The sequence below is a fragment of the Streptomyces sp. NPDC096323 genome (assembly GCF_040302845.1).
Lineage (GTDB): Bacteria > Actinomycetota > Actinomycetes > Streptomycetales > Streptomycetaceae > Streptomyces.
In genome coordinates this window covers 12,078-69,748 of sequence record NZ_JBEOSI010000015.1, presented here as the reverse complement: position 1 = coordinate 69,748, position 57,671 = coordinate 12,078, and the positions used below count along the sequence as shown (strand labels likewise).

The following is a 57,671-nucleotide window of genomic DNA, read 5'->3' as shown; positions in this document are numbered from 1 at the left end:
GCACCGTCTACGACCCGGACACCGACGACGTCGTCCGGGCGGAACTCGCGGCCGAAGCCGCGGCCTCCGCCGGTCGGGAGGCCGAACTGTGCGAGGCTGCCCGCATCGCGGCCCGCGCCGACGAGCTCCAGGCGCTGCGCGAACTCGGCACGCTGAAGCAGGCCGAGCCCCACGCCGGGGACGAAGCCGTCCGTGACGAGCTGACTCAGCGAGCCGGCGGCTACGTCCAGGCCGACGTCGCCGGCTGCTGTACGCGGAGGCCGTGCGCTTCCCGGACCGCTTCGACGCGGTGCGGGCGAGCGGGCCCAACCAGTTCACCGAGGCGCTCGCGGGTCGGCTCGCCCGCCTCGCGAACGCCGGTCATCTGCGCATCGAGGACCCGGTCAGGGAGGCCAACGAGTTCATCGCGCTGGTCTGCGAGGAGCTGCCTGGGATGAGCGCGCTGGGCACCAGGCCCCTCGATCCGGCGGACGTCGCGAAGGTCGTCACCGCCGGCGTCGACACCTTCCTGCGCGCCTTCGGTACGCAACCGGCACGGCCGCGCCGAGATCAACGGCTGAGCCGGCCGTGCCGGCCCCGGCTCGGATCCCTGCGAAGGGCGGCCCGGCGCCGCGAGGCGGAAACCGGTCAGCGCCGGCGCACGTGCGGAGCGGGGACGAGACGCACCGCCGTGTTCAGGACATGGTCGATCACATCCCGCGAGGGCCTGTCCGTGAGGTTGGTGAGCAGTCGGGCCAGCGTGCTGAGGAGGAACGGCGAGCCCATCACATAGCGGTTGAGCACCGGCTGGAACCCCGAGCGGCTGAACACCAGGTCGGCGGCCGCGTTGCCGAGCCGGTAGTAGCTGCCCCAGCGGTGGTTCATCTCGACCGGGTAGTGGCGGAGCGCCCTCTCGCGCCGGGGGCCCGCGGGCAGGGCCAGGGCGAGCGCCGCCGTCTCGGCCGCGACCTCGCCGGCCTCCAGCGCCTGGCCGATGCCCTCACCGTTCCAGGGGCTGATCATGCCTCCGGAGTCGCCGACCAGGAGAAGCCCCCGGGTGTACAGCGGGTGACGGTTGAAGCCCAGCGGCAGCGCGGCGCTGCGTACGGGCCCCTCGGCGTTCTCCTCGCGCAGTCCCCACGCCTCGGGCGTCCGCGCCAGCCACCGGTCCAGGGTGGCCCGCAGGTCGGCCTTGCCGTGGCGGCGGTGGGGGATGGCGCCGAGTCCCACGTTGACCCGGCCGTCGCCCATCGGGAAGATCCAGCCGTACCCCGGCAGGAAGTGGTCGCTCCGGGGATAGCGCAGGTCCGCCCAGAGCTCGAGGAACTCCTCACGGGAACGCTCGGGGCTGCGGTAGTAGCGGCGGGCCGCCGTGGCGATCTGCCGGTTCGTGTCCCGCTGCAGCCCCATGGCCAGAGCGAGCCGCGCGGAGGCGCCGTCCGCGGCGATCACCACCGGAGCGCGGTGCACCACCGGCGCCGCCGTACCCGACACCGCCGTGACACCGGTGACCCGGCCGGCCCGGTCCGTCACCGGCTCCGTCACCTTCACGCCGGTACGCAGCCGGGCCCCGGCGGCCACCGCGTGGCGGGCCAGGATGTCGTCGAAGTCGTGCCGGCTGCGCGTGAGGCCGAAGTCCGGGTAGCCGCCCAGCGCGGGCCAGTCGATCTGCACCTGCCGGTCCCCGGTCACCCAGCGCATCCCGCGCGACCGCGTCCAGCCGGGGGCTTTGATGTCGATGCCCATCCGGATGAGCTGGTGCACCGCGCGCGGGGTGAGGCCGTCGCCGCACACCTTCTCCCGGGGGAACGCGGACTTCTCCAGCAACAGCACGTCGACGCCCGCCCTGGCGAGGTGGTACGCGGCGGACGAGCCGGCCGGCCCCGCCCCCACCACGATCACCTGGGCCTCCTCGGCGGGGCCGGGAGAGGAGCCTTCGGCCGGGGCGGACTGGTCTGCGTGCACTTCCCGCATGGGAACCCTTTCCTCGGACAGCGACAGCCGTCGTCCGCCGGCGGACGACGGCCCCGTACCCCGACATCCTGCCGGTTCGCACCGCTGCGCGGCAGGTGATCAACACCCGGGCCCGCGAGCAGCCGGCCCTCCGGCGCGCCGCCCCGGAACGCGCCTCGGGGCCGCACGGCGTGCGGCCCCGAGGGCAACGGATGAGTGGCGCGGCAGTCAGTACGGCAGCGGGCGCCCGGACGGCGTGCGCAGATCGAGCGGCGGCGGCCGGGACGGAAGCGGTGGACGTCGGACGATCCTGATGCGGCCCACTGGCACCACCTCCTGTCGGTAATCCGTCCTATGCCCTGGCAGCGCGCCGTTCACACGTCAGGCGGCCATGAGCGCCGCCCGGTCCCGAAGGGCGGCCACGGAGAATCGTGTTAAACCTGAAGACGTGGGTGGTACAGGTCGGCTCCGGACGCGGTTTCACCACTCCGCCCGGCAGCCGCGCCGGCACGATCGCGGACACCCGGGCGGTGAGCGGCGTGTGCCCTACGGCCCGCATCGCGGACGGTCCGCGCCCGGCCGCGGACTGCGCGACCTCTTCAGCGTCCACACCGTGGCCGGCCAGGTCTTCTTCCTCATGCTGGGCATCACGACGCTGCTCGTCGTGACAGCCGTCGTCGCGCTGGTGGTGCAGGGCAGACACGACAGCATGAACGTGGCCAGGGCCCGGTCGCTGAGCGTCGCGGAAACCTTCGCCCACGCGCCCGGCGTCGCCGCCGCCCTCGACAGCAAGGACCCCACCACCCTGCTGCAGCCCCGCGCGGAGGACGTCCGGCGCAGCACCGGCGTGGAATACGTCGTGGTGGCCGGAACCAACGGCATCCGCTACACCCATCCCGACATCGCGCTGATCGGGGACCGCATCGTCGGCCCGTACAAGGAAGCCCTGGAGGGGGACGCGTACACCCGCACGGTCACGGCCAGCCACGGTCTGGCCGTCAACTCCGTGGTGCCCGTGCCACGGCCCGACGGCACGGCCGCCGGCCTGGTGTCCGTCGGCATCAAGGTCGAGACCGTGAACAAGCTCGCCTATCCGAGCATCCCGCTCGCCCTGGGCGCCGCGGTCGCCGCGCTCGTCCTCACGGCGGGCGGCGCGGCGCTGGTGAGCCGCCGCCTCGGCCGCCAGACGCGCGGCCTCGGCCCGGCCGAGATGACCCGGATGTACGAACACCACGACGCGGTGCTGCACGCCGTCCGCGAGGGCGTCCTCATCATCGGGGCCGACGGCCGCCTCGTCCTGGCCAACGACGAGGCACGACGGCTCCTGGACCTGCCCGCCGGCGCCGAGGGCCGTGCCGTGACCACGCTGGGACTGCACCCCCGCACAGCGGAGCTGCTGGCGTCCGGGCGGGTCGCCACGGACGAGCTGCGGCCGGCCGGAAACCGGCTGCTGGCCGTCAACCTCCGCCCCACGGGCGAGCGCGGCGGACCGCCCGGCACGGTCGCCACCCTGCGGGACACCACGGAACTGCAGGCCCTCACCGGCCGGGCGGAGACCGTGCGGGAGCGGCTGATGCTTCTGTACCGGGCGGGGGCCCGCATCGGGACGACCCTCGACGTCACCACGACCGCGCAGGAGCTGGCGGAAGTCGCCGCACCCGGCTTCGCCGACTGCGCGACGGTCGACCTCGCCGACCCCGTCCTGCGCGGCGAGGAACCGGAACCGCCCTCCGGCGAGGTGATGGACATGCGCCGCACCGCCCTGCACGGTGCCCGCCCGGACCACCCGCTCTACCCGCTGGGCCGCGTCATCGGCTTCGTACCCACCAGCCCCGAGGGCCTCGGCACCAGCAGCGGCCACACCTGGCTGGTGCCCGATCTCGCCGCGTCCCAGCAGTGGCGCCTGCCCGACCCCGGACAGGCCGCACGGATCCTGGAGTACGGATTCCACTCCCTGCTCTCCGTGCCCCTGCACGCGCGCGGCGTCATCCTCGGCATGGCCAACTTCTGGCGCGCGCAGAACGAGGCCCCCTTCGACGCCGAGGACCTGTCCTTCGCCGAGGAACTCGTGGCCCGGGCCGCGGTCAGCGTCGACAACGCCCGGCGCTACACCCGCGAGCACGAGATGGCCGTGACCCTCCAGCGCAGCCTGCTCCCGAGCGGCCTTCCCGAGCAGAACGCCCTGGACGTCGCCTACCGCTATCTGCCCGCGCAGGCGGGGGTGAGCGGCGACTGGTTCGACGTGATCCCGCTGTCCGGCGCCAGGGTCGCGCTCGTCGTCGGCGACGTGGTCGGGCACGGTCTGCACGCCGCGGCCACCATGGGCAGGCTGCGCACCACGGTCGCCAACTTCTCCACGCTGGACCTGCCGCCGGACGAACTCCTCAGCCACCTCGACGAACTCGTCGCCAGAATGGACCAGAACGAGACCGCCGGCGCGGCGATCACCGGGGCCACCTGTCTGTACGCGATCTACGACGCGGTCTCGGGGCGCTGCTCGGTGGCCCGGGCCGGGCACCCCGGACCCGCCCTCGTCCTGCCGGACGGCACCGTCGAGTTCCCGGAGATCCCCGCCGGCCTGCCGCTGGGAATCGGCGGCATGCCCTTCGAGGCGACCGAGCTGGAGGTACCCGAGGGGAGCCGCCTGGTTCTGTACACGGACGGTCTGATCGAGCGCCGCGACAGGGACATCGACGACGGCCTGGAGCAGTTGCGCGATGCTCTGGCCGGCCGCGACCGGACGCCGGAGGAAACCTGCGACGACGTGCTGGAGGCCCTGCTGACCAGCCGCCCGGGCGACGACGTCGCCCTGCTCGTGGCCCGCACCCGCACCCTGGACCCCGCCCGCCGCGTCCAGTGGCAGGTGGACCCCGACCCCGCCGCCGTCGCCGGCGTCCGCAAGGAGGCCATCCGCTGGCTCGCCGACCGGGGCCTCGACGAGGAGGGGTTCGTCACCGAACTGATCCTGAGCGAGCTCGTCACCAACGCGATCCGGTACGGCTCCGAGCCGATCAGCGTGCGGCTGCTGTACGACCGGGCCCTGATCTGCGAGGTGTCGGACTGCAGCAGCACCTCGCCGCACATGCGCTACGCCGCGACAACGGACGAGGGTGGCCGCGGCCTGTTCCTCGTCGCCCAGTTCGCGGAGCGCTGGGGCACCCGCTACACCGAGCGCGGAAAGGTCATCTGGTCCGAGCAGTCGCTCGACGAGCCCCCTCGGCCCTGAGGAACGGCCCGGCCGGCAACCGCCGCGCCTGATACCGGACATGTTGTCGATACGCGGGGGACAGCCGGCCCGGCTGCTCGCTATCCTCCGGGCATGAGCCGTGAGCGTGGCACGTGTGGCGTCCTCGACCAGGCGCGATTACGGGATTCCAGGTGAGCGAGGCGATGGGTGCCGTGCCGGCGGACGCCCGTACGGCGCAGGCGTGGCGGTCGTTCGGAGCCCGGTTGCGCCACTGGCGCGGACGCGCCGGGCTGACCCAGGCCCAGGTGGGCGCCCGGGTCGGCTACGACCACACCGCCATCAGCAGACTGGAGCACGGCAGCAGGCGGACGCCGCTGCCGCTGGCCCGCCGCCTCGACGACCTGCTGAAGGCCGGGGGCGAGCTGCTGGCCGCCTGCGAGGCGGCCGGGGAACAGGAGCGCGCCACAGGTCCCGAGGACGGGCCGCTCGCCGCGCGGAGCGCCCCGCTGCCCGGTGAACCCCCGGGCGGAGCCCTCCCCGCGATGCTCCCGCCGGGCACCGTCCTGCCCGCGCGCCTGCCCGCCTACGGACTCATCTGCCCCGCGCACGGCCTGGACGGCTGCACGGTCCCCCCGCTCTCGGACGTCATCGCCCTGCACGCGGCGTTCTGCGCCCTGGGCCCGGACGCACAGGCCCACCCCGCCCTGGACCACGACACGGTGCACGCGCTGACCGCCCTGCTCGCGGTCTGTCTGCGCGCCGACGAGGAGCGCGCCTGGCCGGGAGCGACCGCCGTCGTCGAGCGCACGTTGCACGCCATGCTCCGCTGGATGGCGCTCCCCACGGCGTCGTACCAGACCCGACTGGCCCCGCTGGCAGCCGAGTACGCGCAGTCGGCCGGCTGTCTGCGGCTGCTGTGGGGCCGCAACGGGACGGCGATGGCCTGGCTCGACCGCTCGCTGCAGTGGGCCGCCCTGGCGGGCCGCGTCGGGACGCAGGTCGCCGCCCTCAGCGACATGAGCACCCTGGCCCGCCTGGAGGGGGACGGACCGTCGGCGCTCGCCTACGGCAGGGCGATAGGCGAGGCCGCCGCGGGCCGGTACTGGGCGGGCGCCATGAGCGATCTGTACCAGGCGCGCGGCCACGCGGTCCGCGGCGACGCGGCCCGGACCCTGCGGCACATCAGCCGGGCCTGGACCCAGATGGACCGCGCCGGCGACAGCGACGAGGCGGAGGCGCCCTGGCTCTCCGTCGCCTCGGTCCGCCTGCGCGTGGAGTCCGGCGCCGCCGGCGCGCTGCGCGATCTCGCCGCGGCCACCGGTGACCGCCGTTTCGCGCTCCGCGCCGTCGGCGCGGCCGGGGCCGCGCTGGGTCTGCTGCCGCCCGGCATGCACTCGGCACGGATGCTGTTCCTGGCCCGGATGGCCGACGCGCACGCGTGCGCCGGCGACCCGGCGGCCGCGCAGGCCGTGGCGGCCCCGGTCCTGGACACCACCGAGGTGAATCCGGCGACGCTGCTCGGCCAGGAACTGCGCGGACTCCACGGCAGACTCGCCGCCCGCGGCGGCGGCCACGCGGAGAGCGGCGACTTCGTCAGCAGACTGGCGGCGGTGGTCCGCTGACACGCGGGGGCGGGGCGTGTGGATCACGCCCCGCCCCCGCGGTGGATCAACTCACATCGAGCGTCACGTCGTCCACGACGAAGCTCGTCTGCAGGTAGGCGTCCTCCTTACTGGTGAATCCCAGCGTCACCGTCTGCCCCGCGGCGGAGCCGACGTCGAAGGACTGCTGGACGTAGCCGCTGCTCGCGTCGAGGTTCGAGTACGTCGCCAGTGTCCGGGTACCGAGCTTCACCGTGAACGTGTCGTAGGCGGTCGCGTCGCCCGCGGACTCGTCGGTGTCGGTGCTCAGGAAGAACGACAGCCGGTAGGTCGAGCAGCCCGCCGGAACGGTCACCGACTGCGTGGCCGTGTCGCTGTGGGTGCTGCCCCAGCCCCCGAACCAGGCCTGGTACGCCCCGCTGTGCGCGGGCTTCTCGGAGGTCCGGTTGGTGATGACGTCGCTCTGGGTCCACGGCGCGGTGCCGTTCTCGAAGCCGCCGTTGGCGACGACCTGCCTCGCCTGGCAGGTGCCGCCGCCCCCGACCACCAGGGAGTACGTGGTGGTGTGGGTGGCGGCGCCCGTCCCGGTCACGGTGAGGGTGTACGTACCCGCCGTGACCTGCGCCCCGGCGGAGACGGTCATCGTGGACGAGGAGCCCGACTGCACGGAGGACGGGGCGAAGGAGACGGTGACCCCGCTCGGCGCGCCGGAGGCGGTGAGCCGCACGCTCTGCGCGGCACCGCTGGTGGTGGCCGTCGCCACGGTCGCCGTGACGGAGGCGCCCGGCTGGACACTGCCGGACACCGGGTTCACCGAGACGGAGAAGTCGTCGGCGGGCGCGGTGGTGCCGACCGCCGTCTTCCACACGGTGTAGGCGACCCCGTCCGCGCTGCGGTCGAGCGCGGTCGCGTTGATGTTGGCCGTCGTGTCGCACGACTGGTGGTAGCAGGAGTCGTACGAACGGCCCGCGGTACCGCCCCACTTCGTGGCCTGGGCGGACGTCTTGGTGTCACTCGCGCCGGTCGCGTACCCCGAGGTGGCGATGCCCCCCTGCTGGAACGAGTAGTCGTCGGAGCGGCCCTGGCCCTCGACGTTCTCCTCCGGCGCGAGGCCGAGCGAGGTCCAGTACTCCTTCATCGGGGCCGACGCCGCCGAGTTGAGGTTGTTGATGAAGTAGCCGCCGTTGGTGGAGGCGACCATGTCGAAGTTGTAGTACGCGCTGATGGCCGTCCGCTGGGCGGCGGAGAGCTGGCCGACGTAGTACTCGGAGCCCTCCAGGCCCTGCTCCTCACCGTTCCACCAGGCGAAGCGCACGTGCTTGGTCATCGTCGGGTTCTGCTGGGCCAGGGCCAGCGCGTTCTCCAGCAGCGTGGCGGAACCGGAGCCGTTGTCGTTGATGCCGGGGCCGGCGGCCACACTGTCGAGGTGGGCGCCGAACATCACGGTCCGGTCGGCCGCACCGCCCGGCCAGTCCGCGATCAGGTTGTTCCCGCGGTAGGTGCAGGTGGTGCAGGTCTGCTCGCTGACGGTGTACCCGGCCGCCTGGAGCTTGCCCTTCACATAGGCGAGCGAGGCGGTGTAGCCGCTGCTGCCGGCCCGCCGGTTGCCGCCGTTCTGCGAGGCGAGAGTGTTGAGCTGGGACAGATGCGTCTGCACGTTGGCGACGCTGATGTCGGGGGCCGTACCGCCTGGGTTGCCGCCGCCGCCGACGGTCAGGGTGTACTGCGCGGTGTGGTCCTGGGTGCCCGCACCCTTCACCGTCAGGGTGTACGTACCGGGCGCCGCGGCCGTCGTGGCCGACACGGTCATGGCCGAGGTCGCGCCGGACTGCACCGAGGAGGGGCTGAAGGAGACGCTCACCCCGCTCGGCTGTCCGCTCGCCGACAGGTTCACCGTCTGCGCGCTGCCGGACGACACGGTGGTCCTGACCGTGGCCGTCACCGAACCGCCCTGCTTCACCGAGCCGGAGGCCGGATCGAGCGACAGGGAGAAGTCGTTGTTGCCGCTCGGCACGCAGGTCGGGTCACCGCTCTGGGCGGGGACGCTCACCGCGTCCCAGGCCGCCTTCGTCCAGTTGAACAGCGCACAGGTGGCGTCGAGGTTCTTCGCCGCCGTCAGCGTGGCGGTGCGGTAGCGCTTGTGAGTCATCCCGCTGGTCTTGAGCAGCATGCCGCCGTAGAAGATCTTGCCGGCGCTCTGGATGCCCACGCCGGTGACCGTGGAGCTGTTGCAGGTGGGGCTGGACGGCTTGCCGCCCCCGGGGTTCGATCCCTCCGCCAGCAGGTAGAACCAGTGGTTGAGGGGTCCGGCCGCCGCGTGCACCTCGGTGTTGGGTATGGAGGAGCTGTAGCAGTTGGGGTCGCCGATCTGCCCGGGGTTGTACATGATCCGGATCGGTCCCTGGCCGACCAGGTTGATCTTCTCGCCGACGGTGTAGTCCGGGTCGTCGTACGGGGCGGGCTCGTTGGTGTACGCCTCGGTCAGCGCGCCCAGGATGTCGCCGGTGGCCTCGCCGAGACCCGACTCGTTGTTGGCGCCGCCGGGGGTGTACTGGTCGATGCCGTGGCCGAACTCGTGGCCCACGACGTCCATCGCGCCGATCCACTGGTTGGCGTTGTTGTGGCCGATGGAGACGGAGGAGCCGTCCCAGTAGGCGTTCACGTCACTCAGCCCGACCTTGACCGGCCAGCTGCGGCCGTTCCCGTCGTGGCCGTTGCGGCCCAGCCAGTCGCGCAGCATGTCCCACTCGTGCTGGGCCGCCCACATGACGTCGACGCAGCCGGTCTCCTTGCTGGAGGCGTTGCCGGTGCCCCAGGAGTCGCTCGACTTGGTGAAGACGCTGCCGGTGCTGTAGTCGGCGCAGCTCAGCCCGGGGCGTCCCGGGTCGCGCAGCGAGTAACTCCCGCCCGAGGAGGTGGTGTTGATGGACAGTGGGGAGGGCCCGTTCCACTGGCTGTTGCCGGTGCCGGCCTTGACGTCGTCGTAGCTGTCGAGCACCTTGCCGGTGCCCGCGTCGACGAAGACGTGCAGCCGGCTCGGCGCCTTGGCGGTCCGGCCGGTGAGCACGGTCTCCCAGGCCAGCCGGGACTTCGTTCCGGTGGCCCGGACGACCAGCCGGTGGCTGTCGACCCGCTCCACCGTGCGCAGCTTCTTGCGTGAGGCGGCCTCGGCGGCCCGGGCGGAGACGGTCGCCGTGACCGGCACGTTGATGCGCCGCGAGACCGCGGACTGGGATCCGCGGATGCGCCCCTTGGAGTCGGCCACCACGACGGCGTCACCGCCGACGACGGGCAGGCCGCGGTAGGTGCGTTCGTACGCGATGGAGTAGAGCCCGTTGACCCACGGGGTCACCATCTGCCGCTCGTACCGCTCCTCGGGGCCCTTGGCCAGGGCATCCAGGCCACTGGCCGCCGCCCGGTCGGCCGCCGACACGGCGGTCGAGAGCGCGGTGGGGGCGGGCGGAGACGGTTCTGCAGAAGCTGACTGGCCACTGGTGGCGACCAGCATTCCGGCGAGGACGGCCAGGGTTGTCCCGGCCGTCATCGGTCTGCGTTTCATCGAGGCTCCTCGTTTGTGTGGGGACCTCGGTCACGGAAGCGGCATGGAGAGACGGACCCGCCCGTACGGCCGGCGCCGGTCGTCCACCCAGGTGGTGTCCGTGATCGGGCGACCGAACACTCACACGTGGACATGTCATCGTCAACGAACTACGGGCAGGCGAAAGGGACTTGGCAAGTCTGGTCAAGTCGCCCTCGTGCGATCGCACAGCCGGCGCACAGAAAAGGCGGCGGTGGCGGGGAGGGGCCCAGGGCCCGCCGGTGCGAGAAAGCCGGGGCGGGGCTGGACAGAACGGCGGAGTGGATCTATCCTGCACTCACACCAAGTCACAGTAACGACAGACGCGTTGGCGCAAACTTATCACGATCCGTTGACTTGGCGCAAGTCTTCTGGCGCGCCGTCACTTTTCCGGCCGCCCATACACCGCTTTACGGAAGGCCTCACTCTTGACCTCGGAAACCCCCGACGCGGCGGCTGCCGGCACCTGGCAGCTCGGCGACCTCACCGTCAACCGGATCGGTTTCGGCGCGATGCGCCTGACTCAGAACGGTGCCGCCTTCGGCGACGACCGCGGCCCGCACGACCGGGACCGCGCGATCGCCGTGCTTCGCAGGGCTGTTGAGCTCGGTGTGAACCACATCGACACCGCCGCCTTCTACTTCTCACCGCTGCGCTCGGCCAACGAACTGATCAACACGGCACTGGGTCCGTACCCGGACGACCTGGTCATCACCACCAAGGTCGGCCCCAGCCGCGGCCCCGGCGGTGACTGGCCGGCGTGGGCCCGGCCCGGCCAACTGCGCGGGCAGGTCGAGGAGAACATCCGCCAGCTCGGCCGAGATCACCTCGACGTGGTGAACCTGCGGGTGAACGGGCCCGCCCCGATCGGCGAACACGTCGGCGTCCTGGCCGAGTTGCGGAAGGAGGGGCTCATCCGCCATCTCGGCCTCTCCAACGTCTGGCCCGACCAGATCGCCGAGGCCCGGGCCATCGCGCCCATCGTCTGCGTACAGAACAGATACGGCATCGGCGAACGGCGGGCCGACTCCGAGGACGTCCTGCGCACCTGCGGCGATCTCGGCATCGCCTTCGTACCGTTCTACGCGATCGCCGCGGGCGGCCGGGAGGCCGGTGCGGACCCCACCGCGGAGCACCGGGTGCTGCTCGACATCGCCCGTGCGCACGACGCCTCTCCCGCCCAGGTGCGGCTCGCCTGGACGCTCGGGCGCGGCCCGCACGTCCTGGCCATCCCGGGGACGGGCAACCCTGCCCACCTGGAGGCCAACGTGGCGGCGGGCGCTCTGCGGCTCACCGAGGAGGAGACCGAGCGGCTCACGGCGCTCGGCCAGGACGCCGGCTGACGGCCCGGCCGGGGCCGGGAGCGAGGCGTCTCCCGCCCCGGCGCCCGCGGTGGCCGCACTGTCCGGGACCGGCGACTTCCGGGACGTAGCATGATCCCCATGGAGCAACGAGAACTGGGCAGGACCGGACGGGACGTATCGGTCGCAGGGCAGGGCACATGGCAGCTCGGCGGGGACTGGGGCGAGGTGCGCGAGGCCGACGCCTTCGGTGTCCTCGACGCCGCCGTCGGGGCGGGAGTCACCTTCTTCGACACCGCGGACGTGTACGGGGACGGACGCAGCGAGCAGCTCATCGGCCGCTATCTGAAGGAACGGCCCGACGCGGGCGTCCTCGTGGCGACGAAGATGGGCCGGCGCGCCGACCAGGTGCCGGAGAACTACGTCCTGGACAACTTCCGCGCGTGGAACGACCGCTCCCGGGCCAACCTCGGGGTCGACACCCTCGATCTCGTACAGCTGCACTGCCCGCCCACGGCCGTCTTCTCCTCGGACGAGGTCTACGACGCCCTGGACACGCTGGTCGCCGAGCAGCGGATCGCCGCCTACGGGGTGAGCGTCGAGACGTGCGCCGAGGCCCTGACGGCCATCGCGCGCCCGGGCGTCGCGAGCGTACAGATCATCCTCAACCCGTTCCGCCTCAAGCCGCTGGACGAGGTCCTGCCGGCCGCGCGTGCGGCCGGGGTCGGCATCATCGCGCGGGTGCCGCTCGCCTCCGGTCTGCTCTCCGGCAAGTACACCGCGGACACCGTCTTCGCGCCCGAGGACCACCGCACGTACAACCGGCACGGGGAGGCGTTCGACCAGGGCGAGACCTTCTCCGGGATCGACTACGGCACCGGCGTGGCCGCGGCGGCCGAGTTCGCCGGATTCGCTCCCGAAGGGGCGACCCCGGCCCAGACCGCGCTGCGCTGGATCATTCAGCAGCCCGGCGTCACCAGCGTCATCCCCGGCGCCCGCTCGGTGGAGCAGGCCCGGGCCAACGCGGCCGCGGCGGCTCTGGCACCACTGCCGCAGAGCACGCTGGACGCGGTGCGCGACCTCTACGACCGCAGGATCCGCGCGGCGGTCCACGACCGCTGGTAGCGGCGCCCGGCTACTCGCCGGGTGCGGGGGACGGCGGCCCGCTCGTCGAGGCGCCGCCGTCCGGAGTGGTGGCCGAGCTGGAATCGGGCGAGAACAGGCTCATCCCCAGATAGACGGCGGCGAGGAAGGCGACCGTCCCCGCGATCGCGCTGGCCACTCTGGGCCGGCGTCTGATGGCCTCGCGGGTGCTGCGCCGGCGGTTGATGCGGGGCCGGGCCGCCGCACGCCGCCCCCGGCCGGCCGGCTGGGGCAGCCGGTACGTCGTCGGGGCGCCGGGGTCCGCGCCGGAGCGCTGCGCGGCAGGCGACGGCGAGGGCCGTGCCGGCGTCCGCGTGTGGGCCGCCGCAGGAGCGCGCGGGGGAGCGGGCCGGTGCTGCGGCAGCGGCTCCGCCTGACCCCGCCAGGCCTCGCCGTGGAACCAGTCGGCGACCTGCTGGGCGGTGGGCCGGTCCTCCGGCTGCTTCGCGAGCAGACCCAGGAGGTACGAGTCGAAGGCCGCCGACATGTCGACGCCCCGCTGCCGCAGCGGGACGGGAGGCGTGTCCACGTGCTGGTACAGGGTCGCGGTCGGAGTGTCCGAGCGGAACGGCGGCTGGCCGAGCAGCAGTTGGTAGATGACACAGCCCAGCGAGTACATGTCCGACGCGGCACCGGCCGTGCGGCCGAGGGCCCGCTCCGGAGCGAGGTAGAGACTCGTGCCGACGATGTGCCCCGTCGTCGTGAGGGCGGCCGAGGGGTCGTCGACGAACTGGGCGATCCCGAAGTCCCCGATCTTCACGGAGCCTTCGGCGTCCAGCATCAGGTTTCCCGGCTTGATGTCCCGGTGGACGACGCCCTGTCGATGGGCCGCCGCCAGCCCGGCGGCCGCCTGGCCGGCGATCCGGGCGACCTGTTCCGGACCCAGCCGCTCCTGTGACAGGAGCAGGTCGGACAGGCTCCTGCCCTCGACGAGTTCCATCACCAGATAGAGCCGGTCCTCCCAGGACCCGAAGTCGAACACGGCCACCAGGTGCGGGTGGCTCAGTCGTGCGGCGGTCTGGGCCTCCAGCCGGAACCGCGCCGTGGCCGACTCTTCGGCGTGTTCGCCCAGCAGCAGCTTCACCGCGACGGCCCTGCCGAGGACCTCGTCCGTGGCCCGCCAGACCTCACCCATCCCGCCTCGGCCGATGGCGGATATCAATCGGTACCGACCAGCAACCAGCACCTGTGCACACCTATCTCGAATAGCTCGCGAATCCCGGACAGCCACGGGCCGGGTACCGCTCCGGCCACCGCGGCGGCGACCTCGCCCGGAACGAGGGACGGGGTGGGGCACGCGGCAAGATCAGGATATCCGGCGCGCGGACCCGGGACGACCGGCCGTCATCCCGCTCCGGCAGCCGTGATGGTGACGGTCAGGCAGGCCCGGGGCGTCCCGGAGACGGTCATCCCTGACCGGGCGCGGCCGCCGCCCGGCCCAGCGATTCCACGAGCGGCAGCAACCGGTGCGGCACCCGTTCGCGCAGCGCCACCTCCGTCCGGGTCCTGACGACGCCCGGGAGCTGGATCAGCTGCTGGATCACGTCCTCCAGGTGCCCGTTGTCCCGCGCCACCACCCGGGTCAGCAGATCGCCACCGCCCGTGGTGGAGAACGCCTCGACGATCTCCGGCACCGCGGCGAGCGCCTCGCCGACGTCGTCGAGGTGCCCCTGCGTCACCTCCAGGTGGACGAAGGCGAGCACCGGGTGGCCGAGGGCGGCGGGGGAGAGGAACGGGCCGCTGCCGGTGATCACACCGTCCCGTTCCAGTCGGTCGATCCGGGCCTGGAGGGTGCCCCGGGCGATGGACAGGATCCGCGCGTACTCACGCACGCTCGTCTGCGGCTGCTCGATGAGCAGCCGCAGGATCCGGGTGTCGAGCGCGTCCACCGCCATGGTCCGCCGGCCTTTCCCTGGTACGTCGGTCGGGGTGGCGACTGTACCAATGGCGTTGGTCCGTTGGTCGGCCGCCGGTACCCCAGGTCCGTAATCCACTGTGCCATTGGCTCAGTGTTCACGGGACAAGTTGAGCCACCAGGCCTTTGGGTGCTCTCATGTACCTGTCGATGGCGCTGCGGATCCCGTGGCGCCTTTTTCATGCCGGCACACGAAACCGGTGAGTGGAGGCGGGGAGCAGCAGTGCTGAGAAAAGCGTTCGTGGCCCGGGACCCGGGACGGCTGCGGCTGCGCTTCGCCGGCCGCGCGGTCCTCGGCATCGGGCTCGCCGTGACGGTGTGCGGCCTGGCCGGGCATTCGCTCGTCGCGGCGATCACGGGAGGGCTGGCCGCGCTGCTCGCCCTGTTCACGGTGACCGACCCCACCGTCCGCGGCCAGGCGGTCACCACGGCGCTGCTGCCCGCCGTCGGGTTCCCGGTGCTCGCGCTCGCCGCCGTACTCCACGACCATCCGCTCGCGCGCGACGCCGCCTTCCTGGCGGTCATGGGCATGGGCGTGTACGCGCGCCGGTGGGGCCCGCGCGGACACTCCCTCGGCGTCTTCGCCTTCATGGCCTTCTTCACCACGCAGTTCCTCCACACGCTGCCCGGACAGCTGCCCGAGCTGTACTCCGCGGTCGCCCTCTCGCTGCTCTCCTCGTCGGCCGTCCGCTTCGGCCTGTGGTGCTACGAACGCCGGCTGACGCCGCCCTTCGTCCCCGCCCCGGTCAGCGGTCGGGGCCTGGCCAGGGTCACCACCCGGCAGGCGGTCCAGGCGACCGCCGGCGGAGCCGTCGCGCTGCTGGCGGGGCAGTTCCTGTCCGACCAGCGCTGGTACTGGGCCGTGGGCGCCACCTGGTGGGTCTTCGTGAACACGGCGTCGCGCGGCGAGACGCTGGTACGCGGCTTCCGCCGGGTGCTGGGCACGCTCATCGGCATCCCCGTCGGCCTCGCCGTCGTCGTCCCGCTGGACGGGGCGCCCGTCCCCACCGCGGTCCTCGTCGCCTTCGGGGTGTTCGGGATCTTCTACACCGCCGCGGTCTCGTACACCTGGATGATGTTCTCCGTGACGGTGATGGCCGGGGCGCTCTACGGGTCCCTGGGCGTGCTCGACCCGGGCCTGCTCGCCCTGCGGCTCGGTGAGACGGCCGTCGGCGCGCTGGGCGCGATGCTGGCGGTGCTGTGCGTGCTGCCCGTCACCACGCATGCCACGACCGACGCCTGGATCCAGCGGGCCCTGCGCTGCGTGCACGCCTGTACGGAGGAGGCCGCTGCCCGGCTCTCGGGCTCGGCCGCCGCCGACCCGGCGCCGCGCATCGCCGAACTCGAGGCGCTCCTCGGCCGCGTCCGGCTCTCGCTGGCCCCGCTGGTCCATCCGCTGAGCCCGCTGCGCGCCCGCAGGGCCCGGGCCGGGCACGTCCTGGCCCTCCTCGACGCGTGCGCGCGGGAGGTGCGCGGACTGGCCTCGGTGGCGGCGGATCCGGAAGCCTCCCACGACGCCCGGCTCGCCGCGGCCTGCTGGCGCGTCGAGAGTGCCGTGGAGGCGCTCACCGCACCCGGAGGACCGGCCCGCGCCGCGGTCGGCGCCCTGCTCCCGGCGCACCCGGCGGCGACGGAACCCGCCCTCGCCCACCTGCACGGCCTGGAGCGCGCACTCGCCGAACTGGCCGCGCCCCTGCACGCCCCGCCCCGCGCGCCTCTCGTCCCGGCCTGATCCCGCGCCGCCCGACCGGACCACGCAGGGCACTGCTACGGTCGCCGCGGAAGATCACGGCGGCCGCCGCCGTCGCGATCAGTCGGCGGAGAAAGGCAGTGCGGTGGACAGCAGCAACGGTGCCGGTCGGGCATTCATCGGATCGTTCACCTCGACGGGCGGACGCGGTATCACCGTGGCCGCCGTCGACGGGGAGACCGGGGCGCTCACCGTCCTCGGCGCGACGGACGTCGTGCCCGATCCCTCCTACCTCGCGCTCGGCCGGGGCACCGGCCCCGGCGGCGCGGTCCTCTACGCGGTCAGCGAGACGGAGAAGGGCGCCGCGGCGGCCCTCGACATCAGCCAGGACGTCCCGCGGCCCCTGGGGGAGACCCGGCCGGTCGACGGCGACGGCCCCACGCACCTCGCGGTCGCGGCGGGCCATGTGGTCACCGCCAACTACAACTCAGGCAGCGTCACCGTCCTGCCCGTGCTCGCGGACGGTTCGCTCGGCGAGGCCGCCTGCGTACGCGCGCACGAGGGCAGCGGCCCGGTCACCGGGCGCCAGGAGGGACCGCACGCCCACCAGGCCGTCCCCGACCCGACGGGGAACTGGGTGCTCAGTGTCGACCTCGGCACCGATTCCGTATGGATCTACGCACTCGACCCGGACACCGGGCAGCTGCGCCCGCACGGTGAGACGGCGCTGCGGCCCGGGACCGGCCCGCGCCATCTCGCGTTCCACCCCGCCGGCGGCCACGCCTATGTGGTGAACGAGCTGGACCCCACGGTCACGGTGTGCCGGTGGGACGCCGGCGCGGGGACCCTGGAAGCGGTCGGTGAGACGCCCGTGCTGCCTGCCGGGGCGAACGGCGGCGACGGTACGGAGAGCTATCCGTCCGAGGCCGTCGTGGCCCACGACGGCCGGTTCCTGTGGGTGGCCACCCGCGGGCGCGACACCATCTCCGTGCTCGCCCTCGACGCCACGGGCGAGCAGGCGTCCCTCGTCACGACCGTGAGCTGCGGCGGGCACTGGCCGCGCGATCTCGCCCTCGACCCCACCGGCCGGCGGCTGTACGCGGCCAACGAGCGGTCGGGGGACGTCAGCTGGTTCACCGTGGACCCGCGGACCGGTGTCCCGGCCCCGGGAGGGTCCCTGAAGGTCCCCTCGGCCTCCTGCGTGATCTTCGCCTGAGAACGACGTACGCCCCGGGACCAGCAAGCGGGTCCCGGGGCGTACGTGTGTCACGGGCGGGGCGGGGGCGCGTCGTCCGGCCCCGCCCCGCCCGTGTCGGGCAGCGCACCCGGCCGCCCGTGGACCGGATCAGAGGGCCTGGGCTCCCTGTGCCATCGCCGGAGCGATGCCGAGCGCGGTCGTGTACATCGACAGCACCAGCTTGCCGATCGCCGGATACGCGCCGAGCGGCTCGGCGCTCGCGCAACCGGCCTCCTTCACCGCGGCGTCCAGCAGGCCGTCGGCCACCTCCGGACCCACCACGTAGGGCGCCACGGCCAGCTGCAGCGAGCCGGAGCCCTTCAGCTGCTCCGCGATCGAGGCGACCGAGCCCGCGACGTCGAGGGCGGCGGCCATCACCGGTACCGCGAGCCGCGCGGCCAGCAGCATGCCGGTGATCCCCGCGGCCTGCACGGCCTCCTCGCCGCCCACGGTGGCCAGCACGATGCCGTCGGCGGCCGTGGCCACGGTGAACAGCCTGGCGCGGTCCGCGCGGGCGAGACCGGCCTCGGAGAGGCGCACGTGCAGCGCCTCGGCGAGCAGCGGGTGCGGGCCGAGCACATCGGTCAGCTCGGCCGGAGCGCCGCTCTCCTCGATCGCACGGCTCATCCGCTGAACCAGCGCGCTGTCGGGTCCCGTGAGCAGCGGCACGACGACGGCGGCGGGGCCCTCGGGCTCGGCGACCTCGCGGCCGGCGGCCTTCGCCTGCTCGAAGCGCGCGATGCGCTCGGCGGCGGCGTGCGCGAGCACGGAGGCGAGCGCGGGGTACTCGGCGTCGTCGCCGTCGAGGTAACCGATCAGGGCGTTCAGGCCGGGCAGCTCGGAGCGGGCGATGCTGATGACCTCTTCGGCCAGACTGCGGCTGGCCGGGGAGGGGGTACCGGGAACGGCGAGAACGAGCGCGGCAGCGCCCTCAGGCGCGACCACGGGCTCCGGGCGGCGGTGCCGTCCGGACTGGCGAGGTCGCGGCATTCGTACAGGCAGGCCGGAAGCGGGCCCAGTGGGGGTGCTCATGGCGCCGCATGCTACTGGTTTTGGGTACCCCGCTGCTCGGGGAGGGGCCGGTCGTGCGTTGTCTGTCCGCATTTATCCGATCAGTGGCTTACCGGCCGACTGCCCTGCTCTGTCGCCCCCGTGAGGGCCTCTCCGCCGCCTCCGGGGAAGGCGCCGGATCCCTGCCCCGGTCCGGTGACCCGGAGCAGCGTGGGATGGAGCGGCAACCGCAGACCTCCCGTGGCGAGCGCCTGCGCGATGAGCAGCGAACCGGCCAGCGGATCACCCGGACCGGGGACCGCCCGTGCCTGCGGCAGCTGTCGCGCCAGCTCCTCGCGCAGCGGTACGAGCAGCGGCTCGCCCATCCGGAACAGGCCGCCCGTCAGGGCCACTTCGCATTCCGGATCGTCCGCCCCGGCCTGCGGGCACACCGCGGCGGCTGCCTCGGCGATGTGCCCGGCGGCGTCGCGCAGGATGGTCTCGGCGACGGGATCGTGCGCCGCGCACGCGGCCACCTCGGGGGCGAACGAGGCCAGGACGGCGGGCCGGTCGGTACGCGTATAGAGCAGGCCGGGCAGGTCGGGCGCCGGGCCGAACACCGCCTCCACCCGGGCCAGCAGGGCCGGCGAACCGCCGCGTCGCCCGTCATGGGCGCGCATCGCCGCGTCGAGCCCGGCCCGCCCGATCCAGGCGCCGCCCCCGCTGTCGCCCAGCAGATGTCCCCAGCCGTCGGCCCGGCGCCACCGCGTGAGATCCGTGCCCAGGGCGATCAGGCCGGTGCCGGCCGCCACGACGGCGCCGGGCCGCTGCCCGACCGCCCCGGCGTAGGCGGTCACCGCGTCGGCGGCGAGCGCGAGGTGCGACAGCCCGAACGCGTCCGCCAGGGCCGTGGGCAGTTCGGCGCGCAGCCGGTCGCCCAGCGTGGCCATACCGGCCGCCCCGATCGCGGCGGCGGCGATCCGGTCGCCGCCGCCGTGCCGGGCGAGCAGCTGCCGGACGGTGGGCAGCAACTGTTCGAGAAGATGGCCGGCGTCGATGCCCGAGGGCCCGGTCCGCACCGGTTCGGCGCACGCCGCGGTGGCCAGGGGGCCGTCCCCGTCCACGGTGCCCAGCGCCACCCTCAGCCCGGAACCGCCCGAGTCGACCCCGAGGACGTAATCCCCGGGCATATGCCCGTCTGACTCCATGGAGCGGCTCCCGTAAGCAGAAGAAGGACGGCGGCAGCCTATCCCCGGGCGCACCCCGTGTCCCCGGCGCGTGGCGGCGTACCGGAGGTCCCCGGGTCACTGGGCCTGTGGCCTGCGCGTTCACCGGGGCGGGGGAGCTGCGGGACACCCGCCCTTACGCCGGTAGGGTGACTCCTGTGACAGCGCGACCGTTGAACGAAGTTGTGGAGCCCGGCTGGGCTCAGGCGTTGGCCCCCGTGGCGGGGCGCATCGCCGAGATGGGGGACTTCCTGCGGGCGGAGGTCGCGGCCGGCCGCACGTATCTGCCGTCGGGGGCGAACGTGCTGCGCGCGTTCCAGCAGCCCTTCGACGAGGTGCGCGTCCTGATCGTCGGTCAGGACCCCTACCCCACACCGGGGATGGCCATCGGGCTGAGCTTCGCGGTCGCACCGGAGGTCGGCCGGCTTCCGGGCAGCCTGGAGAACATCTACCGCGAACTGCACACGGACCTGGGGCTGCCCCGCCCGTCGAACGGCGACCTGACGCCGTGGACGCGCCAGGGCGTCCTGCTGCTGAACAGGGCGCTGACGACCGAGCCCCGCAAGCCCGCCGCCCACCGCGGCAAGGGCTGGGAAGCCGTCACCGAGCAGGCCATCCGGGCGCTGGTCGCGCGGGGCACTCCGCTGGTGTCCATCCTGTGGGGCCGCGACGCCCGCAACCTCCGGCCCCTGCTGGGGGACTTCCCGGCGATCGAGTCCGCCCATCCGTCCCCCATGTCGGCCGACCGCGGCTTCTTCGGTTCGCGCCCGTTCAGCAAGGCCAACGAACTCCTGAGCCGCCAAGGGGCGCAGCCGGTGGACTGGCGCCTGCCCTAGCGCGGGTCACCCGTCGATCGTGGCCGCCCGGACACACAGCACGTCCGGCAGGTGCGAGGCGAGCTGCTGCCAGCTGTCGCCGTCGTCCGCGCTCGCGTACACCTCGCCGTTGCGGTTGCCGAAGTACACACCGGCCGGATCGGCGTCGTCCGTACAGAGCGCGTCCCGCAGCACCGTGCCGTAGTGCGCGCCGTCGGGCAGCCCCGAGGACAGGGGCTCCCAGGTGCTGCCCGCGTCGGTGGTCCGGAAGACGCGGCACCGGTGCCCGGCCGGCACCCGGTCGGAGTCGGCGTTGATCGGGAAGAGGTACGCCGTGTCCGCGCGGTGCGGGTGCGCCGCGACCGCGAAGCCGAAGTCGGAGGGAAGGCCCGCGCCGATGTCCGTCCAGCTGTCCCCGGCGTCGTCGCTGCGGAACACACCCCAGTGGTTCTGGAGATAGAGGCGGTCGGGGTCGACGGCGTCCCGGCTGACCTTGTGGACGCACTGGCCGAACTCCGGGTCGGGATCGGGCAGGAAGACCGCCGACACCCCCCGGTTGGCCGGGGCCCAGCTCTCGCCGCCGTCCGCCGTCCTGAACACCCCGGCGGTGGACACGGCGACGGTGACCGACCGCGGGTCCCGCTCGTCCGTCAGTACCGTGTGCAGCCCCTCGCCGCCCCCGCCCGGCACCCACTTCGAGCGCGTCGGATGCTCCCAGAGCGGGCGCACCAGTTCGAACGACTCGCCCCTGTCCCCCGAACGGAACAGCGCGGCCGGCTCGGTGCCCGCGTATACGACATCGGGCGCCTCGGGGCCCGCCGGATGCAGCTGCCAGACCCGTTCCAGCGACGTCCCGGTGAACTCCGGGAACTTGACGGCCGGTTGCTTGGGCTCGACCCAGCTGGCACCCAGGTCGTCGGAGTGGAAGACGGATGGGCCCCAGTGCGCGCTGTCACCGCCCACCAGCAGCCGGGGGACGTCGCCGCGTTTGTCGATGGCGATGGAGTAGATCGCCTGAGCGTTGAAGTGCGGACCCGCGAACTCCCATGCACCGCCGCTCCCGCGGCCGATGAAGAGCCCCTTGCGGGTGCCGACGGTGAGCAGAACATCGGTCATGACCGAACCTCCCGAGACGCCGTTGTGCCGGATACGTGCCAGTCTGCACCCGGCCACTGACAGCGGCGCGCAGGACGGCTCCGGACACCGCCGCTTCCGCGGCGGGGGCGACGGGGCAACGGTCAGCGGCCAGGGGCCGCCGTGCTGCTGCGTACCACCAGGTTGGTGGCCAGGTCGACGCGGGTGGTCGCGGGCTGCCGGCCCCGGCCGAGGTCGAGGACCAGCCGGGCCGCGGTCTCGGCCATCTCGATCAGCGGCTGGCGCACCGTGGTCAGCGGCGGCCCGATCCACCGGGTGAGCGGCAGGTCGTCGAAACCGATCACGCTGAGGTCCTCGGGGATGCGCAGTCCCAGCTCCCGCGCGGCCTCGTACACGCCGAGCGCCTGCAGGTCGTTCCCGGCGAAAATGGCCGTCGGCCGGTCCTCCATGCGCAGCAGCTCCAGGCCCGCGGTGTAGCCGGCCTCGTGATGGAACTCGCCCTCGCGGACCAGGGCGGGGTCGATCGGCAGGCCCGCCGTCTCCAGGGCGGCGCGGTAGCCGTCCACCCGGGCACGGCTGCACATCATGCGCGACGGGCCGCTGATGACGCCGATCCGACGGTGCCCGAGCCCGGTGAGGTGGCGGGTCGCGGCGAGCCCGCCCTGCCAGTTCGTCGTCCCGACGGACGGGATGTCGTCGCCGGGGTCGCCGGCCGGGTCGACCACCGCGTACGGGATGTTGCGGCTGGTGAGCTGTGCACGCTGGGCGGCGGTGAGGTCCGAGAGGACCAGGATCACCCCGACCGGCCTGCGGGCCAGCACGCCGTCCACCCAGGTCTGCCCGGGGGTGAGGCGGCCCGCGCTCTCCGAGAGCACCAGGCTCAGGCCCTCCTCCCGCGCGACGTTCTCCACACCGCGCACGACCTCCATGGCCCACGCGCTGTCCAGCTCGTGGAAGACCAGATCGATCAGTTGCGATTGTGTCGTGGAGCCGCGTCTGCGGCGGTAGCCGTGCAGCAGCAACAGCTCCTCGACCTTGGTGCGCGTGCCGGGGGCGACATCGGCCCGCCCGTTCAGCACTTTCGAAACTGTCGGAGCCGAGACTCCGGCCGCCCGGGCGATTTCCGCCAACGTGGCGGTGCCGTCCGACGACTCGCCGACAGGCGCCTTCTCCTGATGTGACTGGACGTTTGCGGGGCTCATACAGGGAATCGTAACTGCCCGCCGCAAGGAGGGGTGGCGTGGCCCCCGAGGAAAATTCCCTCGTCCGGACCTCTTGACTGGCCCGAAACGCGACCGTACGGTTCCGGCAACATTCGCAAGCAGGGCCGAAACATTCGACAGAGGTGCGGTCATGGGGTCGGGAATTTTCACTCAGAGTACGCGTGCGGCGAGATGGACGGCAGCCGGTGCGGCCATGCTCATGGCGGGCGTGCTGGTGGGCTGCGGGTCGGACGGCGGCAGCGGCGGTGACGGCGGCGGCACCCTCACCGCGTACGTCTACGGCGACGACGCGGTCAAGGTGCAGGAAGCCGCGGTCAAGGAGTTCAACAAGACCTCGAAGGTCAAGGTCAAGCTCGTTCCCGTTCCGGGCACCGAATACGTCAACAAGCTGCGCAGCGCCATGGGCTCCCCGAGCGCGCCCGACATCTTCTTCAACTGGGGCGGCGGCTCCATCAAGCCGTACGTCGACGCCAACCAGCTGGTCGACCTCACGTCGACGGTGAAGAACGACGCCACGCTCAAGGCCGGCTTCCTGCCCTCGATCGTCACCGCCGGTGGCCTCGACGGGAAGACCTACGGCATCCCCATGCGCGGCATGCAGCCCGTGATGCTCTTCTACAACAAGTCCCTCTTCGCCGAGAACAACATCGAGCCCCCCAAGACGTGGGAGGACCTGCAGAAGGCCATCACCACCTTCAAGAGCAAGGGCATCACCCCCTTCGCTCTCGGCGGCTCCGACAAGTGGCCCGAGCTGATGTGGATGGAGTACCTCCTGGACCGGATCGGGGGCCCCGACGTCTTCCGGAAGATCCAGAACGGCGACACCTCCGGCTGGGGCGACCCGGCCGTGCTCAAGACGGCCCAGACCGTCAAGCAGCTCGTCGACGACGGTGCCTTCGGCAAGAACTTCAACTCCGTCGACTACGGCAACGGAGGCGCGCCCACCCTGCTCAACAAGGGCAAGGCCGCCATGCACCTGATGGGCTCGTGGGAGTACTCGACCCAGCTGGGCAAGGCGCCCGAGTTCGCCAAGAAGGACCTCGGCTGGACGGCGTTCCCGACCGTGACCGGCGGCGCCGGTGACGCGGCGAACGTGGTGGGCAACCCCACCAACTACTGGTCGGTCAACGCCCGGACCAAGCACAAGGACGAGGCCATAGCGTTCCTCAAGACCATGGCGTCCAAGACCTACGCCCAGGCCCTGGTCGACAACGGTGACGTCCCGACCACGTCGAACGCCGCCTCCATGCTGAGCGGCTCGCCCAACCCGAAGTTCGCCACCGACCAGTACGACATGGTCCAGAAGGCCCCGGACTTCACACTCTCCTGGGACCAGGCACTGGAGTCCAAGTACGCCACCCCGCTGCTCACCGAGATCAGCAAGCTGTTCGCCGGTAAGTCGACCCCCGAGCAGTTCGTCGCCGCTATGAAGGCCGTCAACTAAAAATGTCCCATGTCTCTTCGTACAAAAAGGTGCGCGGAGGAAGGAAGGCGGCCGTCGGCAATGTCGGCCGCCCCCCGGTCGCCTGGGCCGTGCCCGGCATCCTCTTCTTCGCCCTCTTCGCGATCGTCCCACTCGCGATCGCCGTCTACCTCTCCTTCTGCCAGTGGGACGGGCTGAACTCCCCGACACCCGTCGGCACGGACAACTGGACCCGGCTGTTCAAGGACCCGGAGTTCCGCCAGGCCGCGTGGCTCAGCCTGCTCCTCACCACGATCAGCTGGGCCTTCCAGACCCCGGTGGCGCTGCTGCTCGGTGTCTGGGCGGCGGGCAGACAGCGCAGCCGGGCCGTGCTCTCGGCGGTCTTCTTCATCCCGCTGCTGCTCTCCACCACGGCCATCGCCATGCTGTTCCACGCGCTGCTCGACCCCAACTTCGGTGTCATCAAGACGATCGGACCCTGGTTCGGGATCGATCCGAACATCATGGGCTCGTCCACCGGCGCGCTGCTCACCGTGGCATTCGTCGGCGGCTGGCAGTTCATGCCGTTCCACACCCTGATCTATCAGGGCGGCACCCGGCAGATACCCCAGGTCCTGTACCAGGCCGCGGAGATCGACGGCGCCGGCATGCTCCGCCAGTTCTTCCACATCACCCTGCCGCAACTGCGCAACACCATCACGACCTCCTCGGTCCTGATGATCGTCGGCTCGCTGACGTACTTCGACACCGTGCTGATCATGACCAAGGGCGGCCCCGGCACGGACACCACCGTCCTGCCGTACCTGATGTACCGGACCGGCTTCCAGACCTACGACCTCGGCTACGCCGCGGCGATCGCCACCGCCCTGGTCGTGGTGGCCACCGCACTGTCGCTGATCCTGGTCCGCTTCAGCGGTTTCGGGAACATGCGGTCCACCCGGGAAGGTATGTGACGAGATGTCAATCGACACCCGCCCCGTGGCGCGCCCCACGTCGCCCGTGACCCGGAGCCGGCTGGCCGCCGCCCGGCGCCGCCGGAAGTGGGGCAACCCACTGGCCGGCCTGGGCTCGCTGGTCTGGCTGCTGCTCGTGGTCGTCCCGCTCTACACGCTGGTCTCCTCCTCGCTCATGCACCAGGACGAGGCCCTCAACGGCGAGCCGCTGGCCATCCCGACCGACCCGACGCTCGACAACTACCGCACCGTGCTCGACAGCGGCTTCTCCGGGATGCTCACCAACACGGCCATCGTCGCCGTGGCGACCGTGGCTATCGTCCTGCTGCTCTCGGTGCCCGTCGCGTACGTCGCGGTACGGACCCGCAGCCGGCTCTCCTCGCTCGCCTTCCGGACCTTCCTGCTCGGCGTGGCCATCCCCGCGCAGGCCGTGATCGTGCCGCTGTACCTGCTGATCAGCAAGATGGGTCTGTACGACAGCCTGCCGGCCATCATCCTGCCGACCGCGGCGTTCGCGATGCCGGTGGCCGTGCTGATCCTCAGCGGCACCATGCGTGATGTCTCCGAGGAGATGTACGAGGCGATGGCCCTCGACGGCGCGAGCCCCCTGCGGATGCTCTGGCAGATGGCGATCCCGATGTCCAAGGCGGGCATCAGCACGGTGGCCATCTACACGGCTCTCCAGGCGTGGAACGGCTTCCTGTTCCCGCTGATCCTGACCCAGTCGGAGGAGAACCGGGTGCTCACGCTGGGCCTCTTCAACTTCATGTCCCAGTTCGGGGTCAATGTGCCCGCCGTCCTGGCCGCGATCGTGCTCTCCGTCGTGCCGATCTTCGCCGTGTACCTCGTGGCACGGAAGGCGCTGGTCAACGGACTGATGGGGGTGGGCGGCAAGTAGCGCTCCACGCCGCCCCGCACCACCGTACTCATGAGAGGAACCCCTGCCCCCATGGCAATCCCCGCTGTCCCGCATGCCCGCAGCACCGGAGCGGCCCCGGCCGTCGACGGCCCCTGGCGCGACCCCTCCCGCACCCCCGAGGAGCGGGTGGCCGATCTGATCCCCCGGATGACCCTGGAGGAGAAGGCCGCGCAGCTGTACGGAATCTGGGTGGGCGCCGACGCCGACGGCGACGGGGTCGCGCCGCACCAGAACGACATGGTCGACGACGTCGACTTCGGTGACCTGACCACCCGTGGCCTCGGCCAGCTCACCCGGCCCTTCGGCACCGCCCCGGTCGATCCCGGCGTAGGTGCCCTGGGCCTCGCCCGCGCCCAGGCCCGGATCGTCGAGGCGGGACGCTTCGGCATCCCGGCCCTCGCCCACGAGGAGTGTCTGGCCGGCTTCACCGCCTGGGGCGCCACCGCCTACCCCGTCCCGCTGTCCTGGGGCGCGGCCTGGAACCCGGAGCTGGTGGCCGAGATGGCCCACCGGATCGGCGCCGACATGCGCGCGGTCGGGGTCCACCAGGGCCTGGCGCCCGTTCTGGACGTCGTGCGCGACCTGCGCTGGGGCAGGGTCGAGGAGACCATCGGCGAGGATCCCTACCTGGTGGCCACCATCGGCACCGCCTACGTCCGCGGACTGGAGTCCGCAGGCATCGTCGCCACCCTCAAGCACTTCGCCGGATACGCGGCCTCCGCCGGTGCGCGCAACCTCTCACCGGTGCGGGCCGGGGCCCGTGAGATGGCGGACGTGATCCTGCCGCCCTTCGAGATGGCGCTCCTGGAGGGCGGCGCGCGTTCGGTGATGCACTCGTACGCCGAGATCGACGGCCTGCCCGCCGCCGCCGACCCGGACCTGCTCACCGGACTCCTGCGCGACACCTGGGGATTCGACGGGACGGTGGTCGCCGACTACTTCGGCATCGGCTTCCTGGAGACCCTGCACAAGGTCGCCGCCGACCGCGCGGACGCCGCCCGGCTCGCCCTGGGCGCCGGCGTCGACGTGGAGCTGCCCACCGTCCGCAGTTACGGCGATGTGCTGGTCGCCGCCGTACGGGACGGGGTGGTGGACGAGGCGCTCGTCGACCGGGCCCTGCGCCGCGTCCTGCTGCAGAAGTGCGAACTCGGACTCCTCGACCCGGACTGGGCGGCGCTGCCCGCCGTACTGAAGGGCACGGAACCCGAGCAGGTGCGCGACACCGTCGACCTCGACCCCCCGGAGAACCGGGCCCTGGCCCGGGAGCTCGCCGAACAGGCCTGTGTGCTGCTCGCCAACCCCGGCGGCACGCTGCCGCTGCGGGACGCCGGGCGGATCGCCGTGGTCGGACCCCGCGCCGACGACGCGCTGGCCATGCTCGGCTGCTACTCCTTCCCCAGCCACGTCGGTGTCTCGCACCCCGAGTTCGAGAGGGGGATCGACGTCCCGACGGTGCTCGAGTCGCTGCGCGGGGAGTTCCCCGGCTCCGGCATCGGCTTCGCCGCCGGCTGCGAGGTGGACGGGACGGACACCTCCCGCATCGCGGAGGCCGCCCGGCTCGCCGCCGACTCCGATGTCTGCGTCGCCGTGCTCGGCGACCGGGCCGGCCTCTTCGGCCGCGGCACGTCCGGCGAGGGCTGCGACGCGGCCGACCTGTCGCTGCCCGGCGTGCAGGGCGAGCTCCTCGACGCGCTGCTGGCCACCGGCACCCCGGTGGTTCTGGTGCTGCTGACGGGCCGCCCGTACGGGCTGGGGCGCTGGGCGGACCGTACGGCGGCCGTCGTGCAGGCCTTCTTCCCGGGTGAGGAGGGCGGACCGGCGCTGGCCGGGGTGCTCTCCGGCCGGGTCAACCCGTCGGGCCGGCTTCCGGTGAGCGTTCCGCAGGGTCCGGGCGGTCAGCCCTGGACGTATCTGCAGCCGCCGCTGGGGCTGGTGAGCGGGGTCAGCAATCTGGACCCGACACCGCTCTACGCCTTCGGGCACGGACTCTCGTACACGACCTTCGACTGGGAGCGGGGCGACCCGGAACCGGCGGAGATCACCACCGACGGCTCGGCGGACATCGAGGTCACGGTCCGCAACACCGGGGAGCGTGACGGCGCCGAAGTCGTGCAGCTCTACCTGCATGACCCGGTGGCCCAGACCACCCGGCCGCAGGCGCGGCTGATCGGCTACGCCAGGGTTCCGCTCGCCGCCGGAGCGGCGGCCAGGGTCCGGTTCGGCTTCCACGCGGACCTGGCGTCCTTCACCGGCATCGGCGGCCGTCGCGTCGTCGAGCCCGGCGAGCTGGAACTGCGGATCGCCGCCTCCAGCGACACGGCCGACATCCGCCGGACGCTGCGGCTCCGGCTCAACGGCCCCGAGCGCATCGTCGACCACACGCGACGGCTCGTCTGCGGCACCTCGGTCGAGCCCGCCCCCGTGGCGGAGCCGGCCGCGCACTGACCGGCGCCGCCCGCACAGCCGCACCATCCCTCTCGTGAACCTCCCCGCCGCCGAGCGGCCTTCCCGCCGGATGCGGGGAGGTTCACGAAACTTTCGAACCATCTTCATCGAACGCGCGTCGATCCCGGCATTCGGATTCCGGGGAGCCGCGTCCACCGAAAGGGATATGTCATGCGCAAGACAACCCAGACCGCCATGATCGGCACCGCCGCCGCGGCCCTGCTCGTGTCCTCCTTCACCCTCAGCGCCTCGGCCGCCCCCGAGCACTCCGGCTCCCACGGGAAGCCGAAGCCCGCCGCAGGCACCCTGGGTGCCCTCGGTCTGCGGGCCGACCTGCGCATCGGCACGGCGGTCGACATGGCGGCCCTGGCGGACGACGCGCCCTACCGCGCCAAGACGGCGAGCGAGTTCACCTCCGTCACCCCCGAGAACGTCATGAAGTGGGAGGTCGTCGAGAAGGAGCGGGGCACCTACGACTGGGCGGCGGCGGACGAGCTGGTCGACTTCGCCAGGGCCAACGGGCAGCTGGTGCGCGGCCACACCCTGCTCTGGCACAGCCAGCTGCCGGCCTGGCTCACCGGGGGCGACTTCAGCGCCGACGAGCTGCGCGCCATCCTGCGCAAGCACATCACCGACGAGGCCGGTCACTTCAAGGGCCGGATCTGGCAGTGGGACGTCGTCAACGAGGCCTTCAACGACGACGGAACCCTGCGCGACAGCATCTGGCTGCGGAAGCTCGGCCCCGGCTACATCGCGGACGCCTTCCGCTGGGCCCGCCAGGCCGACCCCAAGGCCAAGCTGTTCATCAACGACTACAACATCGAGGGCGTCAACGCCAAGAGCACGGCGCTCTACAAGCTGGTCGTGGAGCTGCGCAAGCAGCACGTACCGATCGACGGCGTCGGCATCCAGGGGCACCTCTCCGTCCAGTACAACGCCCCGCACGACATCGCCGACAACATGAAGCGGTTCGACGACCTCGGGCTGGAGACCGCGATCACCGAGGCCGACGTCCGTGTCCCGATGCCCTCCGACAGCACCAAGCAGGAGGCGCAGGCCGAGGGGTACGACGTGCTGCTGCGCGGTTGCCTGCTCACCCGCCACTGCACCGACTTCACCGTGTGGGGCTTCACCGACAAGTACTCCTGGGTGCCCGGCGTCTTCGAGGGCGAGGGCGCGGCCAACCTCTTCGACGAGAACTACACGGCCAAGCCCGCGTACAAGGCCCTGACCCAGGACCTGAAGCTCGCCGCGGGCCGGAACTGACGAGGGATGCGCTGACCGACCGCGCGCGGTCGCAGCTCCGGGGCGGCGGGCTCCGCCGGCCGCCCCGGAGCCGGCCCGTACCGGAGGAATCCTCCGGCAGCCATCCGCCTAATTTGTCATCGCAATGAACAAATGGGAGAGCAGTATGGACGACAGCGTCCCGCAGCACACCGGCCGCCGAGCGGTGCTCGGACTCGGACTGGGCCTCACCGCGCTCACCGCGACCCCCCTCGGCTCCCTCCTCGGCCTCGCCGCCGAGGCGTCCGCGAGCGGCCACGGCCCGGCGGTGCGGCCCACGGACCCCGGCGCCTACATCTCGTTCACGCCCCGGCGCGGCAGCTTCGCCCTGGTCAGGAACGGGCGCGCGGTGCCCATCCTCGTCAGCGACCGCGACTGGGCGGGCGTCGTCCGGGTGGCGGGCGACCTGCAGAGCGACATCGAGCGCGTCACCGGCGTCCGTCCCACGCTCTCGCACGGCACGCTGCCCAAGGGCCGCGAGCTCACGATCATCGGCACCGTGGGCCGCAGCCCGCTTATCGACGGACTTGTCGCCCGGGGCAAGCTCGACGTCTCGGCGATCCACGGCAAGTGGGAGACGAGTCTCCAGACCGTCGTCGACAACCCGCTGCCCGGGGTGGAGCGCGCCCTGGTGATCGCGGGCAGCGACCAGCGCGGCACGATCTACGGCACGTACGACGTCTCGCGCGGCATCGGCGTATCGCCCTGGTACTGGTGGGACGACGTCATCCCCGTACACCGCGACGAGATCCATGTGCTGCCCGGTCGGCACACCCAGGGCACTCCCGCCGTCAAGTACCGCGGCTTCTTCATCAACGACGAGAACCCGGCGCTCGGCACCTGGGCCCCCGCCTACTTCGGCCCCGGCAAGGCGCCCGGTTTCGAGAACGGCTTCAACGCCGATTTCTACGCGAAAATCTTCGAGGTGATGCTCCGGCTCAAGGCCAACTACCTCTGGCCGGCCGTGTGGGGGCGCGCGTTCGCCGAGGACGACCCGCTCAACCACGCCACCGCCAAGGCGTACGGCGTCGTCATGGGCACCTCGCACGAGGCCCCCATGATGCGCGGCATCGAGGAGTGGAACCGCCACGCCGTCGCGGCGGTACGCGACAGCGCCGGCAACATCACCACCCCGGGCCACGACCCGTACGGCGGCACCGGCGAATGGTCCTTCCGCCGCAACGCCGAGGCCATCAAGGCCTACTGGGCCGACGGCATCCGCCGGATGAAGGACGAGGACTTCGAGGGCGTCGTCACCCTCGGCATGCGCGGCAACGGTGACGTCAGTCTCCCCGACGGCGACGGCATCGAGCTGATGACCGAGATCATCGCCACCCAGCGTGCTCTCCTGGCTGAGGTCTCCGGCAAGGACATCACCACCATTCCGCAGGTCTGGACGCTCTACAAGGAGGTCCAGCGCTACTGGGACCGCGGACTGCGGGTCCCCGACGACGTCACGGTGGTGCTCACCGACGACAACTGGTCCAACATCCGCAAACTGCCCGACCACGAGAACGACGCCCGAGAGGGCGGTTACGGCCTCTACTACCACTTCGACTACGTCGGGGCCGGCCGCAACTACAAGTGGGTGGACACCGCCTCCCTGCCGAACATGTGGGACCAGCTCCACCAGTGCGACGCCTACGGCAACCACGGGCTCTGGATCACCAACGTCGGCGACCTCAAGGGCAACGAACTGCCCACGCAGTTCTTCCTGGAGTACGCCTGGAACCCCGAGCGCTGGACCCTGGACCGGCTGCCCGAGTGGGAGGAGCGGTACGCCCGGCAGAACTTCGGCGAGAAGCAGGCCGCCGGCGTGGCCGCCGTCCTGCGCGCGTACGCCCGGCTCCAGTCGCGGCGCAAGCCCGAACTGCTCAACCGGAAGATCACCCTCGACCCGGCCAAGGATCCCGCCAAGGACGGCTCGGCGATCGTGAACGACGACCAGGCGACCCCGTTCAGCATCACCGACTACCGCGAACTGGAGCGTGTCACGGAGGAGTGGCGGCAGCTCGGCGCCGAGGCCGAACGGGTCGGGCGGCGGCTGCCGGCCTCCGCCCAGGACGCGTGGTACGAACTGGTCGGCTACGAGGTCACGGCCACCGCCAACCTGTACGCGCTGCGCGAGGCGGAGTTCACCAACCTCCACTACGCCGCCCAGGGACGGGCCCGCACCAACGATCTGGCGGCCGCCGCCGAGGCCCGGCTGGCCGACGACCTCGCCCTGGCCGACCGCTTCAACACCCAGGTGGCGGGCGGCAAATGGCATGGGTTCCAGACCCAGCCGCACATCGACTACGGCGACGTGGCCCGCTACGGCCCGAACGCACCCTGGCAGCAGCCCGAGATCAACAACGTCGCGCTCAAGGACGTCCTCTTCCCGGCCGTCAAGCGCATCGACCTGCCGGCAGGCGCCGGCATGGGCGTGGCCGTCGACGGCTCGGCCGCGTGGTGGCCGCACGAGCAGAGCCCGGCCGTGCTGCCGGTCTTCAGCCCGTACCAGAGCCAGCCCGCCCAGTACATCGAGGTGTTCAACCGGGGCCGCGCCCCGTTCGACTACCGGGTGCGCACCGGCGCCCCCTGGCTGACCGCGGACCGTGTCCGGGGCCGCGTCGAACAGCAGGACCGCATCACCCTGCGCGTGGACTGGGCCAGGGCTCCGAAGGGGGTCACCGAGGTCCCGGTCACGGTCACCGGACCGGACGGGGCCGAGGTCGTCGTCACGGCGGTCGTCGACCGCCCCGCACTGTCCCGCTCGCGCCTGGACGGCTTCGTCGAGGCCAACGGGTACGTCTCCATCGAGGCCGACCACTACAGCCGGGCCGTCGACGGCGGCGGCATTTACTGGCAGCGCATCCCGGACATCGGGCGGACGGGTGCGGGCATGGAACCCTTCCCGGTCACCGCCGCCCGGCAGACCCCGGGCGGCAACAGCCCGCGGCTGGAGTACCGGGTCAGCCTGTTCACCACCGGCCCGGTCACCGTCCACGCGTATCTGTCGCCGCGCAACAACCCGTTGCCGACCGACGGACTGACGTACGCGGTCTCCTTCGACGACGCCGCACCGCAGCGGGTGAACGTCACGAAGGCGACGGGGGCCGACGACGGCACCATGAACGCGCAGTGGGCCCGCAACACCTCCGACAACGTCAACGTCACCAGTACGGTGCACCACATCGGCGCCGCCGGAGTGCATGTGCTGAAATTCTGGATGGTCGACCCGACGGTGGTGCTGCAGAACCTGGTGGTCGACACCGGCGGCCTCAAGCCCAGCTACCTGGGCCCGCCGGAAAGCCTCCGGCTGCGCTGAGCCCGGGGACAGCCCTGAGGGAGCAGAGATGAAGAGCGGCAACGAAGACACCGGTGCGCCGGCCGAACGCCTGGACGTGACCCCCGTCGGTGCGGGTGTCGAGATCAGGATCGGCACACCGTCGGGAGAGCTCTCGCTGACCTGCACCCCCGCCCGGGCCCGGGAACTGGCCACCGCTCTCGGCCTCGCGGCGGACGAGGCCGAGAGCGCCGCTTCGGCGGACCCGGTCACCGTCAGGGCGGACGAACTGCGCCGCGGAGACGTACGCGACGGCGACCGCGCCATGACGGTCGACGCCGTCCGGAGCGACGGGGCCACCGTTCACATCACCTGGAAATCGGGCCCCGGACGCAGCTGGAACCAGCTCTACGACGCCGACGCCCGCATCACGCTGCGCCGCCGCGGGCGGTAGACCCGGTCGGCGGCCCCCGCCCCGCCGCGCATCGCCGCGGAACGGGGCGCACCCTGGAGGGGAGACTCCGGAGGTGAGCGCCATGACGCAGACGGTTGTCGGATGGCACATCGAGCTGGAATTCGAGGAAGACACCCACCGCACCCGCGCGGCCGCTCTCGTGCGGCTCTCCGACGGGAGCGAGGTCCGTGCCCACGGCTATGCCAGCCGCCATCCCTCCGACTCCGAACAGCCCAGGGTGGGCGAGGAGATCGCGGGGGCCCGCGCACTCAACGAACTGGCGATGAAACTGCTGACCAAGGCCCACGACGAGATCGACGACGCGTCCGGCCGCACGTCGTACCCGCTGACCTGAAGGGTGCGGCCCCGAGAACACACCCCTTGTACGAGGGACATCGTAATTTGACGGACGTCGTAGTACGGGATGTATCGTACTAGCGATCCTTCCGTACCCGTCGAAACGGAGTCCGTCGTGAGTGCCCTTTTCGAGCCCTTCACCCTGAGGTCGCTGGTCGTGCCCAACCGGGCATGGATGGCACCCATGTGCCAGTACTGCGCCGCGGTGGAGGGGCCCGAGACGGGTGTGCCCACCGACTGGCACTTCGCGCACCTCGCCGCACGCGCCACCGGTGGCACCGGCCTGATCCTCACCGAGGCGACCGCGGTCAGCCCCGAGGGGCGCATCAGCCCGGCCGACCTCGGCATCTGGAACGACACCCAGGCCGCCGCGTTCCGCCGGATCACCGACTTCGTCAAGGCGCAGGGCTCGACGGTCGGAATCCAGCTCGCGCACGCCGGCCGCAAGGCCTCCGTGGCGGCCCCCTGGACCGGCGGGGGCCCCGTCGGCCCCGAGGCCCACGGCTGGACGCCCGTCGCCCCCAGCCCACTGCCCTTCGACACCGGCTACCCGGTACCCCACGAGCTGACCGTCGACGAGATCCAGTCGGTCGTCGCCGACTTCCGCGAGGCCGCGCGCCGCTCCGTCGAGGCGGGCTTCCAGGTCGCCGAGGTGCATGGCGCGCACGGCTACCTCATCGGGCAGTTCCTGTCGCCGCACAGCAATCACCGCACCGACGAGTACGGCGGCAGCTACGACAACCGCGTCCGTTTCGCCCTCCAGGTCGTCGACGCCGTGCGCGCGGTGTGGCCCGCGGACCTGCCCGTCTTCTTCCGTATCTCCGCCACGGACTGGCTCACCGAGAACGCCGAGGACGAGCGCGAGGGCTGGACCGCCGACGAGACCGTGCGGCTGGCCGGGGAGCTCCAGGCCCACGGCGTCGACCTGCTGGACGTCTCCACCGGCGGAAACGCCCCCCGTGCGCGGATCGCGACCGGCCCCGGCTACCAGGTGCCCTTCGCCGAGCGCGTGAAGCGCGAGACCTCGCTCCCGGTCGCCGCCGTCGGTCTGATCACCGACCCGCAGCAGGCCGAGAAGATCCTGGCCGCGGGCAGCGCGGACGCCGTGCTCCTCGGACGCGAACTCCTGCGGAACCCGTCCTGGGCGCAGTACGCGGCGCGCGAGCTGAGCGGCGTCGCGCACGCGCCCGAGCAGTACGCGTACGCGATCTGACCGGTCCCGGGCAGCCCTCTCCCCCTCCGCCCTCCCCGTGTGTCCCGTCCGGCCGTCCTTTGACGGCGGACCGGCCCCGCGGGGAGGGCGGCTGCGTACGCGGGACGCCGGCGGGTCCGGACGCCACCGATTTATATCGTTGAAAATTTCCCGTGCACGACTGTTGTTTTGAGTTTGGTGCTGTGGCTCAATGTTCGATTATGTGCTGTGCCTCACAGGTTCGAGGCACGTGAGCTCTCTCGACAGGACGACGCCTTGAGACGACAAATGCCCCGGTCCCGCACTGTGCTCAGAACGGTGGCCTGCGCCGCCGCGCTCTTGATGCCCATCGGCGCCACCCTGGTCCCGGCCGCCGCGGCGACCCCTGCCGCGGCCGCCGGCGCCGCCTCCGCGAACACCTTCACGGCCGGCGATCCGGCCACCGCCGTGCACGGGCTGAAGGGTGAGTACTTCAGCATGTCCGCGCCCGGTGCGCGGGACTTCGACAAGCTCGGCGGGGTCTCCCTCGACCCGCAGATCAACTTCCCCGGCCTCACGGGCACCTTCGAGTCCGCCACCGGCCGCACCGAGAACACCACCGCTCGCTGGACCGGAAACATCACGGCCCCGGAGGACGGCGACTACACCTTCGCCGCGATCGGCGACAACGGCTTCCGTCTCTTCATCGACGGCCAGGTCGTCATCGATCACTGGCAGCCCGACTGGGACAAGGAGCAGACCAGCAAGCCGCTCGCGCTCAAGGCCGGCGAGCCGCACGCGTTCAAGCTGGAGATGTTCCAGGACACCGGCGGCGCCAACATGTTCCTGCGCTGGTCGAGCGCGAAACTCGCCAAGCAGCTCGTCCCCGAGTCGGCCTTCACCCCGCCGGCCGGCTTCGAGGTCTACCCGGTCGGGCTGAGCGTCGCGGACGACGGCCTGAAGCTCCAGGCGGTGTTCGACGACGAGGTCAGCGACTTCTCGTCGCTGGGGGAGCACCTCACGATCGAGGCCGACACCTCGCCGATCCCGGTGAAGTCCGTCGCCCCGGCGCCCGGCAACCCCAAGGCACTGATCGTCACCCTCGCCGGGCCCGTACTGAAGGGCCAGCAGGTCAGGGTCGCGTACGACGGCGAAGCGGGCCTCCGGGCGGGCGGGGAGGCCGTCCCGAAGATCAGCCGCAGCGCCACGAACCTCTCCACGCACCGGCTGACCACGACCTGGGGCGACAAGGTCGACCGCGACCACCCGCTGCCCGAGTACCCCAGGCCGCAGCAGGTGCGCGACGACTGGAAGAACCTCAACGGCCCCTGGGAGTTCGCCGGAGCCTCGGCGGGCGAGCAGCCGGTCTTCGGCAAGAAGCTCGATGAGCGCATCACCGTGCCCTACCCCGTCGAGTCGCAGCTCTCCGGGCTCGAGCGCCACGAAGACCACATGTTCTACCGCAAGCTCGTCACCGTCCCGAAGAACTGGTCCGTGAAGGCCGCCAAGGGCGACAAGAGCGGCAAGGCCAACCGGCTGAAGCTCAACTTCGGCGCGGTCGACTACCAGGCCCGTGTCTGGGTCAACGGCAAGCAGGTCGCCGAGCACACCGGCGGCTACACCGCCTTCAGCGCCGACATCACCGACGCGGTCAAGGGCAGCGGCCCGCAGGAGATCGTGGTCGCGGTCACCGACACCACCGGACCCGACCAGCCCACGGGCAAGCAGTCGGCCAACCCCGGCGGAATCTTCTACACCGCCTCCTCCGGCATCTGGCAGACCGTCTGGATGGAGCCCGTCGCCCCGGCCGCCGTCGACTCCCTGACGACCACCCCGGACATCAGCCAGGGCCGCCTCGCCCTGACGGTCAACTCCGAGGACGCCTCGCAGTCCGCCCGGATCACCGCCGTCGCCCGCGACAGGAAGGGCAAGGTCGTCGGCAGGGTCACCGGCCCGGCCAACCGCGAGCTGAGCCTGCCGGTCGCGGGGCAGCACCTGTGGACGCCCGACGACCCCTACCTGTACGACCTGCAGGTCACCCTCAAGGACGGCCGGTCCAAGGACACCGTCGACAGCTACTTCGGCATGCGCTCCTTCGGCGTCGCCAAGGTCGGTGGCTACCAGAAGCTGGTGCTCAACGGAAAGCCGTTCTTCTCCCTCGCCCAGCTCGACCAGGGCTTCTACCCCGACGGTCTGAACACCGCGCCCGACGACGACGCCCTGCTCTTCGACCTGAAGGCGCAGAAGGACCTGGGCTTCAACTCCGTACGCAAGCACATCAAGGTCGAACCGGCGCGCTGGTACTACCACGCCGACCAGCTGGGCCTGCTCGTGTGGCAGGACTTCGTCTCGGGCAACCTCACCGGCGAGAAGGGCCACAAGGCCTTCCTCGGCCAGGGCGCCGAGATGATGGAGCAGCTGCACAACTACCCCTCGATCGGTGCCTGGATCGTCTTCAACGAGGGCTGGGGCGAGTGGGACCGCACCGAGACCGGAAAGATCACCGAGCGGGTCCAGGCGGCCGATCCCTCCCGTGTCGTCAACGCCCACAGCGGAGTCAACTGCTGCAACTCCAAGGGTGATTCCGGCAAGGGCGACATCATCGACCACCACGACTACAACAACACCGACCCGGCCTTCCCGGACGCAGGCCGCGCGGCGATGGACGGCGAGCACGGCGGCTTCACCCTCCGGATGCCCGGACACATGTGGCCGGGCGCGCCCACCGCGATCTACAGCGGTGTCGCGGACAAGGACGCCCTGACCGCCAAGTACGTCGAGAACACGCGCGATCACTACCTGGAGGCGGCCGGAGCCGAACTCTCCGGCTCCATCTACACCCAGGTCACCGACCTGGAGAACGAGCTCAACGGCCTCTGGACGTACGACCGCCGGGAGATCAAGGTCGACCCCGCCCAGGTGCGGAAGATCAACCTGGAGGTCATCGCCGCCGGTGCGGCCGCGGGCGAGCGGGACGCGGTCAAGGGCGGCGGCGCCTGGTCCCTCGACGAGAACGGCGGCACCAAGGCCGTCGACAGCGGACCGAACCACAAGGACCTCACCCTGTCCGAGGGAACGTCCTGGGCGCCCGGAGTGCGGGGCTCGGCGCTGAAGTTCAACGGCGAGGGCCAGTACGCGCAGACCGACGGCCCGGTCGTCGACACCACCGGCGACTACACCGTGTCGGCCTGGGCGTCCCTGGACGCTCTTCCGGGCAACTACGCCACCGTCGTCAGCCAGGACGGCCGGCGCCAGGAGAACCCCTTCTACCTCCAGTACGGCCGGGGTGCCTTCGCCTTCTCCACCCCGGGCGGCAACCGGGCCCGGCTGGAGATCAAGCCCGAGCTCGGCCGGTGGTACCACGTGGTCGGCGTACGCAGCGGTGACGAGATCAAGCTGTACGTCGACGGCAGGCTCGCCGCGACCGCGGCGGCCGGGACAGCCGATGTCAGCAGCGGCGCACTGTCCGTGGGCCGGGCCAAGTGGTCGGGCGGCAACACCGACTTCTGGAACGGCTCCGTCGACCAGGTCGCCGTGTACGACAAGGCGCTGACCGCGGACGAGGTGAGCGCGCTGCACACCACCCAGCAGCCGTAGCCCAGCGCCCCGGGCTCGTCATGAAGGGCTGAACCGCTGCCTGCCTGCCGCAATCGTGTGGCGGCAGGCAGCGGCATGCGTGCACCCGGAAGCCATCGAATCCGGCCCTGTGTGAGGATCGTCGGATGGGAGAACCGGAGATCCGCCGCCGCCGTGACGACGACCTGAAGGCGTGCGTCGAGGCGCTGGCCACCGTGCACGAAGCGGACCGGTACCCGGCCGAGTGGCCGGCCGACCCGGGCGCCTGGCTGACGCCCGACGGCCTGCTCGGCGCATGGGTGGCGGTGGAGGGCTGCCCTGACGTCCTGGGGCATGTGGCGTTGACCAGGACGGGACAGGACCTGGCGGCGGACGCGGGACTTGCGGCGGACCAACTCGCCTCGGTGGCCCGGCTGTTCGCCACGGCCTCGGCCCGTCGGCGCGGGGTGGCACGGGCGCTGCTGGCCACCGCGTCGGCCGCCGCGGAAGCCGAGGGGCTGCGGCTGGTCCTGGAGGTGGAGGACGGCGGCGGGGCCGCCATCGCCCTCTACGAACACACCGGATGGCGCCACGCCGGAACCCGCACCGGCGACTGGACGACGGCCGACGGCCGCGCGGCGCTGCTGCACACGTACGTGGCCCCGGCCGGGGGCCTTCACTGAAGAAGGCGACGGCCCGGACACGACGCGCGAGCGTCGCATCCGGGCCGGTGCCACGGAGGATCGGATCAGGGCGCCCGAGGGATCGGATCAGGGCGCCCAGGGATCAGGTCATGGCGCCCAGGGCGCCTGGACCGCCCAGGTGGTGTCCTCGGTGAACGTGGCCGGGTTGTCCCAGGCGTGCGTACCGCCCGGCGTGGCCAGCCACACCTCCGAGTCGATGTGGCGCAGATAGCTGCCCGGCAGATTGACGCTCGACAGCCGGACCCCTCCCGTACCGGAGACCGTGCACCACGTGGCGTCGGCCTTGAACAGGGCCGAGCCGTCGTTCGCGTCGCGCCGGACCCGGAAGTCCCGGTGCCGCAGGTACTCGCCCGGATAGTTGCGCGACTCCAGCGAGTAGCAGTTGCTGTTGGCGAGACCGGTGACGATCTTCCACGTGGCGTCGCTCTTGAGTAGCGCGCTGCTCGTGCTGCCGACGACCGCGGTGAAGGCGAGCGCGTCCTGGTGGCGGAGGTACTTGTCGGTGTAGCCGGGGGTGGTGACCCGCAGCGACTTGTACTGGCCGGTGGGCAGGGTCACCGGCGGGGCCGGGTTCCGCGAGGCGTTGATGAGGGCCTGGTTCGCGGCCTTCACCCGTGCCGCGTCCACCTTGACGACCTGGCGGTCGTAGGTGAGCAGCCCGTTCGCCTCGTTCTCCACATCCGTGATCTCGGTGTAGACGGAGGCGGAGAGGCCCGCGGGCAGCTGGCCGACGCGGATGCTGTCGAGCAGCCCGACGAACCGGTTGTTCAGCGCGGAGACGCTCGCCTGGTCCTCGTAACTGAAACCCCCGCCGGGGAACCACTCGTGCCCCGGCACCTTGTAGCCGAGGCCGCCGAACTCGCCGAGGACGGCCGCCCGGGTCGAGGTCGGGGCGGTGTTGCCGGGGCCGACGTAGATGTGGTTGTCGATCACGTCCCCGTTCCCGCCGTCCACCGACCCGCAGCAGTTGACCCCGCTCATGTTGTTCACCAGCCGGGACGGGTCGTACGCCTTCACCTCGTCGGCGATCCTGGCCTGGTCGTACTGCCCCCAGCCCTCGTTCTCGTCGACCCACATCACCAGTGAGGGCGAGCTGCGGTGCTGGTCGATGACCGCGTGGTACTCGGCCTCCCACTGGGTGCGGGCCGCCGTGCTGGGCGTCTTGCCGGTGTCCATGGCGGGCATGTCCTGCCAGACCAGCAGGCCCAGCTTGTCCGCCCAGTAGAACCAGCGCTGCGGCTCGACCTTGATGTGCTTGCGAACCATGTTGAAGCCGAGGTCCTTGTGCGCCTGGAGATCCGACTTCAGGGCGGCGTCGGTCGGCGCGGTGTAGATGCCGTCCGGCCAGTAGCCCTGGTCCAGGGTGCCGGTCTGGAACACGAACTTCCCGTTCAGGACCGGGCGCAGGATGTTGTCGACCTTCGCCACGGCGATCGAGCGCATGCCGGCGTAGCTGCCGACCGCGTCGGTGACCGCGGGTCCGTCGAGCAGTTCCGCCTTCACGTCGTACAGGAACGGATCGTCCGGACTCCACAGGTGAGCGCTCGGAACCGGTACGGAGATCTCGGAGCCGATGGTCCCGGTGGCCGTGCCGACGACGCTCCCGCCGCTGGAGACCGTGACCCGGGCGCTCCGCCCGGCCGCGGAGGCGCCCTGCACCTTCACGCGCAGCGTGCTGTCACCGAGGTTCGGCGTCATGTCCAGGCGGGTGATGTGGGCGGTCGCGACCGGCTCCAGCCAGACGGTCTGCCAGATGCCGGAGGCCGCGGTGTAGAAGATGCCGCCGCCGCTGTGGGGCTGCACCTCGTTGATGCGCTGCTTGCCGACCGCCTGGCCGCCGGTCTGCGTCGGGTCGTACACGGAGACCACGACGGTGTTCGTACCCCCGTTGAGCTGCGGAGTGATGTCGTACGCGAACGAGTCGAAGCCGCCCTTGTGGGCACCCACCTGGACGCCGTTGACCCATACCGTGGTCTGCCAGTCGGACGCGCCGAAGTTGAGCTCGACCCGGCGGCCGTTCCAGTCGGTGGGCACGGTGAAGGCGCGCTTGTACCAGAGCTTGTCGTTCTCGGTGATCTTCCGCTGGATTCCCGAGAGCGTGGACTCCGCGACGAACGGAACCCGGATCTGATCGGGGAACGAGGCCGGCTGCCCGGCGTCCCGGCCGGTCACCGCGAAGTCCCAGATGCCGTTGAGGTTGGCCCAGTCGGGCCGCGTCAGCTGCGGGCGCGGGTACTCCGGCAGCGGCTTGTCGACCGGGACCTGTCCGGTCCACGGCGTCGTCATGGGGGAGGGCTTGGGGGCCCAGGACGCGGCGCCGGCCGGAGCCGAACCGATCCCGGTCAGCGCGGTGGACACCAGCGCCAGCAGTCCGGTGGTGGCGATCGCCCGTCTCCACCACGGCCTTCGGCCCGGCACACGTAAACGGCTCATCGATGTGTCTCCTTCGTTCTGTTCGGACCCGGTACGGGAAACTCCCCGCGCCGGGTGGCGCGGGGAGCGGTGCGGGACGGCGTGTGAACAGCCGGGTTCAGACGAGTTGCCAGAGGTGGTCGTCGGTGCCGTTGTCGTCGAACTGGACGACGTGGGCGCTGTCGGCGGTGGACATGTTGTCGACGCCGAGGACCTTGCCGGAGTGGCGGTTGCGGATGCGGTACCAGCCGTCGCCGTCGGGGACGAGTTGCCAGAGGTGGTCGTCGGTGCCGTTGTCGTCGAACTGGACGACGTGGGCGCTGTCGGCGGTGGACATGTTGTCGACGCCGAGGACCTTGCCGGAGTGGCGGTTGCGAATGCGGTACCAGCCGTCGCCCTCGGCGACCAGCCGCCAGTCGTGGTCGTCGGTTCCCGTGTCACCGAACTGGACGACGTGGGCGCTGTTGGCCGTGGACATGTTGTCCACGCCGAGGACCTTGCCGGAGTGCCGGTTACGGACCCGGTACCAGCGGTCGGCGAGCCATGGCTCCGCGCCCGGATCGGCGGTGGGGAAGGCGGTGACGCGCAGCCGCGCCGCCCCCATGGGGACGAGCGTGATCTCCTCCACCGGCTGGCTGCTCCCGGCCGGGCCGTCCTGCAGCGGTGCGACGACATGCTCGTCGTCCGCCGTCCATTCGGGGATCCGGCGGGCCTTGGCGGTCATGGTCAGCGGGGTGCCGTCGAGCGTGAACGGGTTGGCGCTCTCGAGGCGGCGGACCGTGTGGTGGCGCAGCGAGGCGGCGGGCTTCCGGCCGTCGAGGACCAGCCCGTAGTTCCACGGACCCGTGGCGTGCACCGCGTACTCCGGGAACTGATCGGTGCCGCCGATGCGCTCGTACTCCTCGCCGATCCGCAGGGAGTACGTGAGCGGGCCGCGGTCCACGCTCACGGCCCCGTGGTTGTGCTCCCAGGTGCGGACGGTGGTCTTCTGCGGGAAGCGGAGAGTCACCTTGTCGCCGTCCGCCCACGTGCGGTCGACGCGGGTGAAGGCCGGTCCGGCGGGTGCCTCGACCGGATGGCCGTTGACCGCGATCCGCGGGCTGTCGCACCATGCGGGTACGCGCAGCACCAGCGGGAAGTCCAGGCGTTTCGGCGCACTCAGGGTGAGGGTGACCGTGTCCTTGAACGGGTAGCCGGTCTCCTCGGTGAAGGTGACCTCGGTGCCGTCCGAGACCTTCGCGGTGACCTCGCAACTCGCGTACATGGCGGCGGCGAGACCCCCGTCCGGGGTGGCGAGCCACAGCTCCTCGACGAAGTAGGGCCAGCCCATGCCGTAGTTGTGCGGGCAGCAGCGGTACTGGTCGACGCCGGGCAGGAACGCCTGCATGGCGAAGCCGTTCTGGAACTGGCGTTCCCGCTTGGGGGCGTTGTCCAGATCGACGCTGTTGGCGCTGGTGATGTAGTGGACCGCCCTGCCGGACGGGTCGAGCGAGGCGGGCAGCGAGTTGAACGCCAGCTCCTCGCAGCGGTCGGCCCACAGCGGGTCCCCGGTGATCCGGGTGAGCAACTGGTGGCTGGCCATGAACTCGACGATTCCGCACGTCTCGAAGCCCTGGCGGGGGTCGCCGTGTCCGGGGCGGGCGTTCTCGTCCCCGGCGAAGCCGCCGCCGGGGAACTGGCCGTACTGGTCCATCGCCTTGCCGTATGTCCCGTACGTGTTCCGGGTGTCCTCGGCCGAACCGCTGCGCAGCGCGTACTGGGCCGGCTCGCGGAAGCCCTGCGCGATGTTGACGTTGTGCGGGTTGACCAGGTTGTCGCCCCAGTCGGCGCCGTTCGCGTGGATCTTGTCGGCGAGGTCCAGCAGGAAGGCGTCGCCGGTGCGGTTGTAGAGCCAGAAGACGCTGTCCAGGCCGTCGCCCCAGCGCAGCGCGATCCAGCTGGTGTTGAACGCGCCGGGACCCTGGGCGTTCATGTAGCGGAAGAACCGGCTGAGGAAGGGGATGACACGGGTGTCGCCGGAGTACTCCTGCCATGAGCGCAGGGCCTGTACCAGGGGCAGGAAGGGCCAGAAGTCCGGGCCGCCGTTCAGGGACGTACGCAGCGGCTTCGGGCCGAAGAAGCCGTCGGGCTGCTGGGTGGCGAGGATCGCGTCGAACCAGCGGCGGACGGCGGCCAGGGCCTTGGCGTCACCGGTCACGATCGCGAGGTCGGTGTATCCGCGCAGCCAGTACGGGACTTCCTCCCAGCCGCCCAGCTCCGGGCGGACCCAGCCGGTGGCGGTGAAGTCGAGGAAGTGCGAGAACTCCTCGTAGCGGCCGCACAGTCCGTCCAGCTGGAGCTGCAGCTGTCCGGCAAGCCAGCCGCGAGCGGTGACCTGGCCGGGTGGGAGCTTCAGGAACGCGGTCGGGTGCAGCGGTGCGGCGTTGGGCGCGTAGTGGCCGCCGTGAGCCGGCTTCGCCCGGTGGGCGGCCGCCGTGGCGGTGGTGGCCCAGCGGCCGGACGCGGCCGTGGTGGCGGCGACGGTGGCCAGCGCACCGGTCATCAGTTGTCTGCGGTTCAGGGGCATGGAGGGCTCCTGCTCTCGGCCGGCCGTGCGGGGCTCCGGCGCGGAAACGGCACGTCTCACTGCGGGGGCCTGCCATGAAGCCCGCCCGCCCCGGGGCGGATGCGGAACACGCGCACGGCAGGGCACGGCGTCGCGATCGGAGGGTTGCGCGACACCGTGCTTGCAACGTTGGAAAATTGGGTACCGGCGGTATGACAGCACGGCGCCGGGCTGCTGTCCAGGGGTGCGGCGGCAACCGGTGCAGTGGGAGTCACCCGCCGGTGCCGGGCGACTCCGAGCGCGTTCCGGAAACATCGACCGGACTCTTGCCGCCCGTGTCGAGGCGCCTGTATAACGTTGTAAATCGAGCCGCCGAGAGGCCGCGCAGAATCTCACGACCGCAGTTCTTCCAGCCGGCGGGCCCGTGAGGAATGCGGCGACACCAGCCACCGAGCGGCAGCCGATGCCTCGTCCAGCCATGCCCGACCGCACGCCCATCGGCGTGCCGTCAATCCGCCAAGGAGCTCCCGCGCATGATGATCCAGCGTCGAACCCGTACCCTCGCCGTGGCCTGCCTCCTCGCCGCCACCGCCACGCTGGCCGCCTCCGGCTGCTCCAAGTCGGAGACCTCGGACACCGCCACCACCGACAGCAGCCAGGGCGCGCAGGCGGCCAAGACCCCCGAATCCTCCTCCGGTTCGGGCTGCTCGCTGCAGACCTACGGCGCGCCGAAGCTGGACCTGAAGGACGCCGTGGTCGGATTCTCCCAGTCGGAGAAGGAAGCCAACCCCTTCCGGATCGCTGAGACCCAGTCCATCAAGGACGAGGCCAAGAAGGCCGGCGTCAAGAAGCTGCTCACCACCAACGCGCAGTCGCAGCTGTCCAAGCAGATCAGCGACATCCAGGACATGCTGTCCCAGGGGGCCCAGTTCCTCATCGTCGCCCCGCTGAACTCCGACGGCCTGGAGCCGGCCCTGAAGGCCGCCGCCGACAAGAAGGTCCCCGTCCTCACCATCGACCGCAAGGTCAACGCCTCCGCCTGCAAGGACTATGTGGCGTTCCTCGGCTCCGACTTCGTGGAGCAGGGCAAGCGTGCGGCGGACGCGATGATCAAGGTGACGGGTGGCAAGGGCAAGGTCGCCATCCTCCTCGGCGCCTCGGGCAACAACGTCACCACCGACCGCACCAAGGGCTTCGTCGACCAGCTCAAGGCCGAGGCCCCGGGCCTGGAGATCGTCGCCCAGCAGACCGGTGAGTTCGCCCGTGACAAGGGCCAGCAGGTCATGGAGCAGCTCATCCAGTCCAAGCCCGACATCACCGCCGTCTACGCGGAGAACGACGAGATGGGCCTCGGTGCCGTCACCGCGCTCAAGGCCGCCGGGAAGAAGCCCGGCAAGGACGTCAAGATCGTCTCCATCGACGGTACCCGTAACGCCGTACAGGCCCTGGTCAACGGCGAGTACAACGCCGTCATCGAGTCGAACCCGCGCTTCGGCCCGCTGGCCTTCGCGACCGCCCAGAAGTTCTACGGCGGCGAGGAGATCCCCGAGAACGTCATCATCACCGACCGCGCCTACGACGAGTCCAACGCCAAGGCGTCACTCGGCGGCGCGTTCTGACAGCCCGAGTTCCCACCGCCCGGCCGCCGTGGCCCTGCCAGAAGGTCACGGCGGCCCCCGGGCCCGCACCCTTGGAAGAGCGGAAGGCCAAGAACAGTCATGGCACCACCTGAAGCAGTACCGCAGCCGGCCCCCGCCCAGGAGGCATCCGCACCGGCCGCGGCCGTCCTGGAAGCCCGCTCGGTGAGCAAGCGCTTCCCGGGCGTCGTCGCCCTCGACGACGTCTCCTTCTCCCTGCGCGCCGGGGAGACCCACGCACTCGTCGGGGAGAACGGGGCCGGAAAGTCCACCCTGATCAAGGTGCTGACCGGCGTCTACCGGCCCGACGGGGGCGAACTGCGGCTGGCCGGTCGGCCGATCGCGTTCGCCCGGCCGTTCGAGGCACAGCAGGCCGGCATCTCCACGATCTACCAGGAGGTGAACCTCGTCCCGCTGATGAGCGTGGCGCGCAACATCTTCCTCGGCCGTGAACCCAAGAACCGTTTCGGCCTGGTCGACTTCGCCCGGATGCACCGCGAGACGACCGGACTCCTCGACGGCTTCGGCGTACGCGTCGACCCGAAGCGGCCCCTGCACACCCTGGGCATCGGCACCCAGCAGATGGTCGCGCTGGCCCGGGCCGTCTCGGTCAACGCCCAGGTCGTCATCATGGACGAGCCCACCTCCTCGCTGGAGCCGCGCGAGGTCGAGACCCTCTTCCGCGTCATCGGGGACCTGCGCGCACGCGGCATCGCCGTGCTCTACGTCAGCCACCGCATGGACGAGCTCTACCGGATCTGCGACCGCGTCACCGTGCTCCGCGACGGCCGGCACATCCACACCGGGGACCTCGCGGGCCTCGACCGCATGCAACTCGTCTCCATGATGCTCGGCCGCGACCTGGCCGAGGTGCGCCGCGACGGTGTCACCAGCTTCGGTTCCGAGGGCCACGACGCCTCCCGTACGCCCGTACTCACCGCGACCGGCCTCTCTCGCGACCACCAGCTCCACGACATATCCCTGTCGCTGTACGCGGGAGAGGTGCTGGGTCTCGGCGGGCTCCTCGGCTCCGGCCGCAGCGAGACCGCGAAGGCCCTGGCCGGCGCGCTCGCCCTGGACTCCGGCGCACTGAGCATCGGCGGACGCACCCTGCGCCGCCTCACCTCGGCCGGCGCCATCCGGGCCGGCATCAGCCTGCTGCCCGAGGACCGCAAGGCCGAAGGCATCGTGCCCGGCCTCTCCGTCCGCGAGAACATCGTGCTGGCCGCGATGCCCCGTCTGTCCCGTGCCGGCATCGTCTCCCGCGCCAAGCAGGACCGCATCGTCGACATCTTCATGAAGCGGCTGCGGATCAAGGCCGCGAGCCCCGAACAGAAGGTCGGCGAGCTCTCCGGCGGAAACCAGCAGAAGGTCCTGCTGGCCCGCTGGCTCTGCCTGGAGCCCAAGGTCCTGCTGCTCGACGAACCCACCCGCGGCATCGACGTCGGCGCCAAGGCCGAGGTGCAGAGCCTCATCGACGACCTCGCCCGCGAGGGCCTCGCCGTCCTGCTCATCTCCTCCGACATCGAAGAACTCATCGAGGGCGCCGACCGCATTGTCGTCCTGCGCGGCGGCGCGGTCGCGGGCGAACTGTCGGGCGACGAGGTGGCCGAGAGCCATCTGCTCGAAGTGCTCGCCGACCACTCACCGGCGCCCGCGGGAAACACCCCTGCCGCCAAGGAGGACCCCCGATGACCCAGGCCGCACTCTCCACCCCCGCGACCCGCCCACTGGCACGGCTCCGCGACCCCGCCTGGTACCAGGAATACGGCGTCTATCTCGCCGTCGCGGTCGTCCTTCTCTTCAACGCCCTGTTCACCGAGCACTTCATGACCGCGGACAACCTCCGCACCCAGCTCGTGCAGGTCGCCCCCATCGTCATCGTCGCCCTCGGAATGGCGCTCGTCATCGGCACCGAGGGCGTCGATCTCTCCGTCGGCTCCACCATGGCGCTGGCAACCGCCCTCCTGCCGCTGTACCTCGGGTACGGGCTGGTGCCCGCCCTCGCCCTGGCGCTGCTGGCCGGCGCGGTCGTCGGAGCGGTCAACGGCTCACTGGTCTCGCTCGTCGGGCTGCAGCCCATCGTCGCCACCCTCGCCCTGTTCGTCGGCGGCCGGGGACTGGCCCTGGTCCTGGCGGACGGTCAGCTCAAGCAGATCGTCAACCCCGACCTGCTGTCGCTCGGCACCGGTTCCTTCCTCGGGATCCCGCTGGTCGTGCTCATCGCGGGCGTCCTCGCGGCCGCCGTCGCCTTCCTCGTCCAGCGCACCACCTTCGGCCGCCAGGTCGTCGCCATCGGCGGCAACCGCCCGGCGGCCGCCCTCGCCGGACTTCCCGTACGGCGCGTCCTCATCGGTGTGTACGTGCTCTGCGGCGTCCTGGCCGCCCTGGCCGGCATCCTCGCCACGGCCAGGCTCACCGCCAGCGACCCGTCCTCGCTCGGCACCCTCATGGAACTCTCCGCCATCACGGCGGTCGTCGTCGGCGGCACCCCGCTGAGCGGCGGCTCCGTCCGGGTGCTCGGCACGGTCGCCGGCGCCCTGCTGATGCAGCTGCTGCGCGCCACCCTCGTCAAGCACGACCTGCCCGACTCCACCGCACAGATCGCCCAGGCGGCCATCATCATCGCCGCCGTCTACGTCGCCCGGGAGCGTCGGTCCCGATGAACCAAACCTCACCTGCCCCCGTGGCCCAGGTCCCGCGCAAGACACCGCCGGCTGCCGCCGGCGGCGGCACACCCCGCCCCGCGGGCGGGCAGCGCATCGCCGAACTCCTCCAGCGCCAGGGCGTCCTCGCCGTCCTGCTCACCGTCGTGATCGTCGCTTCCTTCATCTACCCGACGTTCGCCACCCTGGACAACGCCCGCGGCGTGAGTGTCCAGGCGTCGTTCCTCGCCGTGGTCGCCCTCGGCATGACCATGGTCATCATCACCGGTGGCATCGACCTGTCCGTCGGATCCGTCTTCGCCCTGGGCGGTGTGCTCGCCGCATGGGCCTCCCAATGGGGCTTTCTCGCCGCTCTGTTCGTCCCGCTCGTGGTGTGCGGTGCGATCGGACTGCTCAATGGGTTCCTGGTGGCCCGCGCGGGGATGGCGCCGTTCATCGTCACGCTCGCCACCTTGCTGGGGGCGCGCGGTCTGCTCCTCGCGTTCACCGACGAGGGCGCCACCACCTATCTGGTCCCCAAGGGATCCGCCTTCGCCGAACTCGGACAGGGCAGCGTATGGGGCTTCGGCTACCCGATCCTGATCGCCCTCGTGCTGTTCGGCACCGGCGGACTGGTCCTCCAGCGCACCTCGTTCGGCCAGACGCTCTTCGCGGTCGGCGGCAGCAGTGACGCGGCCACGCTGATGGGCCTGCCCGTCGCACGTACCAAGATCCTCGTCTACACGCTCAGCGGGCTGCTGGCCGGACTCGCCGGTGCGCTCAGCGCCGCCAGGCTCTCCTCCGGCGTGACCATCGTCGGCGTGGGCATGGAGCTCGACGCGATCTCCGCCGTCGTCATCGGCGGCACCCTTCTGATCGGCGGTGCCGGATCGATCAGCGGCACGCTCTGGGGCGTCCTGCTGCTGGCCGTCATCCAGAATCTGATCAACCAGATCGGCTCGCTGAACTCCTCCTACCAGTCGGTTGTCAGCGGAGGGTTCCTTATTGTTGTCGTCGTGGCCCAGCGGTACCTGTCGCGCAGCCGCAGAACCACCTGAACCGGTGCCGGGGCCCGCCGCCCCGGCACCGTTTGCAGCCGAACCGGCGGAGCCGGGCCACCGCGCGCCAGCGCGACAAGTCGATCCAGGGAGTGTCGTGGGCGTCAGCCTCAAGGACGTTGCGCAACGGGCGGGCGTGTCCATCAAGACCGTGTCGAACGTGGTGAACAACTATCAGCACGTCACACCGAAGATGCGCGCCAAGGTCCAGCAGGCCATCGACGAACTCGGCTACCGGCCGAACCTCACCGCACGCCATCTGCGCAAGGGCCGCACCGGCATCATCGCCCTCGCCGTCCCCGAATTCGGCAACCCCTACTTCGCGGAGCTGGCCGGCGAGGTCGTCGACGCGGCGGCCCGGCACGACTACACCGTGCTGGTCGACCACACCGGCGGCCTGCGGGAGAAGGAACTCCTGGTCAGCCAGGGATTCCGGTCCCACGTGATCGACGGCCTCATCCTCAGCCCGATCCACCTGGAGACCGAGGATCTGATGGCCCGCACCGAGACCGCGCCCCTGGTGCTGCTCGGCGAGCGCGAGTACGAGGCCCCGTACGACCACATCGCCATCGACAACGTGGCCGCGTCCCGCGAGGCCGTGCGCCACCTCATCGACCACGGGCACCGCCGGATCGCCTTCCTCGGCTCGCGCACCGGACGCGAACGCCAGCCGGCCCATCTGCGGCTGCGCGGCTGGCGCGAGGAGCTCGCCGCCGCGGGCATCGAGGCCGACGAGTCGCTCGTCGTGGTCACCGACGGTTACGGCCGTGAGGACGGAGCCGCCGGCATGGCCGCCCTCCTGGACCGCGGGGAACGCCCCGACGCCGTGTTCGCGTACAACGACCTCATCGCCATCGGGGCGATGCGCACGCTCTCCGAACGGGGGCTGCGCATCCCCGAGGACGTGGCCGTCGTCGGATTCGACGACATCGAGGAGAGCCTCTACGGGGCCACCACGCTCACCACGGTCGCCCCCGACAAGGAGGCGATCGCCCGGCTCGCCGTCGACAGCCTCGTCGAACGCCTCTCGGGCGACCCGGTGTCCGAACCCCGGCGGCCCCGCCCCGGCTACCGCCTCGTCGTCCGGGAGTCCACCGTGCCCCGGCCCCCCGCGTAGACCGGGATACGCCACCCCTTCCGCAGGATCACCTGTCCAGGCCCGCCGTCCTCGCCCCGCCGGGCCGTCCGTTCGTCGCAAGGATCTCTGATGCCTCGCCCCACCGTGACCCGCACACCGTTCGGCGCCCACGCGCACACGGACGTCGACCTCTGGACCCTCGACTCCGGCACCGGGGTCCGGGCCGAGATCCTCACCTACGGCGGCATCCTCCACCGTCTCACCGTGCCGGACACCGGGGGAGCACCCGCGTCCGTCGTACGGTCGCTCGCCTCCCTCGACGACTACGCGGGCAAGAATCCCTTCTTCGGCGCCCTCATCGGCCGCTTCGCCAACCGCATCGCGCACGGCCGCTTCATCCTCGACGGAGCGTCGTACCGTATCCCGGCCACCGACCGGGGCCACGCCCTGCACGGCGGCCCCGAGGGCTTCCACACCCGCCACTGGCAGGCCGCCGGCGCGGCCACCGACACGGCCGCGACGCTCCGGCTCACCCTGCACAGCCCCGACGGCGACATGGGCTTCCCCGGCGCGCTGGACGTCGCCGTGACGTACACCCTCGACCGGGCCGGCACCCTGGCCCTCGACTACACCGCCACCACCGACCGCCCCACCGTCGTCAACCTCACCAACCACGCCTACTTCGACCTCACCGGGCAGGGCGACATCCTCGGGCACACCCTCCAGGTGGACGCCGGCGGCTATCTGCCCGTCGACGACGAGGGCATCCCGGAAGGCCCTGCCGCGGCGGTGCGCGACACCCCGTTCGACCTCACCGCCCCGCACCGCATCGGGGAGCGCATCGCACTCCCGGACGAGCAACTGCGCCGCGCCGGAGGCTTCGACCACTGCTGGGTCCTCGACGCGCCCGCGACACCGGGCGGCCTGCGCCGGGCCGCCCGGCTCACCGCCCCCGGCGCGGAGCGGATCATGGAGGTGTGGACCACCGAACCGGGCATCCAGGTCTATACCGCCAACCAGCTGGACGGCACCCTGTCCGCCCCCGACGGAGGGCATCACGCACGGCACAGCGCCGTCTGCCTGGAGACCCAGCACCTGCCCGACTCGCCCAACCGCCCCGGCCACCCCGCCACCGTCCTGCGCCCGGACGACGTCTTCTCCAGCCGCACGGAGCTGAGGTTCCCGCACCTCACCACGGCAACCGACTGACGGGCGGGGCGGGCGGGGGAATGCGGGAATGGAGCCGGCTGTTCCGACGTTCATGACCTTTTTCGTGGACGTGACCGTACGGGGCTACGAGCTCGATACGCAGGGACATCTCAACCAGGCCGTCTACCTCCAGTACGCCGAGCACGCGCGCTGGGAACTGCTGCGTGCCGCCGGACTGCCCCAGGAGAAGCTGCTGGCCGACGGAGTGGGGCCCGTCGCGCTGGAAGTCACGGTCAGGTTCCGCAAGGAGCTGCGGGGCGGCGAACGGGTGCGGGTGTCCTGCCGGTTCGACTACGGGCAGGGCAAGACGTTCACGGTCGCCCAGCAGATCCTCAAGGAGGACGGCACGGTGGCGGCCGAGATCACGGGCGTGGCGGGCGTCCTCGACCTGACGACGCGCAGGCTGGTCGCCGACCCGGCCGGCCGGCTCGCCTCGCTCGCCAAGGACCCGGAGCTGCTGAGCGGCTGACCGGGCGTCAGCGGATCTTCCGGCCCGCCGCCAGAGAGGCCACCGCCTTCTGGAGGCGGCCCGCCCTTACCTCCGGGGTCGTGGCCGTCATAAGACGCAGGAGCACCAGATAGCGGTCCGATCTGCCGAGCCCCTCGTAGAAGAGCCGCGCCGGCTCGTTCGCCTCCAGGGCAGCGGCGAGATCGGCCGGGACGGTGGCCCTGCTCTGCGAGGGGTACGCGGACTCCCACCGCCCGTCCGCCCGCGCCAGCTCGACCTCGGCGAGACCCGCCGCGCGCATCCGCCCCGCTTCGGTGAGCGCACCCACCTTCTCCACGTTGATCAGCGACCAGGGGCTCCGGCGCCGGCGGGGCGTGATCCGCTGGAGGTAGTACACCTCGTCGAAGGACTTGCGCTGCCCGTCGATCCAGCCGAAGCAGAGTACGGAGTCGATGACCTCGGCCGCGCTCACCGACTGGACACCGGAGTGGCGCTTGGCGATCTTCAGCCAGATCCCGGTCCGTTCGGTGTGGTGCTTCTCCAGCCATGATTCGAGCTCGGCGGCCCCCGCGAAGGGACGTGCGTTCTCAGGGGTGTCCGGGAGGTGAGGGGTGTCCTGGGGGTCCGGCATCCGACTGCGCCTCCTTGAGGGGCCGGGCCGGTGCCCGGCAGCGGGACCACGCTAGCCACTCTTCAGGCCAGATCCTGTCCTATTGCGCTCCAACTACGACAGGTCTCGTATCATGGAGGCCCCGGACGAGCGACGATGCGGAGCGACCGTGACCCCTGCCAGCGCCACCGGACCGGCAGCCGGCGCTCGTACGCTGGCCCACCCCGCGCGCGACGAGATCAGGCTCGAGTCGGTCCTGCACGCGCTCTCGGACCCGGTACGGCTGTGCATCGTCCGCGAACTGGCCGCCGCCGCCGACGAGCTCACCTGCTCGCGGTTCGACCTTCCGGTGACCAAGTCCACCAGCACCCACCACTTCCGGGTGCTCCGCGAGAGCGGCATCGTCCAGCAGATCTACCGCGGGACCGCCAAGATGAACGGGCTCCGGCGCGAGGATCTGGAGGCGCTCTTCCCCGGGCTGCTCGACCGCGTGCTGGAAGCGGCGAACCTCCAGGCAGGCCGCCTCGGCGAGGACTGACCGCCCAGGGCCGGACGGGCGGCCCCGCAATTGCCCCGTCCATCACCCCGTCCATCACCCCGGTACGTCGCCGCGTGCCGCGTCCAGCAGTCCCGGCCAGTCCGGGATCTTCACCGGCCCCCGGCCGAGCGACCGCCCCAGCGCCGCCTCGGCGCGCTCGATCGCCAGCCAGCCGTCCCACTCCACCGGCCGCAACCCCCACGACCGCAGCACGGCGAGGGGGTCCTGGGCCGACGGCCGCGCGGCCAGCAGCGGCGCGTCCTCGATCAGCGACGCCACGGTTTCCTTCGCGCACGAACGGTTCGACCCGATGACACCCGTCGGACCGCGCTTGATCCACCCCGCCACGTACTCCCCGGGCGACGGCACGCCGTTCCGCAGCACCCGTCCGGCCCGGTGCGGCACCGTGCCGTGCACCGCGTCGAACGGCAGCCCGGTCAGCGGCATGCCCCGGTAGCCGACCGCTCGCAGGACGAGTTCGGCGCCGATCTCCTCGTACGCACCCGTGTCGCGCACCCCGCCGTTTCCGTCCGGGGCCGTACCCGCGAACCGGACACCGGCCACCCGGCCGGCCCGCTCCATCAGTTCGACCGGGCGCAGGAAGAACCGCAGCCCGATGGTCCTGGGGCGGCTGTCACCCGTCCCCGGCGGACCGCCGGCCCAGCCGCGCAGCACGTCGAGATTGCGCCGGACGATCGCAGGCAGCGGCGCGGAGCCCGCCGCCGCGTCCCCGTACGCCGGGTCCAGGGCGAGCTCCGCCGGGTCCACGACCATCCGGGCCCCGGGGAGCGAGCCGAGCTCGCGGAGCTCCTTGGTGGTGAACCGGGCCTGGGAGGGGCCCCGCCTGCCCGCCATGTGCACCTCGCGCACCCGGCTGCCGGCCAGCACGCCGAGTGCGGGCTGCGGCACATCGGTGGGGCGCAGTTCGTCGGCGCCCCGTACGAGGATCCGCGCTACGTCGACCGCCACGTTGCCGACCCCGATCACGACGGCCGAACGCGCCCGCAGCGCGAAGAGACCCTCGGCCGTGTCCGGGTGGGCGCTGTACCAGGAGACGAACTCGGTCGCCGAATGGCTGCCGGGCAGCTCCTCGCCGGGGATGCCCAGCGGGCGGTCCGTGGCCGCTCCGACGCAGTAGACGACCGCGTCGTAGAGCTCGCCCAGCCGCTCGGGCGGTACTCCCTCCCCGCCCACGGCGACATTGCCGACGAAGGTGACGCGCTCGTGCTCCAGGACGGTCCGCAGACTCTGCTGGAGCGATTTGATCTTCTCGTGATCCGGCGCGACGCCGTACCGCACCAGTCCGTACGGACAGGGCAGCCGGTCCAGGACATGCACCCGCACATCGGGCACCAGGGTCTGGGCCACCAGGGCCTGGGCGGTGTAGATCCCGCTGGGGCCGGAGCCGACGACGGCGACACGGAGCACGGCACACCTCTTCCTTGAGGGTGCCTCCAGCATCGCACCGGTGGGCCCGGCGGGGGAGAGGCGCGCCCCGACCTCCTGGGGGCAGTGCGTCCTTCAGCGGCCCGGCGCCCTCAGGGTCCCCGCCCCTCAGGATGAGAGGGCGCGCATCCGGTCGATCTCGGTCGTCTGCTGGGCCACGACATCGCCGGCCATCTCCTCGACCTGCACGTTGTTTCCCTCCGAGAGGACCTCGGTCGCCATGGTGATCGCACCCTGGTGGTGCGTGATCATCAGCTTGAGGAACAACTGGTCGAACGCGGTCCCCTTCGCGGACTTGAGCTCCTGCAGTTGTCCGGCCGTGGCCATGCCGGGCATCGCGCCGTGCTCGTGCTTGCCGGACTGCCCGGAGCGGCCGTGACGGGTCAGCCACCCCTGCATCGCGCCGATCTCGGGCTGCTGGGCGGCGGTGATGCGCTCGGCGAGCCTCTTGACCGTCGCCGAACGGGAACGGGCGGGCACGAGTCCGGTCAGCTCCAGTGCCTGGGCGTGGTGCTGGATCATGAGCTGCACATACCGGACGTCCGCCGAGTTGGGGCTGTCCACCCCGGCCTCCTTGACGGCCTGTGAGGGGGAGAGCGTCCGTGCGGGTTCGCCCGGCTTCCCGGGTGCCACCACCGAACCGGCTCGGTGCGCCTCGGACTTCGAGCCGCTGTCGCCGCTGCCCGCGTCACATCCGGACGAGGTGAGCACGGCTGCCGCGACGGCCGTGCCGAGGACGATGCCGCGCAGCCGCTGGGCCTGACGACGAATCAACAAAGCGACCTCCGTGGACACATGGACGGTTGCGCTCTGTCCTAGCACGTCGACGCACAGCTTTGATCAAAAACTTTCATTACGTCTCTGTTGCCATCTGTTGGGATGCCCATGGCAAGGACGATACTGCCGGAGTCCGTGAACCGGCCAACTACATATACATCCATGGGAGGACGCAGTGACCTCGTTGCACACCACCCCGGTGCGGCGCAGACGTCTGGGCGTGGCGGCAGCCGCCGCCGGGCTCTTCGCCACTCTGCTGATGGCCGGGCCCGCGGCCGCGACACCCGACCCCGGGGACGCGACCGCGAGCCGAACCGATCTCTCCGCCAGCCAGGAGGCGGAGGCGACCGCTGCGATCGCCGGCGGTGAGATACCCGGCGTGGACGAGATCGTCCACAGCCGCAACATCACCCACCTCGCCAATGTCCCCAAGGACGCGCTCCAGGGGCTGAACACGGACCTGGCCTTCCAGGGCAAGTACGCCTTCGCCGGAAACTACGACGGCTTCCGGATCTTCGACATCAGCAACCCGAAGGTGCCCCGCACGATCGCCCAGGTCCTGTGTCCCGGATCGCAGAACGACATCTCCGTCTCCGGGAACCTGCTGTTCCTGTCCACGGACTCCTCGCGCAGCGACAACTCGTGCAGCAGCACCACCCAGCCCGCCACGGAGAAGTCCTCCTGGGAGGGCATGAAGATCTTCGACATCAGCGACAAGCGCAACCCGAAGTACGTCGCCGCCGTCGAGACCGCGTGCGGATCGCACACCCACACGCTGGTTCCCGAGCGCAGAGACGTCTACGTGTACGTCTCCTCGTACTCGCCGAACACGACGTTCCCCGACTGCCAGCCGCCGCACGACGGGATCTCCGTCATCAAGGTGCCGCGCAACGCGCCCGAAGAGGCCCGCATCGTCAACTTCCCGGTCCTCTTCCCGGACGGCGGCAACCCGGGCGCTCCCACCAACCCGGGCGTCTCCAAGACCACGGGCTGCCACGACATCACCGTGCTGCCGTCCAAGGACCTGGCGGCCGGCGCCTGCATGGGCGACGGCCTGCTGTTCTCCATCGAGGACCCGGAGAACCCGAAGATCATCGACCGGGTGCAGGACAACGTGAACTTCGCGTTCTGGCACTCCGCGACGTTCAACCAGCGGGCCGACAAGGTCGTCTTCACCGATGAGCTCGGCGGCGGCGGCGCGGCCACCTGCAACGAGGAGGTCGGCCCGAAGCGCGGCGCCGACGGCATCTACGACATCGTCGGCAGGGGCGAGAACCGCAAGCTCGTCTTCCGCAGCTACTTCAAGATCGACCGCCCGCAGGCCGACACCGAGGTCTGTGTCGCCCACAACGGTTCGATCATCCCGGTCAAGGGCCGCGACCTGATGGTCCAGGCCTGGTACCAGGGCGGCGTATCGGTGTGGGACTTCACCGACTCCTCCCACCCCCAGGAGATCGGCTTCTTCGAGCGCGGCCCCGTCAGCACCGACGCGGTCACCACGGCCGGCCCGTGGTCGGCGTACTACTACAACGGCTACATCTACTCCAACGACATCGCCAAGGGCTTCGACGTCCTGAAGATCGACGACCGGCGGACCGATCCGGCGAAGCGGGTGCGGACGGACGAGCTGAACGTCCAGACGCAGCCGGACTACTTCGACCGCTGAGGCCGCTGAGGCGGCAGCGCAGGCCGGCAGCCGGCCGCTGAGTCGGGCGGCCGGCTGACCGCGACAGCACACGGCCGGTCCCGCCCCGGGGGCCCCCCCCGCGGGCCCGGCCCGGGCGCCGCCCGCGGGGGCGGAGA

At 71.5% G+C, this 57,671-nt stretch carries 41 protein-coding genes and 1 pseudogene (1 of these 42 only partly in view); 28 read left to right on the top strand and 14 right to left on the bottom strand.

Annotated elements, in window-relative coordinates; all coding sequences use genetic code 11:
- A protein-coding gene (locus ABTX18_RS35920; protein ID WP_503061252.1) for a hypothetical protein crosses the window boundary here: on the bottom strand, positions 1–173 show its 5' portion. Its footprint begins 295 nt before the window's first position; the window shows 173 of its 468 coding nt (coding positions 1–173); its start codon is at positions 171–173; its stop codon lies off the left edge, out of view.
- An 89-nt stretch (positions 174–262) separates the two neighbouring features.
- On the opposite strand from ABTX18_RS35920, the pseudogene ABTX18_RS33020 reads away from it, so the two are divergent.
- Positions 263–463 (top strand): annotated as a pseudogene (locus ABTX18_RS33020) (TetR/AcrR family transcriptional regulator C-terminal domain-containing protein); the annotation flags it as partial.
- A gap of 164 nt (positions 464–627) precedes the next feature.
- Here the strand turns inward: ABTX18_RS33020 and ABTX18_RS33015 are convergent.
- Entirely contained in the window at positions 628–1,953 is a 1,326-nt protein-coding gene (locus ABTX18_RS33015; RefSeq protein WP_352126491.1) for a geranylgeranyl reductase family protein, read from the bottom strand.
- Positions 1,954–2,569: 616 nt separating this feature from the next.
- Here ABTX18_RS33015 and ABTX18_RS33010 point away from each other — a divergent pair.
- Both ABTX18_RS33010 and ABTX18_RS33005 read left to right on the top strand, forming a co-directional pair.
- On the top strand, positions 2,570–5,158 hold the full coding sequence (locus ABTX18_RS33010) for a SpoIIE family protein phosphatase (protein ID WP_352126579.1): 2,589 nt from the start codon (positions 2,570–2,572) through the stop codon (positions 5,156–5,158).
- 152 nt (positions 5,159–5,310) lie between these two features.
- Positions 5,311–6,741, top strand: a complete 1,431-nt coding sequence (locus tag ABTX18_RS33005; RefSeq protein WP_352126490.1) for an NsdA family TPR-like regulatory protein — start codon at positions 5,311–5,313, stop codon at positions 6,739–6,741.
- 46 nt (positions 6,742–6,787) lie between these two features.
- Here the strand turns inward: ABTX18_RS33005 and ABTX18_RS33000 are convergent, their stop codons facing one another.
- A complete protein-coding gene (locus tag ABTX18_RS33000) occupies positions 6,788–10,264 on the bottom strand; it encodes a M28 family peptidase (protein ID WP_352126578.1) in 3,477 nt (1,158 codons plus the stop codon).
- Between the two features lie 461 nt (positions 10,265–10,725).
- Between ABTX18_RS33000 and ABTX18_RS32995 the strand changes: the two genes are divergently transcribed.
- Positions 10,726–11,640, top strand: coding sequence for an aldo/keto reductase (locus tag ABTX18_RS32995; protein WP_352126489.1), 915 nt, complete (start codon positions 10,726–10,728; stop codon positions 11,638–11,640).
- Between the two features lie 90 nt (positions 11,641–11,730).
- Positions 11,731–12,723 (top strand): aldo/keto reductase, encoded by a 993-nt coding sequence (locus ABTX18_RS32990; RefSeq protein ID WP_352126488.1) that lies wholly within the window; start codon positions 11,731–11,733, stop codon positions 12,721–12,723.
- 10 nt (positions 12,724–12,733) lie between these two features.
- Here ABTX18_RS32990 and ABTX18_RS32985 read toward each other — a convergent pair whose 3' ends face one another.
- Both ABTX18_RS32985 and ABTX18_RS32980 read right to left on the bottom strand, forming a co-directional pair.
- Positions 12,734–13,927 (bottom strand): serine/threonine-protein kinase, encoded by a 1,194-nt coding sequence (locus tag ABTX18_RS32985; protein WP_503061251.1) that lies wholly within the window; start codon positions 13,925–13,927, stop codon positions 12,734–12,736.
- Between the two features lie 220 nt (positions 13,928–14,147).
- Positions 14,148–14,636 (bottom strand): Lrp/AsnC family transcriptional regulator, encoded by a 489-nt coding sequence (locus ABTX18_RS32980; RefSeq protein WP_352126486.1) that lies wholly within the window; start codon positions 14,634–14,636, stop codon positions 14,148–14,150.
- 243 nt (positions 14,637–14,879) lie between these two features.
- Between ABTX18_RS32980 and ABTX18_RS32975 the strand changes: the two genes are divergently transcribed.
- Positions 14,880–16,388: an FUSC family protein gene (locus ABTX18_RS32975; protein WP_352126485.1), complete on the top strand. Its 1,509-nt coding sequence runs from the start codon at positions 14,880–14,882 to the stop codon at positions 16,386–16,388.
- Between the two features lie 103 nt (positions 16,389–16,491).
- Positions 16,492–17,562 carry a lactonase family protein gene (locus ABTX18_RS32970; protein WP_352126484.1) on the top strand — a complete coding sequence of 357 codons (1,071 nt, stop codon included), beginning with the start codon at positions 16,492–16,494 and terminating at the stop codon, positions 17,560–17,562.
- Positions 17,563–17,691: 129 nt separating this feature from the next.
- On the opposite strand, the gene ABTX18_RS32965 is transcribed toward ABTX18_RS32970, so the two are convergent.
- Positions 17,692–18,615 (bottom strand): sirohydrochlorin chelatase, encoded by a 924-nt coding sequence (locus tag ABTX18_RS32965; protein WP_352126483.1) that lies wholly within the window; start codon positions 18,613–18,615, stop codon positions 17,692–17,694.
- 80 nt (positions 18,616–18,695) lie between these two features.
- The gene (locus ABTX18_RS32960) at positions 18,696–19,781 is read right to left on the bottom strand and encodes an N-acetylglucosamine kinase (RefSeq protein ID WP_503061250.1); all 1,086 of its coding nucleotides are present in this window, start codon (positions 19,779–19,781) and stop codon (positions 18,696–18,698) included.
- Between the two features lie 176 nt (positions 19,782–19,957).
- Here ABTX18_RS32960 and ABTX18_RS32955 point away from each other — a divergent pair, with 176 nt between their 5' ends.
- Positions 19,958–20,635 carry a uracil-DNA glycosylase gene (locus ABTX18_RS32955; RefSeq protein ID WP_352126481.1) on the top strand — a complete coding sequence of 226 codons (678 nt, stop codon included), beginning with the start codon at positions 19,958–19,960 and terminating at the stop codon, positions 20,633–20,635.
- A gap of 6 nt (positions 20,636–20,641) precedes the next feature.
- On the opposite strand, the gene ABTX18_RS32950 is transcribed toward ABTX18_RS32955, so the two are convergent.
- Both ABTX18_RS32950 and ABTX18_RS32945 read right to left on the bottom strand, forming a co-directional pair.
- On the bottom strand, positions 20,642–21,730 hold the full coding sequence (locus ABTX18_RS32950; RefSeq protein ID WP_352126480.1) for a WD40/YVTN/BNR-like repeat-containing protein: 1,089 nt from the start codon (positions 21,728–21,730) through the stop codon (positions 20,642–20,644).
- A gap of 122 nt (positions 21,731–21,852) precedes the next feature.
- Positions 21,853–22,911 (bottom strand): LacI family DNA-binding transcriptional regulator, encoded by a 1,059-nt coding sequence (locus tag ABTX18_RS32945; protein ID WP_352126479.1) that lies wholly within the window; start codon positions 22,909–22,911, stop codon positions 21,853–21,855.
- A gap of 214 nt (positions 22,912–23,125) precedes the next feature.
- On the opposite strand from ABTX18_RS32945, the gene ABTX18_RS32940 reads away from it, so the two are divergent.
- From ABTX18_RS32940 to ABTX18_RS32890, 11 genes are all read left to right on the top strand, one after another.
- Positions 23,126–24,376 carry an extracellular solute-binding protein gene (locus ABTX18_RS32940; protein ID WP_352126577.1) on the top strand — a complete coding sequence of 417 codons (1,251 nt, stop codon included), beginning with the start codon at positions 23,126–23,128 and terminating at the stop codon, positions 24,374–24,376.
- Between the two features lie 2 nt (positions 24,377–24,378).
- The gene (locus ABTX18_RS32935; protein ID WP_328892459.1) at positions 24,379–25,308 is read left to right on the top strand and encodes a carbohydrate ABC transporter permease; all 930 of its coding nucleotides are present in this window, start codon (positions 24,379–24,381) and stop codon (positions 25,306–25,308) included.
- A 4-nt stretch (positions 25,309–25,312) separates the two neighbouring features.
- Positions 25,313–26,206 carry a carbohydrate ABC transporter permease gene (locus tag ABTX18_RS32930; RefSeq protein ID WP_352126478.1) on the top strand — a complete coding sequence of 298 codons (894 nt, stop codon included), beginning with the start codon at positions 25,313–25,315 and terminating at the stop codon, positions 26,204–26,206.
- Between the two features lie 51 nt (positions 26,207–26,257).
- Positions 26,258–28,672, top strand: coding sequence for a beta-xylosidase/alpha-l-arabinosidase (locus tag ABTX18_RS32925; protein WP_352126477.1), 2,415 nt, complete (start codon positions 26,258–26,260; stop codon positions 28,670–28,672).
- 171 nt (positions 28,673–28,843) lie between these two features.
- Complete coding sequence (locus ABTX18_RS32920; RefSeq protein ID WP_352126476.1) at positions 28,844–29,938, top strand: endo-1,4-beta-xylanase; 1,095 nt, start codon at positions 28,844–28,846, stop codon at positions 29,936–29,938.
- Between the two features lie 145 nt (positions 29,939–30,083).
- On the top strand, positions 30,084–33,266 hold the full coding sequence (locus ABTX18_RS32915; protein WP_352126475.1) for a glycosyl hydrolase 115 family protein: 3,183 nt from the start codon (positions 30,084–30,086) through the stop codon (positions 33,264–33,266).
- A gap of 28 nt (positions 33,267–33,294) precedes the next feature.
- The gene (locus tag ABTX18_RS32910; RefSeq protein WP_352126474.1) at positions 33,295–33,678 is read left to right on the top strand and encodes a hypothetical protein; all 384 of its coding nucleotides are present in this window, start codon (positions 33,295–33,297) and stop codon (positions 33,676–33,678) included.
- Positions 33,679–33,760: 82 nt separating this feature from the next.
- Entirely contained in the window at positions 33,761–34,033 is a 273-nt protein-coding gene (locus tag ABTX18_RS32905) for a DUF1876 domain-containing protein (protein WP_352126473.1), read from the top strand.
- A gap of 117 nt (positions 34,034–34,150) precedes the next feature.
- The gene (locus ABTX18_RS32900) at positions 34,151–35,248 is read left to right on the top strand and encodes an NADH:flavin oxidoreductase/NADH oxidase (RefSeq protein ID WP_352126472.1); all 1,098 of its coding nucleotides are present in this window, start codon (positions 34,151–34,153) and stop codon (positions 35,246–35,248) included.
- Positions 35,249–35,515: 267 nt separating this feature from the next.
- Positions 35,516–38,803, top strand: a complete 3,288-nt coding sequence (locus ABTX18_RS32895) for a LamG-like jellyroll fold domain-containing protein (protein ID WP_352126471.1) — start codon at positions 35,516–35,518, stop codon at positions 38,801–38,803.
- A 125-nt stretch (positions 38,804–38,928) separates the two neighbouring features.
- Positions 38,929–39,444 (top strand): GNAT family N-acetyltransferase, encoded by a 516-nt coding sequence (locus ABTX18_RS32890; protein WP_352126470.1) that lies wholly within the window; start codon positions 38,929–38,931, stop codon positions 39,442–39,444.
- Between the two features lie 108 nt (positions 39,445–39,552).
- Here the strand turns inward: ABTX18_RS32890 and ABTX18_RS32885 are convergent, their stop codons facing one another.
- A complete protein-coding gene (locus tag ABTX18_RS32885) occupies positions 39,553–41,823 on the bottom strand; it encodes an AbfB domain-containing protein (RefSeq protein WP_352126576.1) in 2,271 nt (756 codons plus the stop codon).
- A gap of 172 nt (positions 41,824–41,995) precedes the next feature.
- Positions 41,996–44,443 carry an RICIN domain-containing protein gene (locus tag ABTX18_RS32880; protein ID WP_352126469.1) on the bottom strand — a complete coding sequence of 816 codons (2,448 nt, stop codon included), beginning with the start codon at positions 44,441–44,443 and terminating at the stop codon, positions 41,996–41,998.
- Between the two features lie 512 nt (positions 44,444–44,955).
- On the opposite strand from ABTX18_RS32880, the gene ABTX18_RS32875 reads away from it, so the two are divergent.
- The 7 genes from ABTX18_RS32875 (at position 44,956) to ABTX18_RS32845 (ending at position 52,518) form a co-directional block, all read left to right on the top strand.
- Positions 44,956–46,041, top strand: coding sequence for an ABC transporter substrate-binding protein (locus ABTX18_RS32875; RefSeq protein WP_352126468.1), 1,086 nt, complete (start codon positions 44,956–44,958; stop codon positions 46,039–46,041).
- A 99-nt stretch (positions 46,042–46,140) separates the two neighbouring features.
- Complete coding sequence (locus ABTX18_RS32870) at positions 46,141–47,754, top strand: sugar ABC transporter ATP-binding protein (protein ID WP_352126467.1); 1,614 nt, start codon at positions 46,141–46,143, stop codon at positions 47,752–47,754.
- The gene (locus ABTX18_RS32865) at positions 47,751–48,725 is read left to right on the top strand and encodes an ABC transporter permease (RefSeq protein WP_352126466.1); all 975 of its coding nucleotides are present in this window, start codon (positions 47,751–47,753) and stop codon (positions 48,723–48,725) included. The genes ABTX18_RS32870 and ABTX18_RS32865 overlap by 4 nt, the downstream gene beginning before the upstream one ends.
- Positions 48,722–49,762 (top strand): ABC transporter permease, encoded by a 1,041-nt coding sequence (locus tag ABTX18_RS32860; RefSeq protein ID WP_352126465.1) that lies wholly within the window; start codon positions 48,722–48,724, stop codon positions 49,760–49,762. The genes ABTX18_RS32865 and ABTX18_RS32860 overlap by 4 nt, the downstream gene beginning before the upstream one ends.
- Positions 49,763–49,859: 97 nt before the next feature.
- Positions 49,860–50,879, top strand: a complete 1,020-nt coding sequence (locus ABTX18_RS32855; RefSeq protein ID WP_352126464.1) for a LacI family DNA-binding transcriptional regulator — start codon at positions 49,860–49,862, stop codon at positions 50,877–50,879.
- Between the two features lie 90 nt (positions 50,880–50,969).
- A complete protein-coding gene (locus ABTX18_RS32850; RefSeq protein WP_352126463.1) occupies positions 50,970–52,049 on the top strand; it encodes an aldose epimerase family protein in 1,080 nt (359 codons plus the stop codon).
- Between the two features lie 52 nt (positions 52,050–52,101).
- Positions 52,102–52,518 (top strand): acyl-CoA thioesterase, encoded by a 417-nt coding sequence (locus ABTX18_RS32845; RefSeq protein ID WP_352126462.1) that lies wholly within the window; start codon positions 52,102–52,104, stop codon positions 52,516–52,518.
- A gap of 7 nt (positions 52,519–52,525) precedes the next feature.
- Here ABTX18_RS32845 and ABTX18_RS32840 read toward each other — a convergent pair whose 3' ends face one another.
- Entirely contained in the window at positions 52,526–53,128 is a 603-nt protein-coding gene (locus tag ABTX18_RS32840) for a YdeI/OmpD-associated family protein (RefSeq protein ID WP_352126461.1), read from the bottom strand.
- 148 nt (positions 53,129–53,276) lie between these two features.
- On the opposite strand from ABTX18_RS32840, the gene ABTX18_RS32835 reads away from it, so the two are divergent.
- Positions 53,277–53,645, top strand: coding sequence for an ArsR/SmtB family transcription factor (locus ABTX18_RS32835; protein WP_352126460.1), 369 nt, complete (start codon positions 53,277–53,279; stop codon positions 53,643–53,645).
- Positions 53,646–53,699: 54 nt separating this feature from the next.
- On the opposite strand, the gene ABTX18_RS32830 is transcribed toward ABTX18_RS32835, so the two are convergent.
- Positions 53,700–55,073 (bottom strand): FAD-dependent oxidoreductase, encoded by a 1,374-nt coding sequence (locus ABTX18_RS32830; RefSeq protein WP_352126459.1) that lies wholly within the window; start codon positions 55,071–55,073, stop codon positions 53,700–53,702.
- A 126-nt stretch (positions 55,074–55,199) separates the two neighbouring features.
- Positions 55,200–55,868 carry a DUF305 domain-containing protein gene (locus tag ABTX18_RS32825; protein WP_352126458.1) on the bottom strand — a complete coding sequence of 223 codons (669 nt, stop codon included), beginning with the start codon at positions 55,866–55,868 and terminating at the stop codon, positions 55,200–55,202.
- 175 nt (positions 55,869–56,043) lie between these two features.
- Between ABTX18_RS32825 and ABTX18_RS32820 the strand changes: the two genes are divergently transcribed.
- Positions 56,044–57,534, top strand: a complete 1,491-nt coding sequence (locus ABTX18_RS32820; protein WP_352126457.1) for an LVIVD repeat-containing protein — start codon at positions 56,044–56,046, stop codon at positions 57,532–57,534.
- Positions 57,535–57,671: the final 137 nt, after the last annotated feature.

What these genes read in the sequence shown, in the direction of transcription:
- ABTX18_RS33015 (WP_352126491.1), bottom strand. Translation starts at nt 1,953, where the DNA reads ATGCGGGAAGTGCACGCAGACCAGTCCGCCCCGGCCGAAGGCTCCTCT.
- ABTX18_RS33010 (WP_352126579.1), top strand. Translation starts at nt 2,570, where the DNA reads ATGCTGGGCATCACGACGCTGCTCGTCGTGACAGCCGTCGTCGCGCTG.
- ABTX18_RS33000 (WP_352126578.1), bottom strand. Translation starts at nt 10,264, where the DNA reads ATGACGGCCGGGACAACCCTGGCCGTCCTCGCCGGAATGCTGGTCGCC.
- ABTX18_RS32990 (WP_352126488.1), top strand. Translation starts at nt 11,731, where the DNA reads ATGATCCCCATGGAGCAACGAGAACTGGGCAGGACCGGACGGGACGTA.
- ABTX18_RS32980 (WP_352126486.1), bottom strand. Translation starts at nt 14,636, where the DNA reads ATGGCGGTGGACGCGCTCGACACCCGGATCCTGCGGCTGCTCATCGAG.
- ABTX18_RS32965 (WP_352126483.1), bottom strand. Translation starts at nt 18,615, where the DNA reads ATGAGCACCCCCACTGGGCCCGCTTCCGGCCTGCCTGTACGAATGCCG.
- ABTX18_RS32960 (WP_503061250.1), bottom strand. Translation starts at nt 19,781, where the DNA reads ATGGAGTCAGACGGGCATATGCCCGGGGATTACGTCCTCGGGGTCGAC.
- ABTX18_RS32950 (WP_352126480.1), bottom strand. Translation starts at nt 21,730, where the DNA reads ATGACCGATGTTCTGCTCACCGTCGGCACCCGCAAGGGGCTCTTCATC.
- ABTX18_RS32945 (WP_352126479.1), bottom strand. Translation starts at nt 22,911, where the DNA reads ATGAGCCCCGCAAACGTCCAGTCACATCAGGAGAAGGCGCCTGTCGGC.
- ABTX18_RS32940 (WP_352126577.1), top strand. Translation starts at nt 23,126, where the DNA reads ATGCTCATGGCGGGCGTGCTGGTGGGCTGCGGGTCGGACGGCGGCAGC.
- ABTX18_RS32935 (WP_328892459.1), top strand. Translation starts at nt 24,379, where the DNA reads ATGTCCCATGTCTCTTCGTACAAAAAGGTGCGCGGAGGAAGGAAGGCG.
- ABTX18_RS32930 (WP_352126478.1), top strand. Translation starts at nt 25,313, where the DNA reads ATGTCAATCGACACCCGCCCCGTGGCGCGCCCCACGTCGCCCGTGACC.
- ABTX18_RS32925 (WP_352126477.1), top strand. Translation starts at nt 26,258, where the DNA reads ATGGCAATCCCCGCTGTCCCGCATGCCCGCAGCACCGGAGCGGCCCCG.
- ABTX18_RS32920 (WP_352126476.1), top strand. Translation starts at nt 28,844, where the DNA reads ATGCGCAAGACAACCCAGACCGCCATGATCGGCACCGCCGCCGCGGCC.
- ABTX18_RS32915 (WP_352126475.1), top strand. Translation starts at nt 30,084, where the DNA reads ATGGACGACAGCGTCCCGCAGCACACCGGCCGCCGAGCGGTGCTCGGA.
- ABTX18_RS32910 (WP_352126474.1), top strand. Translation starts at nt 33,295, where the DNA reads ATGAAGAGCGGCAACGAAGACACCGGTGCGCCGGCCGAACGCCTGGAC.
- ABTX18_RS32905 (WP_352126473.1), top strand. Translation starts at nt 33,761, where the DNA reads ATGACGCAGACGGTTGTCGGATGGCACATCGAGCTGGAATTCGAGGAA.
- ABTX18_RS32895 (WP_352126471.1), top strand. Translation starts at nt 35,516, where the DNA reads ATGCCCCGGTCCCGCACTGTGCTCAGAACGGTGGCCTGCGCCGCCGCG.
- ABTX18_RS32890 (WP_352126470.1), top strand. Translation starts at nt 38,929, where the DNA reads ATGGGAGAACCGGAGATCCGCCGCCGCCGTGACGACGACCTGAAGGCG.
- ABTX18_RS32880 (WP_352126469.1), bottom strand. Translation starts at nt 44,443, where the DNA reads ATGCCCCTGAACCGCAGACAACTGATGACCGGTGCGCTGGCCACCGTC.
- ABTX18_RS32875 (WP_352126468.1), top strand. Translation starts at nt 44,956, where the DNA reads ATGATGATCCAGCGTCGAACCCGTACCCTCGCCGTGGCCTGCCTCCTC.
- ABTX18_RS32870 (WP_352126467.1), top strand. Translation starts at nt 46,141, where the DNA reads ATGGCACCACCTGAAGCAGTACCGCAGCCGGCCCCCGCCCAGGAGGCA.
- ABTX18_RS32865 (WP_352126466.1), top strand. Translation starts at nt 47,751, where the DNA reads ATGACCCAGGCCGCACTCTCCACCCCCGCGACCCGCCCACTGGCACGG.
- ABTX18_RS32860 (WP_352126465.1), top strand. Translation starts at nt 48,722, where the DNA reads ATGAACCAAACCTCACCTGCCCCCGTGGCCCAGGTCCCGCGCAAGACA.
- ABTX18_RS32850 (WP_352126463.1), top strand. Translation starts at nt 50,970, where the DNA reads ATGCCTCGCCCCACCGTGACCCGCACACCGTTCGGCGCCCACGCGCAC.
- ABTX18_RS32845 (WP_352126462.1), top strand. Translation starts at nt 52,102, where the DNA reads ATGACCTTTTTCGTGGACGTGACCGTACGGGGCTACGAGCTCGATACG.
- ABTX18_RS32840 (WP_352126461.1), bottom strand. Translation starts at nt 53,128, where the DNA reads ATGCCGGACCCCCAGGACACCCCTCACCTCCCGGACACCCCTGAGAAC.